Here is a 56,539-nt window from a genome sequence, read left to right on the forward strand (position 1 = left end):
CGACTCGAGCGCCTTGGCGGCGACGCCTTCGCCCTCGTGGATCAACCCGAGCAGGATGTGCTCGGTGCCGATGTAGTTGTGGTTGAGGAGTCGAGCCTCCTCCTGGGCGAGCACGACCACGCGTCTCGCCCGGTCGGTGAACCGCTCAAACATGGGGCCTCCTTCCCGCGGCGTGCCGGTGCTGCCGCTCAGCCCCGGGACGCCGGGGAAGCCCGGACCGGACACCGCAGTCCATCGGACGCCATCATGCTCGATGCGACAGACCGAGGTCACCCCTTCTTGGCCGCATGGCGCTCGACCGCGAGGTCGACCAGGCGGGCGACCAGGTCGGAGTAGGAGAGCCCTGACGCCTTCCACAGCAGCGGGAACATGCTCTTGGGGGTGAACCCCGGGATGGTGTTCACCTCGTTGAGCAGCACCCGGTCGGCCGCCTCCTCGTAGAAGAAGTCGACCCGGGCCAGGCCCTCGCAGCCGAGCGCTTGGAACGCGCGCACGGCCAGGTGGCGGACCTGCGCCGCCACGCCGTCGGGGACCGGGGCGGGGATCAGCAGCTTCAGGGACTCGTCCTGGTACTTGGCCTCGAAGTCGTAGAACTCGTTGCCGGGCACGACCTCGCCGACCAGGCTCGCCTCGGGCGCGTCGTTGCCGGTCACGCCGCACTCGAGCTCGCGTGCGGGCACCGCCTGCTCGACCAGGACCTTGCCGTCGTGGGCGAGCGCGGCCTCCATGGCCGGGGCGAGGTCGTCGGCGGTCTTGACCTTGGTGATGCCGATCGAGGAGCCGAGCCGGGACGGCTTGACGAACACCGGGAAGGTGAAGCGCCCAGCTACATCGGCGGCTACCCGGTCCGGGTCGGCGCGCCAGGCCCGCTCGTGGACCACCAGGTAGGGCGCCTGGGGCAGCCCGGCCTGGGCGAACACCACCTTGGCCATGGCCTTGTCCATGGCCAGGGCCGAGGCGAGCACGCCGCTGCCGACGTAGGGGAGGTCGGCCAGCTCGAACAGGCCCTGCACGGTGCCGTCCTCGCCGTAGGGGCCGTGCAGGATCGGGAACACGACGTCGACTGCGCTCCCCGCGCCCCCCACACCCCCCGAGGGCCCTCCCATGGCGGTGAGCGCGGACGAGCGCCGCTCGGGCCGGAGCGCCACCGCCGTGCCCGACGCCTCCACTTCGGGCAGGGCGCCCTCTGGCGCGGTCAGCTCGAGCGGCGAGGTGTCGGGCAGCATCCACGACCCGTCGCGGGTGATGCCGATCGGCACCACCTCGAAGCGCTCGGGGTCGAGCGCCTCCATGACCGAGCGGGCCGAGACGACCGACACCTGGTGCTCGGCCGAGCGGCCGCCGTACAGGATCGCGAGCCGGACCTTTCGTGTGGTCATGCGACCTCCAGAGCGTGGATGGAGTCCTCTCGTGCGGTCAAGCGACCTCCAGGGCGCGGGTGAAGTCCTCGAGCAGGTCGTCGGCATCCTCCAGCCCGGCCGACACCCGCACCATGCCCTCGCCGATGCCGGCCGACGCCAGCGCCACGGCGTCGAGTTGCCGGTGGGTGGTGGAGGCGGGATGGGACACGAGCGTCTCGGGCCCTCCGAGCGACGGGGCGAGCCGGGCCACGGAGGTCGCCTCGATGAACCGCCGCCCGGCCTGGCGGCCGCCGGCGAGGTCGAAGGAGAGGAGCCCGCCGTAGCCGTCCAGCAGCCGCGCGGCCACGTCGTGGCTCGGGTGGCCGGGCAGCCCCGGCCAGTACACCCGCTCGACCTTCGGGTGTGCGGCCAGCAGCCCGGCGAGCGCGCCCGCGTTGCCGGTGTGGCGCTCCATGCGCAGCGGCAGCGTCTTCACGCCCCGCAGCACCAGCCAGGCCGCGAACGGGTCGGGCGAGGCGCCCAGGTCGATCATGGTCCGCCAGGCGCGGTCGTGCAGGCCGGCGTCGGCGAACAGGGCCAGGCCGCCGACCACGTCGCTGTGGCCGCCGAGGTACTTGGTGGCCGAGTGGACCACGACCGCGGCGCCGTGCTCGATCGGCCGGCACAGGTACGGCGACGCCACCGTGTTGTCGACCACCAGGGGGATCCCGGCGGCGCCGGCCACTTCGGCAAGCGCCGGCAGGTCGGCAACGGCCATGGTGGGGTTCGCGATCGTCTCCACGTACACGGCGCGGGTGGTCGGCCGCAGCGCGGCCCTGACCGAGCCCGGGTCGGTCGCGTCCACGAACGTGGCCACGATCCCGAGCCGGGCGGCCACCGACGACAGCAGCGAGAACGTCCCACCGTAGAGGTCGCGCTGGACGACCAGGTGATCGCCGGCGGCGGCCAGGCAGAGCAGCACGGTCGCGATCGCGCCCATGCCCGACGCGGTGGCCATGCCCTGCGCGGCAGCTTCCAGGCCGGCGACTGTGGCTTCCAGAGCCCATGTGGTCGGGTTCTCATAGCGGGTGTAGACGAACCCCTCGCGGGGCTGCCGGAGCGCGTGCGCATACCGGTCGGCGTCGTCGAACGCGAACGCCGACGTCTGCCAGATCGGCACGGCCAGCGGCAGCTCGGCCGGGACGGGCACGCCGGCGCCGTGCACGGCCCGGGTGGCGAAGCCCCGCCCGGGTCCGGGTCCTGCGCCGCCCGGGTGGTCGCGCCACGGGCCGGCCTGGCCGGGGGTGGCGGGCATCGCTCGTCCCTCCTCTCGAGGCCCGAGCCGGCCGGGGCGACCGCATCGCTCCTTAAGTAGTCCGGGGGACGGGCCAAGTAGTCCGGGGGACGGGCCGGCTCAGGTGCTGGCTGGCGCGGACTCGTCCCCTCCCCCGCCGTCCGGGCCGCCGCCGGGGAGCCTACCAGCGCCCGCCCGGTCGGGCGCCCCGCCCGCTCCAGGCGGGGCCGCTGGCCCGCTCCCGCGCCCGGCCGCTGGCCCACTCCCGCGCCCGGCCGCCTCGGTCGCCCGCTCCAGCACCCGGGCCCGGAAGCGCCTGCCCTGCTCGGCCCCGCGCACACCCCGCACCCGCCTGGCCCGCCCCTCCCTGGCCACCAGGCGGGTACGGCCGCCGCTGATCTCAACCGCTGACAGCTCCTCGTAGCGCCAACGCCGCGCGCCGGTGAGGCCGTGCGCGGCGACCCCGTCGCCGTCCAGCTGGACCTCCCACACCCGCGCCCGGAGGGCGGCCACGGCCAGGCTGTAGACACTCAGCGCCGTCCAGAGAAGCGCGGCGACCACCAGCGAGGCGCCAACGCCCGGGTTGGCGTCGCCAACGAGCTGCGCGCAGCCGAACAGCACCAGCGCCAGTGCAGCCTCGAGCAGCCCGCTGGCCACGGCATGCACCACGCCGCCGGGACGGAACCGCTCGACCTCCCCGGAGCGCGGCTCCCCGGAAGGCGCGGCTCCGGGTCCGGGCGCGCCCGCGGTGGCTGGGTGCTCCGCCTGCCCGGCTCCGGCTCCGGCTCCGGGTCCAGGTCCAGGTCCAGGTCCGGCCCCGGGTCCGGCTGCGGCTTCGGCTGCGGGTCCGGGTCCGGCTCCGGGTCCGGATCCGGCTGCGGGTCCAGGTCCGTCCGGCCGGGGTCCGGCGGTGCTCCGGGCCGGTGGTCGGGGAGGTGGCATAGCGTTCCCGCGTGGTCGGTCGGCGATCAGGGCGGCAGGCTCTTGTCTGCCTGGCGCCGAAGGTACCAGGCCGGCGGGGACCATCCGGTGCGCGCCTCGGCGACCAGGCCGCCGATCGCCTCCATCACCCGGTCCCGGGCCGCGTTCACCTCTTCGAGCGACGAGTCCGGATTCAGGCCGAGGTCGAGCGGTGGGCCCGCCCGGATGACCACCCGGATGCCGCGCCGGAACGGGCCCATCTTGCCGCGCGTGAACAGCAGATGCGCGCCCCACATGCCCACCGGCACGACCGGGGCGCCGGTGAGCGCCGCGAGCCGCGCCACGCCGCTCTTGGCCGGCATCGGCGAGAAGTCGGCGTTGCGGGTGGTGGTGCCCTCCGGGTAGATCGCCACCGCCACCCCCTCCCGCATCGCCTCGACTGCAGCGGCAAGCGACCTCGCCGCGTCGCGGCTCTCCCGCCAGACCGGGATCTGCCCGGCCCCGCGCATGAGCCAGCGCATCACCGGGTTGCGGAACAGCTCCGCCTTGGCCAGGAAGCGCACCTGACGCCCGGCCGAGTCGATGAACACGCCGAGGCAGAGCGGATCGAAGTACGACACGTGGTTGGCCGCGATGATGACCGGGCCGCGCGACGGGATGTGGAGCGCGCCCTGCATGTCCATCCGGACCCAGAACCGGATCACCGGTGGGACCACTGCCTTGGCGAGGGCGTAGACCGGCAGCCAGCGGCGTGTGCTCATTCGCGGATCGTACCTTTTCGCGGATCGTACCTTGTCCGGCTGGCCGTCCGGCTGGCCGTCCGGCTGGCCGTCCGGCTGGCCGTCCGGCTGGCCGTCCGGCTGGCCACGCACGGGGCACCGCTGGTCTCGGTCCGCCCAGGACGCCCGGCGCTGCTATCGTCGGCGCGTGCCGACCCCGCTCGTCCCCGTGAAGGCTCTCGCCCAGGCGAAGGGCCGGCTCGGTCCTGCGCTCACCCCGATCGAGCGCCGCCTGCTCACCATCGCGATGCTCGAGGACGTGGTCGCCGCCGTCCAGGCCGCCGAGGGCCTGGGCCGGCCCGTGGTCGTCTCCCCCGACCGAGAGGTCTGGCGCCGCGCCGACGCGATCGGCTGCCGGGTCGTCAAGGAGGACGTCGGGCTGGACGTCGGGCTGGACGTCGGGCTGGACGGCGGTCTCAACGCCTCGCTCGCGCGCGCCGCCGCGGCCGCCCCGCCTGGCGATCCACTCGTCGTCGTCGCCGCCGACCTGCCCCTGGCCACCCCGGACGCCCTCGCTCGCGTCCTGGTCACGGCCGGGACCGCCCCGGTCGTGGTGGTACCGAGCCGCGACCGCACCGGGACCAACGTCCTGGCCTGGCGCGACCCGGCCTCGTTCCGCCCCGCCTTCGGGCCGGGCAGCGCCAGCCGACACCTCGCCCTCCCGGGCGCGGTCCGGGTCGACGAGCCCGTGCTCGCCCTCGACGTCGACGTCGTCGACGACCTACGCGCGGTGGCCGCCCGCGTGGCCCCGGCCAGCGTCACCGGCCGCCGCCTGCGCGACCTCGGCCTGCCCGCCCGCCTCGAGCAGGCTGGGTGACCAGACTCCGGTATCCTTCGCCGGCGACCGGCCGATGGCGGCGACGGCTCCGGGGCTTACGCTCGCCTGAAGCGCGCGAAGCCCCCCGGAGGGACAGAGGAGAGGCCCGATGCTGCAGGGGACCGTCAAGAGCTTCGACCCCGAGACCAAGGCTGCCGTCGTCCTCACCGACGCTCGGGTCGAGTATGCCGTCCCGCCCGAGGCCTTCGGCCGCTCGGGCCTGCGCCTGCTCACCATCGGGCAGCGGGTCAAGTTCCGGGTCGAAGGCGAGGGCGAAGGGGCCAGAGTGACCTACGTGAACATCCTGACGCTGCCCGACCCGGAGTAGACCAGGCCAGCTCCCCCGACGCCACGAGGCCCCCCGGGGATGCCACAAGGCCCCGCCGCCACAAGGCCCCAGGCCGCTTCCCGGACGCCACAGGGCCCCCCCAGGTCCCCCGGCCCGCCCGCTCCCCGGATGCTGCGAGGCCCCGCCAGCTCCGCCAGCGGGGCCTCGCAGCGAGACGCCGAGCTACTTCTTGCGCGAGCCGGCCTTGGCCGGAGCCTTCGCGCTCGAGGTGCTCCGGGCCTTCGAGGCCGCGGCGGTCGCCTTGGAGGCGGACGCCTTGGAGGCGGACGCCTTGGCCGGCTTGGCCGCGGCCTTACTGGCGGACCTCTTGGCCGACGCCTTGGTCACGTCGCTCCGCGAGCTCGCCTTCGGGGCGGTCAGCTTCGGGGCAGCCGCCTTCCCGCTCACCACGTCCTTGAACCCCTGCCCGGCCCGGAAGGCAGGGACCTTGGTCGCCTTCACCTTCACGGCGGTACCGGTGCGCGGGTTCCGCGCGGTGCGAGCCTTGCGATCACGGCGTTCGAAGGTGCCGAACCCCACCAGCGACACCCGGTCGCCCTTCTTCACGGCGATCTGCGTGTGCTGGATCAGGCTCGCGAGCACTTTGTCGACGTCAGCCCGAGCCACCTCCGTGTGCTTCTGGATTGCGTCGACCAGCTCCTTGCGGTTCAAGGGCGCCTCCTTGCCCAATAGGGGATTGTTCCCCACCTAGGACGGACCCCCGTAGCCCTGTCCCCTTTCGGTCGTGCATGCTAAAGACGCTTTTATCCGAGGTCAACAACTCTCCCGACTTTTCAATCCCTTGCAGCGCAAGGAGTTGCCCTCCCGGACCGGCCGGGACTGTACGCGAGCCGAAATAGGGGCAGCCGTCGATGGCCCAATTCCCTGGTGTTTGCGGCCTGTCCGCCCTGTTCGGACGCGATGGCACCGATCCCATGGGCGCCGGCGAGCCCTTGCCCGGCAAAGGATTTCGGTGATCACAAGGCTCGCGGACCGGCCAAAGACCGGTAGCAATGGCATTTCGCAAAAGGGGAGGTATCGGGCATGCTCGAGCTCCGGCCAGGGCCACGCCTCCCCGGCAACAGGCCACGCCTCCCCGGCAACGGGCGACATCTCCCCGGCAAACGGGCGACATCTCCCCGGCAACGGGCGACATCTCCCCGGCAACGGGTCACGCCTCTTTGATCGGGAGCCAGAATTTGACCGTGGTCCCACGCCCCGGGTGGCTGTCGACGCGGTACCAGCCGCTCGCCATGGTGGCCCGCTCGCGCATGCTGGTCAGACCGAGGTGCCCGGGCCGGGGGTTGGCCTCGGCCTGGTCCGGCTCGAAGCCGACCCCGTCATCGGTGACGGTCACCAGCAGCCCGCCCTGCACCTCCTCGAGCCGGACGTCAACCCGGGTCGCGCGGGCGTGCATGCGCACGTTGGTGAGCGCCTCCTGCGCGATGCGGTAGGCGATCACGCGTACCTCGGCCGGCGGCTCCTGCCCCAAGTCGTCGTGGAGGGCAGCCTGGAAGCCGCCCTGCCCCGCCGTCTCGGCCAGGTACTGGCGCAGGGCCGCGCCCAGCCCGACCTCGTCGAGCACGGCCGGGCGGAGGTCGAACACCAGCGTGCGCAGCCGCTCCAGGCTGGCCGACAAGGCCGTCTCGGCCTCCTCGAGGCGTCGGCGCTGCTCGGGCTCGTAAAGGCGGTCGCGGAACAGGGCGAGCCGGAGCCGGGCGGCGGTGATGGCCTGGATCGCATCGTCGTGGATATCGCCGGCGATGCGGCGCCGCTCCTCCTCCTGGGCCCGGACCATCCGGCCGAGCAGCCAGCGGCGCTGCTCGTCGAGCCGGACCAGGCGCTCGTGCGCGTGGTGGCGCTCGGTGACGTCGCGCAACATGACCACCCGGCCGGTCTCCTGTCCGCCCCGGTCCCGCAGCGGGGCGGTGGTCAGCTCGTGGCGGCTTTCGCCGAGGACGACCTCCTCGGGCAGGGTCGGGTCGTCGGCCCGGTCGAGTACGAACGACTCAACCTCGAGGAGCGCCTCGACCCGGCGGCCGACCGCGTCGGCGGCCGACACGCCCAGGGCTCGCTCGGCGGCCGGGTTCAGCTTCACCACCCGCCGGTAGGGGTCGAGCACGAGCACCCCGTCAAGCACCGTCTCGAACACCGAGCTGCGTGCGATCGGGGCAAGGTCGAGTAGTCGGAACCGGAAGATGCCCCACACCAGCACGGCGCCGGTCAGGACGAACAGGAACGGCGTCGGCTCGACCCGCCCGAACGGGCCGACGTTCAGGTTGTGCAGGACGTTGGCGACGCAGGGCAGCAGCACGGTGGCGATCAGCAGCATGCTCTGGCGCCAGTAGAGCCGCGACACGCGCGTGAGCGTCCACACGAACAGCGCCGTGCAGCCCCACACGAGCAGGTTGGCGTAGACCAGGAAGGGCCAGAACAGCGGGCCGACCTGGGCGATGGCGTCGGGATCGCCGACCGCCGCGGGCGGGTAGTAGCGCACCAGGTCGTGGGTGGCCTGGTTGGCGAGCAGCACGACCAGCGCCACGGGCGGGACCGCGAGGGCGGTCAGCGTGTGCCGGTTCACCAACCGGCCCCGGCCCGTGTACTGCATGATGAACGCGAACCAGGCCGGCGGGAGCAGGCAGATGCCGAGGTACTTGGCGTCGCCCCAGAGCAGCTTGGTGGACAGCTCGGTGGCCCCCAGCTCCAGGGAGTAGGCCAGGCTCCACCACCCGGCGGCGGCCAGCACCACGGCCAGGCTGGCCCCGGCCGACGCCTGGCGGCGGCGCCAGGCGTAGTAGGCATAGCTGGCCAGGCAGGCGCCGCCTGCCAGCGCGAGCGCGCTGAACCACCAGTGCCAGCTCACGCCGACGTCCTTTAGAGCCGAATGACCGTTTTTGACGAGGTAGCGAATCATACGTGATTCGCGGCGCTCACAGGAACCGCCCCAGCTCGGGGCGGCGTGCGGCCCCGCTCATGCAGGGGCCGAGACGCGGGCGGACAGGGGGCTGCGGGCGTCGACAGCCTCCACGACGCCACCCGCGACCTGCTGCGCAGCAGCGCCAGTCGAGTCCGCCTGAAGAGGCGTAGGTCACCTGCTGGGTGGGCAAGGACGGGACGACCGTCAGGACCGCGAGCGCGAGGAGGCATCCGATGTCCCAACGCAGCGCCGAGGTCAAGCTCGACCCACTGCCGCAGTCGGCCGGCCGTGCCCGGCAGTTCGTGCAGAGGACGCTCGGGACCTGGCAGGTGGTGGCGACGACCGTGGAGACGGCCGTGCTCCTGGCCAACGAGCTGGTCACCAACGCGCTCCGCCACGGCCGGGGCAGGGTCGCCTTGCGGGTGGAGAAGCGGCGGCGCTCGGTGCGCGTGAGCGTGCACGACGCCGACCCGCGCCCGCCCCGCCCTGCCGCACCGGACCCGGAGGCGGAGAACGGCCGGGGCCTGCGCCTGGTCGAGCTGCTGGCCGAGCGCTGGGGCACCGAGCCGGTCCCGGGTCACGGCAAGCGGGTCTGGTTCGAGCTCGGCCCGACCTGACCAGCCGCCCGGGCTGCCGCCGGCCATCCCTGTCCTGGCTGGCAACGTCTTTCTATCCAGGGAGCGGCGGCCCCGACTGGGCGAGATGAATGGTGCGGACCGTCTCAATCGTATCCGCGTCGTCCGCCCCCTTGTCGGGCCGGTAGCGCAGGACGCGGGCGAAGCGCAATGCGAGCCCGCCCGGGTAGCGGGGGCTTACCTGCAAGCCGTCGAATGCGACCTCGACGACCAGCTCCGGCCGCAAGCGGACCATCCATTCGTTCTGCTCGACCGCAAGCTCCAGGAATCGCTCGGTCTGCCAGGCAAGCAGCTTGTCGGTAAGGCCCTTGAAGGTCTTGCCGAGCATTACGAACCCGTCGCTCTCGGAATCGCGAGCGCCGAGGTGCAGGTTGCTCAACCAGCCGCGCCGCCGACCGTGGCCCCATTCAGCCGCGAGCACGACCAGGTCCAGCGTGTGGCGCGGTTTGACTTTGAGCCAGCCGCCACCGCGCCGCCCTGCTTCATAGGGCACAGCGAGCGACTTCACCACGACGCCCTCATGGCCGCGGGCAAGGGCGTCCTGCAGGAATGCCGCGGCTACCTCCGAATCACCAGTCACGATTCGGGGTATCCGTAGTGCTTCCGGGACAGCGGCAGTGAGCGCGTCGTTCCGTTCCGCGCCTGGCCGGTCGATCAGGTCCTCGTCGTCGAGATGGAGCACGTCGAACAGGAATGGGGTCAGTGGCAGCGAGCCTCGGAGCTCATCTACCCCAAGTCGACTGCCAATCCGGCTGGCCGTCACCTGGAACGGGTGGGGCCGACCGTCCGCCCGCAGCGCAATGGCCTCGCCGTCCAGCACGATGGAGCGTACGGGCAGCGCAAGCGCCGTTTCGACCAACTCCGGCACCCGCGCGGTGATGTCGTCCAGCGTCCTGGTGAAAACCCGTACCTCACTGTCAGCGCGATGGATTTGCACCCGACCGCCGTCGAGCTTCCATTCCAGCGCTGCTGGCCGAATTCGCTCTAGCGCTACGTCGACGCTCTCAGCCGTTTGGGCGAGCATTGGCTGAAGCGGCCGGCCGACCTGAAGCCGGAATGACCGTAGCCCGTCGACACCTTGGGATAGCGCCGCTTCGGCAACCGCGCCGAGCGCGCCGCGTAGCATGAGGGCGCGCCGGACCTCAGTACCCGGGATGCCAGCCGCTCGGGCGATGGCCTCAGCCATGACGCCCTCAAGCGCGCCTTGGCGCAGCTCGCCCGAGAGCAGACGGCGGAGGAACGCTTGCTCGGTGGCGGTCGCTCGCTCGAACAGATCAGACAGCAGTCGGCGTCGCTCGCGCTGGGAGCCAGGGCCGGCCTGCCGCCCGATCCGGTCAAAGGCGGCGTCAACCTCGGTAAGGGTGAGGGAGGGGTGCGCAGCGGGCGCCGGAGCGTCCCGCAGCGCCGCATACCCGACTCCGATCTGGCGCTGCCGTAGCTCGCCGGAGAGGAACGCGACCGCTACGTCCACCTCGTTGGCGTCGAGACGGCGCAGGCAAGCGGCCAGCCGGTCGACCTTGGCCAGCCGGGCAGCGGTCGACGCGACAGTATCCGACGTCTCAGCAAGCTCAACGAGCAACATGGCCCCATTGTGCCCCTACGCTCCGCCGCGTCGGCCGTGTCCCGCGCCGCGCGCGCCCGGGCGAGGCTCGCGCCGGCGGCGACAGTGGTCGGGCGCCGGCGCGCCGGTGTCCGGCGCTGCGCCTTGACGCTATCCATCCCCTCTGGTTAGCTTCCCCGTTGTTGTCCGCATTGTCGGTCGTACACGTACGGCGGACCGTCCACCAGCACCGGGGGAGGCCATGTTGGGCTGGGTACGTGCCCGCGTCGCGGCTGCCGTCAGGGAGCGGCAACGACCTTGACGGGATCCCAGGGGTGAAGAGGCCGGGGTCAGCGGTTGCCGCGTACGAGCGCTGCACCTCCATCGCCGGGCCGCTCATGGAGCCGCGCAGCGAGCGCCACCGCGTCGAGTTCCGGCTGGTGGCCTCGCGCCGCGAGCGGGCGGTGCTGACCCTGCTGGTCGGGGCCAGCGCACTGACCGGGATCGCCCTGGTGGGCTGGCTGCTGCTCCCCTGGCACGTGCCCTCCCCCGGGGTCGTCGGGACGGGCGGGCCGCTGGTCACGGCCGGCCGGGTCGGCTTCCTGTGCGTGGTCCTGGTCGAGATCATCCGGCTGGTGCAGAGCGCGGCGATCTGGACCTTCGCGAGGCGGGCCTACGACCCGACGCCGATGACCCCGCCGCCCGGGCTCCGCGTGGCCGTGCTCACCACGATCGTGCCAGCGAAGGAACCCGTCCACCTCGTGGCCAGGACGCTCCGGGCCATGCGGGAGCTGTCCTACGACGGCGTCGTTGACGTGTGGATCCTGGACGAAGGCGACGACCCGCGGGTGCGCGCGGTCGCCCGGTCGCTCGGGGTCAAGCACTTCACGCGCAAGGGCCGCTCCGAGTACAACCACCGGGTGGGCGAGTTCCGCGCCTGCACCAAGGCGGGCAACCACAACGCCTGGCGCGCCGAGCACGAGCATGAGTACGACGTGGTGGCGCAGATGGATCCCGACCACGTGCCGCTGCCCTCCTTCCTCGAGCGCACGCTCGGGTACTTCCGGGACCCCGACATCGCGTTCGTCGTCGCCCCGCAGGTCTACGGCAACGCCCACCAAGGTCTGGTGAGCCACGGCGCGGCCGTGCAGGGCTACCTTTTCACCGGCATCGTGCAGCGGGGCGGGAACGGCCTGGACGCGCCGCTGCTGATCGGCACCAACCATCTCTACCGCCCGGCCGCCTGGCGCCAGATCGGCGGCTACCAGGACTCGATCATCGAGGACCACTTGACCAGCATGAACGTCAACGCGGCGGTCAACGAGCAGAGCGGCAACCGTTGGAAGGGCGTGTTCACGCCCGACATCCTCGCCATCGGCGAGGGCCCGAACAGCTGGACCGACTACTTCAACCAGCAGAAGCGGTGGGCCTACGGCGTCTGGGAGATCGTGCTGCGGCGCGCGCCCGCGCTGGCCAAGCGCCTCACCCGCCGGCAGCGGCTCAGCTACGGGCTGGCCCAGTCCTTCTACCCCAGCGTCGGCGTGACCTGGGTGCTCGGCAACCTCGCGACCGGCCTGTACCTGCTGTTCGGGGTGACCTCGGTCGCCTTGGACATGTGGGTCTGGCTCGCGCTCTGGGGCGGGACCTACGTCACCTGGTTCACGCTGCTCGTGTGGCTGCGCCGCTTCAACCTGGCCGAGCACGAGCGTCGCGAGTCGGCACTGCCCGGGCTGCTGCTGGCGCTGTTCGCCGGCCCGGTCTACGTGGCCGCGGGGTTCGCCGCCCTGCTGGGCCGGCCGCTGGCCTACGCGGTCACGGCCAAGGGGGAGCTGCGCAGTGCCGACTCGCTGCGCACCTTCCACGCCCACCTCCTGTGGGCCGTTGCCGCTGGCTTGGCCCTGGCCGCGAGCGCCTACCGCGGCCACACCTACCCGGCGCTGCGCGCGTGGGCTGTGCTCACCCTGTTCGCGGCCGTCGCCCCGCCCGTCCTCGGGTTCGGCAGGCGGCTGTCGGAGCGGCGGGCCAGCCGGCTCGTGGTGAGCTCGGAGGCCACGAGGCCCTGATGCGCCACCCGGTCAGGCTCGGAACCAGCGCCGCGCTGGTCGGGCTGGTCGCGTACGTGTTCATCCTCGCCCCCAGCATCGCGACGCGGCCCGACCGCGCGTCGGCCGGCTCCGCGGCGCCTTCCGCGGCCGCGCCCGCGTCCGGGCCGCCTGCGCCTGCGCCGGCGGTGCCGGTGCCGGGCGGCCCCTCACCGGGCCGCGCCGGGCCGCGCCAGCTCTTCCCGGCCCGGGGCAAGGTGCTGTTCGGCGTGACCACACGCTCCGGGCCGCACGACTTCGCCGAACTCCAGGCGTTCCAGACCGCCGCGGGCAGGCGGCCCGACGTGATGCTGTTCTCCCAGGGCTGGGCGCGCGACCGGTTCGACCGGCGGCTGCTCGACGGCGTCGTGCAGCGCGGCATGCTCCCGATGATCGGCTGGGAGCCCTGGGACTACCGGCAGGAGTCCAGGCTCGACCTGCGGCGCGGGGTGCAGCCCGCCTACGCGCTGTCGCGGATCGCCGGCGGCGGCTTCGACGCCTACATCCGCAGCTGGGCGGTTGGCATCCGCCAGGTGGGCTACCCGGTCGCGATCCGCTTCGCCCACGAGATGAACGGCTACTGGTACCCGTGGGCGGAGGCTGCCAACGGCAACCGGCCGGGGGAGTACGTGGCGGCCTGGCGCCACGTCCACGACATCTTCACCCGGGCCGGCGCCCGCAACGTCGTGTGGGTGTGGAGCCCGAACGTCGTCTACCCGGGGGCGACGCCGCTGCGGGAGCTGTACCCGGGCGACGCCTACGTCGACTGGGCCGGGGTCGTGGGCTACTACGGCACGGACAGGCACCAGACCGGCTACCGCAGCTTCGAGCAGGTCTTCGCGCCGACGCTCCGGGAGCTGCGCGCCGTCACCCGCAAGCCGATCGTGCTGACCGAGGTCGCCGCGACCGACCGGGACGGCCGCAAGGCCGTTTGGATCCGGGACTTCTTCAGAACCCTGCCGCGCCACCGCGACATCATCGGCTTCGTCTGGTACGAGGCCGTCAAGGAGGCCGACTGGCGCATCGTCAGCTCCCAGCAGGCGAGGGCCGCGTTTGCCGCCGGGGTCGCCAACGCCAGGTACGGTCAGCCGTTCACGCCCTGGGTGCGCCCGCGCACCCGCCGGTGATACTTGACTGGCTCGCTAGACCCCGGCCAGCCCGGCGGCGAAGGCCTGCCGGGCCGCCTCGGAGCTGGTGATGCGCCAGTCGGCCTCCTTGCGGTGTTCGAACCACACGAACGCGCCCACCTCAGGGCGGCGGTCCAGGGTGGCGAAGAAGCCCCGGATCCACGCGGCCTTGCTTCCGCCCGCCTCGGCGCTGCCCGTCTCGCCGATCATGAGCGGCTTGCCCGGGGCGAGCGCCGCCAGCTCGCGCAGGGTCGGGGCGAAGAGCTCCTCGGCGGTGCGCCATCCGCCCCACGGCAGCGCCGTGCCACCGTTGTAGCCGTCGGCCCCGGCCCAGTCGACGTAGGCGTCGCCCGGGTACAGCTCCCGCAGCGGCGTCGCCCCCGGGTAGACGACGTTCGGGCACCAGACCCAGGCCACGTTGTCGGCTCCCGCCGCCCGGAAGGCGTCGTGCACGTGGCGCCAGGCCGCCACGTACTCCCCCGGCCTGTTGCCGTTGGCAGCCTCCGACCAGGGGTACCAGTAGCCGTTCATCTCGTGGGCGAAGCGCAGCAGCAGCGGTCTGCCGTAGCGCCGCGCCCCCTCCGCCCACCGCCGGATGTAGGCGTCGTGCTCGCCGCCGGCGATCCGGGACAGCGCGTAGCCCGGCTGGTCGGTCCCTTGGAGGTAGTCCCACGGCTCCCAGGTGATCATCGGCAGCGCGCCCCGGCCGGCGACCGCCTCGGGCAGGTCGGCGGAGAACTCGTGGTGGGCCCAGCCCTCGAACCACATGCAGATGCCGGCCCGACCGCCCGCGTCCAGCTCGAACGCGTCCAGCTCGGCCAGGGCGGCGGAGGCGGAGGCGGCCCCGGACGGGATGGAGACGCCGAGCAGCAGGGGGCGCGTCACGACCCCGTGTCCAGCCGGAACGCCTCGCTGGCGCCGGTGCCGTGGAAGCCGGACCCGTAGCCGCCGACCGCGTAGACGGTGTCGCCGACCACGGCGGCGCCGAGCCCGGCCCGCGCCTGCCCGAGCGGCGGGAGCTGCCTGCCCCGACCCTGGTCGTCGAGGCACTTGACCTCGGCCGTGAACCCGGACGGGCCCTGCCCGCCGAGCAGGCAGACGCCGGCCTGTGGCCACCAGACCGCTGGCGCGCCCTGCAGGGGCGCGACCTGCCGGTCAGAGGCGCGCACGCCCGTGCTCTGCGCGACGTCGACCAGGCCGAGCTCCTGCCTTGACAGGGTGGGGTCACGGCCGGCCAGGAACCAGACCGTGCCGAACCCGTCGGTGGTCGCGGCGAGCTTCTCGCGAGCCTTCTGCAGCTTGCCGATCAAGCGCCAGCTTCCCTGCTCGAGCGCCCACACCTCGCTGGCGGCCTTGTGGTCGGGCCGCACGCCGCCACCGAAGACGATGCGGGAGCCGTCCCACGCGGCTGCCCCGGCCCCACGGGGCTGGGGCAGCGGCACGTCCCGCTCCCAGTTCTTCCTGCCGAGGTCGAGCCGGAACACGGTTGGCACCGACCCGCTCCCGGTCAGGCCGCCGAGCAGGTACAGGGAGTTGCCGGTGGAGACGAGCGCCGCGTGGCTCACCGGGGTGGGGAGCAGCGGCCCAAGCTCCCACTTCCCAGTACCCGGGTCGTACACGTGGACGATCTGCAGCAGCGGCCGGCCCTCGCCCGGGCTGACGCCCCCGGCCACCCACAGCCGGCCGCCGAAGCTCGCCACCCCGGCGCCTTCCAGCGGTGCCGGGAGGTCCGCGATCTTCGCCCACCGGCCCGACGCCGACGCGCCACCCCGGTCGAGCCAGCGCGGCACCAGGAGCGTCAGGAGCACCACCACGACCACGCCGGCGGCGCCAACGACCGGCCAGCGCCACCTCGCGCGCCGCCCTCCCGGCGGCGGGCCGGGCCGCTCCGGCGCCCGCGCCCCTTCGGCGGGAGGCGCGACAGCCGGGGTCGGCGCCTCGGCGGCGGGCACAGGCGGGGTCGGCCTCCCCGCCACGGAGACGGCGGGCGCCTCGGCGGCGGGCGCCTCGGCGGCGGGGGCGGCGGGGGGCCCCGTGGCGTTGGCAGCGGGCGCCGCGGGGGCGCGAGCGGGGCGTGCGGGCGGGGCGCCGGCGGCGGGGGGCGGGGCGCCAGCGGCGGGCGGGGCGCCAGCGGGAGCCACCGGAGCGCTGGCGGCGGGCGCGGCCGGCGCGTGGCCGGCGGGCGCGGCCGGCGCGCTGGCGGCGGGCGCCGGCGGCGCCACAGCCTGGCCGCTCGCGGGCGGCACGCGGGCGGCGGGAGCGCCCGTCTTCGGCCTGGAACCGCCGCGTTCGCGAGCCTCCACGACGGCCTCGAGCATCGCCTCCACGTCCTCGTAGCCCGGATCCTCGGCGCTCACCCGGGTCAGGTGCCCGAGCGCCTCGTCCCAGCGGCCGGCGCTGAACGCCCGCATGCCCGCCTCGTAGGTGATGGCCAGCAGCTCCGCCTGGCTCGTCGACGGTGGCGCCTGCAGGTCGGCCAGCACCGCCCGCAGCTCGTCGGTCATCTCGGCGGCGCTGCCGTAACGGTCGTCGGGCTGCTTGGCGAGGGCACGGAGCAGGATGCGCTCGGCCTCGGCCGGCAGGTCCGGGTTCAGCTCCCGGGGCGGGGGCGGCTCCTCGTACGCCTGCTTCATCAGCGCCGCGACCGGTGTGTCCGCCTCGAACGGCACCCGCCCGGTCACCATCTCGTAGAACACGATCCCGCTCGCGTACAGGTCGGTGCGGGCGTCGACCTTCAGGCCGAACGCCTGCTCGGGGGCCATGTAGGCGGCGGTCCCGACCACCAGCCCCTGCTGGGTCAGCTGGGTCTGGTCCGACGACAGCAGCTTGGCGATGCCGAAGTCGGCCAGCATCGGCCAGACCGGCGACGGCAGCAGGATGTTGCTCGGCTTCACGTCGCGGTGGACGATCCCGCGCTCGTGCGCGTAGCCGAGCCCGGCCAGGAAGTGCATGGTGAGCTCCACGGCCCGGACCGGCTCCATCGGCTCGCCCACCAGGTCGGCAAGGGTGCGGCCGCTCTCGACGTAGGCCACGACCAGGTAGAGCTGGCCGTCCTGCTCCCCGTAGTCGTAGATCGGGATGATGTTGGGGTGCTGGAGCCTCGCGATCGACCGGGCCTCGAGCTGGAAGCGCGCGGCGAACTGGGGGTCGCCGGGGTGGGAAAGCACCTTCACGGCCACCCAACGGTCCAGCGAAGGCTGCCAGGCCTTGTACACCGTTGACATGCCGCCGCGCCGGACGGCCTCGCGAAGCTCGTACGAGCCGAGCCGCTGGCCGACGAGATCACCCATGCTGGCCCTTTCCCCGAGGCCCAGCCTCTCCCGAAGCGCCCCAGCGCCGACATATATACCAACACCAGAGGATGGTTGCCAGTGCGCCAGCAGCCGTTCAGGATCCGGTCACTGCGGGGCCGGCAGTACCGGTGGAATGTGCTCCCGACGACGCCCAGCTCGAGGAGTTCAGGAGCCGGTCACTACGGGCCGGCAGTACAGGCCGGCAGTACAGATGGTCCGACTTCTGGCCTCGGCGCGTGCCGTGAGACGTGAGGCGTGCAAGGCTTGGTGCATGAGCGTCCGGGTTGCCGTCCTCCTCGCCGTGCTTGCCGCGGCCGTGGTGCTGGGGGCGGCGGGGACCGCACTGCTGGGCACGGCGGGGATCGTGCTCGCCGCCGGAGACCGTGCGGCGGTGCTGCTCACGATCCGCGACCCGCGGATCACCGAGTCGAGCGGGCTCGCCGCCAGCGTCCGGCATCCCGGCGTGCTCTACACCCACAACGACAGCGGCGACGCTCCGCGGGTCTTCGCGATCGGCCCGGACGGCCGGGTGCTTGCCACGCTGACGCTCCACGGCGCGGGCGCGCGCGACTGGGAGGCGATGGCGGTCGGCCGTGACGCCGCCGGTCGGCCGGCGCTGTTCCTCGGCGACATCGGCGACAACCTGCACGGGAAGTGGCCGTCGGTGTCGGTCTACCGCGTCACCGAGCCGGCGGTCCTCCGCGACGCTACCCTGACCGCGACACGGTACCGCTTCCGCTACGCCGACGGCGCCCGCGACGCCGAGGCGCTGCTCGTCCATCCCAGGACCAACCGGCTGTACGTGGCCAGCAAGGAAGCCGCCGGCGGCGGCCTGTACCAGGCGCCGGCCGCGCTCCGCTCCGACCGGGTCAACGTGCTGCGCCGCGTCGCCAGCGTGCCCTCCATGGTCACCGACGGGGCGTTCTCGCCCGACGGCCGCACGTTCGTGCTGCGCGACTACCTGGAGGCCCACGCCTTCTCCGCCTCGGGGAAGGAGATCGACGCGTTCGACCTACCGCTCCAGGCCCAGGGGGAGTCGATCGCCTTCGCCAGGGACGGCAAGCACCTGCTCGCCGGCAGCGAGGGAGCCAGCAGCCAGGTCTGGCGCGTCCCGCTCCCAGCCGCCGTCGCGCCGAAGGCGCCTCCGGCGCGGTCGGGGGGCGGCGCGGCGGCGTCCCGGACCCCGGGTGGCGCTGCGACGTCCCGGGCCCCGGACGCGCCGGTGGCCGGTGTGCCGCCGCACCGCGGCCGGGACGCCGCAGTGCTGCTCGTCGCTGGCCTGTTCGCCGCCACACTGCTCGTCCGTGCGGCGTGGCGGCGGCGCTGACCCGGCACCGAACATGCCAGTCCCCGTCCGGAGTGTGATAGCAGAGTTGGCCACGGCTCGTCGTAGTACGGTCCGGGTCATGCGAACCCGGGCCCGCCGACGCATCGACCTCGTGCTGCGCTCCGTCGCCGTGCTGGTCGGGGCGGCTTACTCGGACTCGAACTCGTGGGCATCGAACCTGAGCGTGCGGGCGTTTTCCGTCACCGTGCGGCGGACGTCATCGTCGAAGCCACCGGTCGAGGTTGCCTCGATCTCGACCGTCACGCTGACGTGGGCGTCGGGCGCCCGGCGGAGCTGCCGGACGATCGCGTCGGTGATGTCGCTCACGTCCCGCAGCAGGCGCACGGGCTCGAGGGCGATACGACCGTAGAACCGGCCAGGAAGCACGGGCTCCGGCGGCTTGGCCGACTCGCCAGCCGCCTCTCCACTGGCGACCTTACCCCCTGAGGTCTCAACGGCCTCGCCGAGTCCGACCAGGCCGCCGGTGTCGTCGGCGCGCTTGCGGTCCGCCTCGATCTGGTGCCGGGCCACGTCGGGTCTGACCACGACGCTCACGTCGTCGAGCGTGACAGCCGGGAACACGGCGGCGACCAACCCGCTGTAGCGACCGCTCGCCTCGTCGAACGCACTCGCGTAGGCGAAGGTGTCCGGATGCCAGGTAAGCGAGGCCACGCCGTCCCGCACCGCGCCGAGCAGGACGGCCGGGTCGCGCAGGCGCGGCAAGTAGAGGTACTGCGAGTAGTCGCTCCAGAGCTGGCGGAGGTTGACGTGGTCTCCGCGCCAGAGTGGCACGCGATCCAGGTCCATGCGCAGCCGGACACCGGAGTAGTCGGTGATCAGGCCCTCTTCGCTGACGAGCTTCCTGGCGGCCCGCACCGCCAAGGCGTCGTTGCCGCCGACCCGTGTCTCCTCCCAGACGACGGTGGGGTCGTGGACGGACTGGCTCGGGGTCAGCACCCACGCAAAGGTCTCGCCGACTCGCTGGACGACGGCTTGGTCGAACTGCTCGCGCTTGGTCTCCGCCTGCCGGCGCTGGAAGTTGTCGAGGTTGAGGGTCTCCTTCTCGGCCTCGATCGAGCCCCAGGCCAGGAACTGGCGCACCGCTTGACGCAGGTCCTGCAGGCGGCTCCGGTCGGCGGCGAGGAACACCAACATGTTGCGGTGGAACCGGTCCCCCGCCGCTCGCTTGTCGAGGAACTGCTGGGCCGCCACCCGGGCCGGGCTGTCGACGGTCTTCCCTGAGTGCGGGTGCTCGGGCCCGAACACGACGAGTCGGGCCTCGGGGTCGTCGGGCACGTCGCCTGGGGCGGCGGGGCGGCGTGGACGGCGGCGAAGTCGCCGCGCTGGCGCTCGGCCGGCTTGCGCCGGCGGCGGATCTCTTCGTCGACGTCGTCGTCCGCGAAGTGCGAGACCGCCCGGTCGCGGGCCAGGCGGGTCACCGACGGCTGCAGTGAGTACCAGTACCGCTGGCCATCCACGTACAGGTAGGTCGCCTGGTCGGTGAGCCGGCGCAGGGCATCGCCGAAGGTGGCGGGAGCCTCGCCCGGCTGGACGCAGCCGAGCTTGATCGAGCGGTCGTCCAGGCCCCGGTTGGCCGCCTGCTGGGTCGGTGCCGAGCCAAGGTAGATGGTGCGCGCCACCCGGCGCGTCGCGGAGTAGCGCCCCAGGTTGGGGTTGTCCCGGTCGAGCCGCAACGGCAGGGCGTTCGGCCCGTCGACGTCGCTCTCGATGACCGGGGTCCAGCCCTCCTCCAGGTAGCGGGTCAGCTCCGACGACACGGCCGGGGCGTCGATCGGGATGGTCGCCGGCATGATGAGCAGGCTCGGGTCGTTACGCTCCCAGAGCTCGTGGACGACCGCGGCCATGAGCCGCAGCACCCCGCGGGTGCGCTGGAACTTGTCGAGCGTCGACCACTCCCCGTAGAGCCGGTCGAACAGCTCCGGGTGGATCGGGTAGGCGGCGGTGAGGCGCCGCTCGTAGCCCTCGGTGCAGCCGCCCGGGAACTCCCCCCGCTGGCTGCGGTACAAGCCACCGAAGGCCCTGACCACGGCGTCGCGCTGCGGGGCCTTGTCGGCGGGCAGGTCGTCGAAGAGCCGGCGGCGGACGATCTCGAAGCCTTCCTCGGCGGACGCGGGCCGCCATGACGACTCGACGCGGCCGATCACGTTCTTCAGCCGTTCCAGCGCCGCCCGTCCACCCTCGCCGCCGACCTCGATGTCGGAAGCGGGGATCGACACCACCAGCAGCGTGCCCTCGACGGCCCGGGTCGCCTCGGCGAGCGCCTGGGCGAAGGTGAACTGCGCGTCGAACGACCCCGCGGGCAGACCGTCCACGCCGTAGAGCTGGCGGGCGTAGGCCACCCGCTCGTCGATCAGGACCAGGCAGGGCGCGTGGCGTCGGAGCAGGTCGACCAGGGCCGCGCCGGGGCTCGTGCCGGAGCGGTCCGCGTCGGCGACCAGCCGGTAGGACTCGTCGCCGCCGAGCTGCCAGGCCAGCTCGCCCCAGAGGGTGTGGACCTCGGTGCCGTCGCGCTTCTTCGCGATCTGTCCCGGGGAGATCATCTGCCCGACCAGCACGGCGGTGGTGGCCTTCGGCGGTGTTGCCAGGTCGGCCTCGGCTAGCATGGCCTCGACGCCGGGTAGCTCGCCCGGCGGGTAACCGGCCGCCAGGTGGAACAGCGCGATCATGGAGTGGGTCTTGCCGCCACCGAAGTTGGTCTGTAGCTCCACCACCGGGTCGCCGCCGTCCCGCCACCACCGGCGCACCGCGTTCAGCAGCAGCCGGCGCAGGCCGTCGGTGAGGAACGTGCGGCGGAAGAACTCGACCGGGTCGCCGTACTCGTCGGCCGCCTCGTCCCGCCACACCTGGTGGAGGTCGGCGGCGAACTCGGCCTGCTGGTAGCGGCCGGAGGCGACGTCCGGATGCGGGTGACGAGCTGCCGCCACGCGTGCAGGCCGCCCGCCGGCTGCCCCTCGATCGGGGCCACGGCCGCGCGACGCTGGGTCTGGCGGGCCTGCTCGGCGAAGCGGCTCCGCAGCAGCTCCTGGCGCATCCGGTCCACCTCGAGCGCCTCGTCGGCGGCAGCAACCGAGGTGAGCATTCTGTGAACGGTGTCGAGGGCGCGGTAGGCGTCGTCGGTGGAGAAGTTGCCCTGGTGCGCCCAGCGGTTGCGGATCTCGACGAACTCGCTCACGTAGCTGCGCTCGGTGTGGCCGAGCACCTTGGCGAACACCTCGCGCCACTGATCCATCAGCGCGACGAGGAGGAACTGGCTGTCCTCGGGGTTCGCCCGCCCGTGGCGGGCCACACGCTGCACCCACCCGTCGCCGTACCTCGCCTTGCACTCCCGGGCGACGAACGGGGCGAGCCCCTGGCGCAGCAGATCGAGCGCCTTGCCCACTCGTTCGTAGTTGGTGGTGGCCATCGATCAGGGCTCCTGTTCTCGCTCCGTCCGCGCAGCTGGCTCGGTGCCGACGAGCTCGACCACCACCTCGGCGGCACGCCCGAGGACCCGACTTGCCGCCTCTAGGCAGTCCTGGGCGTCTGCGGCCGTCCCCTCGTCGACGTCGGCCGGGTAGCGACCGGCAATGGACCACCGGCTCAGGTCCTCGAGCGCCGGCTCATTCAGCTCGGACATTATGGGGGAAGAGCACCGTTCGAGGAGCCTCCGCAGATCATGCAACTTCGGCGGGTCGACGTCCTCCGCGACCAGGACCGCCTTGATGGCCTTCTCAGCGGCCTGCTGCGCGAGCAGGCAGGCGATGCGGTACGGCAGGTCGGCCGCAGCCGCGAGGTGGATCGCCGCGGCCTGATCCTCCCGGGCGAGGCGCAGCCAGCGCCACGCCTCGCGCCGCAACCGCTCAGCCCGGTCGTTCATGCACCATCCGCCCCTCGCGCAGCGCCACCCTGAGGATCCCTGGCAGATCGCCCCGCTCGGCGATCTCGGCCGGGTCGGTGACCAGGAGGTCGACCGGAACGGGAGCCGAGATGGCGCGGGCGAGGTCGACGGTCAGCGCGTGCCGACGGCGCCGGTCGACCGATGGCAGGACCACGACCAAGTCGATGTCGGAGTCCGGCCCGTCGTCCCCTCGGGCGACCGAGCCGAACAGGAGCACTTGCAGCGGGTCGCCGGCCACGAAGAGGTCAGCCACGACCTTCGGCACCCATTCGGCCAGGGTCCGTCCGCGATACCGGATCTTGCCGTCGAGGACCTGCCACCGAACCTGCGTCATCGTGGCCCCCTCACACCAGCGTCTGCTGCGCAGGCGCCTCCGCAGGAGCCTCCGCGGCGAGGCGCGCGATCTCGGGCCAGGCGACGACGAGGGCGTTGTAGGCCAGCGCCTCCTTGGCCCACTTCTTCCGCTCGCAGAGCGTGAAGAGGCGGTAGGCCAGCCCCCGAGCCGCCTCCCCCCCGCCCTCCGATCCGGCGGAGCAACTCGGCCGCTTGGGCCTCGCCGCCGGTGTCCAGCGCCCGGATCAGATGCTGAGTGACCTCCCAGACCGTGAGCCGCGCATCGACCGCCGGATCCCAGATCGGTGGCAGCTCGTCCCGGTCGAGCAGCCGGACCCTGCCCGCCCGGGACATGACGATCCCGGCTGCGACCAGTCCATTGAGCGCCGTATTCTTGGCCTTCGACAACGTCTCGGCCACACCGAATAGCCCCGGGTTCGTCCCATGCTGCTCGAACCAGGCAAGTGCCCACCTGGTGTCGGGGTCGAAGTCCGACTCCTGCTCGGCCAGCGTCTCGTCGAGTACCTGATTGATGAGTCCAAGCGCCGTACGAACGGTCATCGGCGAACCGTCGGCCTCGACCACCTTCGAGTAGCGGGAGAAGGTCCCCATCCCCGGCCCGATCGCCGCCTGCGCAAGGTCAACCGGCGCGATACTGCCTTGCTGGAGGTGCCGAAGGGCTATCGGTAGCTCAGTCTTGAGCGCTGCGAGGAAGTCCTTGCGGGTGGCGAGTGGGGCGTCGTCTGAGCGGGGTCGGCAGACGAGAAGGATGGAAGACGCGAGGGCGTTGGTACCAATATCATTCGTCCGCCCCCCGCGCTCGCTCCGCATCGGCCAAGTACCGTGAACCGAAAGTCCAGCGTGGAGCAGTCCCTCTAACATCGTCTCCCAGCCGGTTGATGCGAGCCGGCCAGCGACGGCGTCTTCTTCGGCCTGTTTGAAGGCATAGAAAGCTGTCAGGGGATATCCAAATATCTGCGCCTCACACATCCGAACAAACGCCTCGCCTTCACTAGCTCCTCGATGATGCGGAAGAGCCGCTCCCGCTCCTCCTGCTGAGCCTCCTCGGTCGGGAAGCGGTCGGGGTGAGCGGACGGGTCGTCGACCAGTGACCCGAAGAGCACCGCCCGGCAGGCGGCCAGCGGACGTCGCGCCCACCACAGGTGCAGGGTGGAAGGATGCCCGTGGCGGATCGACTTCTCCCCGGGCCGACTCCTCGCGCGGGACCATAGCATCTCTTATGGCTCGGGTCGTCGATGCACGACAGGCATCCACCAGCGCGCGCTTCGGATCATCAAGGGAATCCGGGTGGGCAGGAAGTCGTTGAAGTGGCACTCGAAAGAACTCCGAGAACGCTTGCGTATCGGCGAGTAGCCACGCCTCGACCGCCCGTACAGCAAGCCGCAGCGCAAGGCGAGGAGCAGGAGGACCCTTCAAGAGAACCTCAAGCACATCTGGCACACAAGTACCGTCATCATCGTGATCAAGGTCGCGGAGAACAAGCCAGCAGAGGTGCTCCGCACTTCGATTGTAGCCAGGGAGCTTTGGATCGAGCCTGCTCTTCCCGTCGGCAGTGAGGACCCTTCGGGGCATGCAGCCTGCCACTTCGATGAGCTTGGCGGCAACGGGCTCGTCTCCCCAGCCTTCGACGGCATAGGCGACTTCCGTCATGCCGTTGCTCGAGGTAGGTCGTTCACATCCTGGGGCTCGGTAAGCGGACGGAGAATCTCTTCGAGATTCATGCCGGTATCGATGAACTCCTTGACATCTCGGATCTCGGAGGCGAGCAGCGCCGTCGTGCCTTCCGGGCCTGGGAAGAGCACGAGCGTCTCGTCGAGACCCAGGCCTTCGTCAGCGAGGATCTCGCCTGCATGGGTGCTGAGCAATACCTGAGGGCCGCCGGTCCGCTGCATCCTGCTCAGGATCGTCGGCAACTGACGTATCACAGAGGCGTGTAGCGAGAGCTCCGGCTCTTCCAGCAGCAAGGGGCCCGCCGACTTGCCACCTTCGAGCAGAGACCACAGCAGCCCGATGAGGCGAAGCGTCCCATCCGAGAAGTCGCGCTCGTCTTGACGCGCACCTTGGACGCGCCAGTGCTGATACCGAGCCTGGAGATGCGGCTTGCCGCCAGGGTCGCGAACAAGCTCCAACTGGTCGAGCTGGGGAACAGCGAGACGTAGTGCATCGTTGAGCCTCCTCAGCCGCCGCCTCCTTGTTGCGTCGGGCGTACGCGCGACCCGGAGAAGGAAGTCCCCGCCGTATGGGTCTTCGGTCCGGTCGCCGGCACGATCTGGCTCCCTCACGACCTGGGGAACCAGATGGAGATACCGGATCGACTCGAGAAAGTCGGCCACCTCTCGAAACTCGCGGTTCGCGTTGACCTGCTCGAGCGCGGTCTGCGTCAACCGCTCCTCATCCTGCCGATCCTCGTCGTCGGGTCGGCTGAGAACGGTCACACCCCGGTGGCGAACCAGCTCTTGCGTGACCACTGGACGATGCTGTCCGCGCTGCTCGGCCGTGAAGTCAAGGAGGTACGACCACTCCTCCGGCTCCTTCGAGGTACCAAGCGAGATCGCGACCTGCACACGCCCATGATTGAAGTTCCGGGCGGCCAGGCTGCGGACCCGTGGGATCCCACCCCGGGTGGTGACTGCCTCCTGGAGCCCACCGCCTACGCGTGCGATGTCGCGCAAGAACCGCAGCGCGTCGAGCAGGTTGGACTTTCCTGAAGCGTTCGGGCCGACGATGAACAGCCGCTCCTGCACGTCAACGTCCACGGAACGGAAGTTCCGCCAGTTCTTCAGGGTCAGGTAGGTGATCCGCACAGCTCAGCCCTCCAAGCCACAGTCACGCCGGTACCTCGCAGCGGTTGGCGAGCTGCTGCCAGTCAAAGGTCACGCTGATGGCGCCGAACGGCAGGTCGCCGCTGCCGTCGAACGCCCGTCGCAGGTAGCGGACCAGTGGCTGACCATCGGTTGGCACCTCGACGAGGGCGAGGATGAACTGGTCGGGCTTGTTGCGGCCGACCCCGATCTCGCTCTTGGTGGCCATCACCGTGTCGGCGCCCTCCACGCGTCCCTTGACCTCGATGAACCACAGGCGGCCGTCGAGGTCCTTGGACTCTATAGTCATAGCCCTTGTTGTTGCGGGGCATCTCGACCGGCGTCCGGCCGAGGCTGCGCTCGACCGCGAGCACGGCGTCGACCGCGGCGTGCTCGACCCGCTCCGTCTCCCGGGCCCGCCCGGCCGGATCGGCGACGCTCCCCCGCAGCCGCGCCAGCAGGCCAGCGGGCAGGATGAGCGCGCCACCGGCGACGACGGGAGGGAGGGCGGAGAGCTGGCGTTCGGCGTCCAGCTCGTCGAGCCGGCGCTTGAGCCGGGCCTCCAGCTCGTCGGCCCGCTGGCGCGCCTTGGCCGAGTTCATGCCGCTCTTCGGCAGCCTGCCCGCCAGCTCCTGGTCCTTGAGCTGGTTGGCTCGGTGGTCCCAGTAGCGGATCTCGGTGAGCAGCCGTTCCCGCACGGCGGCGGTGGTCCGCTCCACCCGGTCGAGGGTCCGGCGCCGGACCTCCTCCAGGTGGTCACGGGCCTGGGCCACGCCGTGGTCGAGGCTTCGCGCCTCCAGGTCGTCACGCACCCACCTGCCATCGAGGACCGGCCTGGCCACCTCCAGCTCCTCGGGCGTGGCAGGCCGGCAGTCGAGATAGGGCGCCCAGCCGGCGCCGCGCGCGCCGCCGTCCTGGTCGACCTCGACGAACTCGAAGCGCTTGGACACGATCCGCCGGTTGCCGCCCCGGTCGAGGCGCCCGTCCTGGATGGCGTGCTGCAGGTAGACGAGCACGCGGGGTCGCTCTCCGGGGTCGCTCTCGTCCACCAGCACGGCGCCCTGGATGAGCAGGCTGGCGTAGCGCTCGACGACGAGGTCGATCGTGCCGTCGAGCAGCGGATGCCCGGGGCAGCAGAACTCGGCGAGCGGCCGGCCGTCGACGGCGATCAGCTCCTTGTGGAAGGTGACGCGCTCGTAGCGCCGTAGCAGCGGCGCGCAGCCGTCCCGGCGGTCGCGTCGGCGCAGCTCCGCAGGCACGTGCGTGATCTCGTAACGGCCGGGCTTGCGCTCGCGGATGGTGCCGCCGAGCAGGGTGAACGCCGCGAGGAAGAAGGAACGGATGAAGTGGGGCTGGAGGCGGCGGGCGTCGGCGCGCTCCATCTCGTCGCGGATCTGCTCGACGTCGGCCATGGTCATGACGTCGCTGACCAGTGCCCGCTCATGCACCACCTGCCGGAGGGTGTCGCCGACGGTGTCGTCGACGACCAGCTCGAGCTGCCGCCGACGTCGCGGAACTCGTGGGGGACCTGCGGCACGCCGATCTCGGCGGCAGCCTCGGCCGCCCGTCTGCGGGGCCGCTCCTCAGCGACCCGGGCCTCCAGCCGCTTCCGGCGCCGGACCAGCGACTGGTAGATGGCCTCCGGGGAGGAGGCCAGCCGGCGCTGGAGGATGGTGAGCGCGAAGCCGACGACGGCCCCTCTGCGGCCCTCGCCCTCGGCCTTGAGCCGGTCGGCCCGGTTCATCTCCTCCTGGACGTACTCGGTGACATGCTTGTAGAGCAGCATTTCGTCGTCGGAGAGCGGGTAGCTAGGGCTGGCGGCACGGCGCTCGGGGAACAGGCGTGTGCCGTCGAACTTCAGCAGCTTCTCCTTCACCAGCCGTCGCATCAGGTCGCTGGTGTCGGCGTGGACGCCCTCGCGGGGTCTGCCCTCGAAGCGGTCGCCGTCGAGCAGGGCCATGAAGAGCTGGAAGTCCTCCTCCTTGCCGCTGTGTGGGGTCGCGGTCATCAGCAGCAGGTGGCGGGCGACCGAGCCAGCCAGCTTGCCGAGCTTGTAGCGCTTGGTCTCCTTGACCTCGTTGCCGAACCGGTGCGCCGACAGCTTGTGTGCCTCGTCGATGACGACCAGGTCCCAGTCGGTGGCGGCCAGCTTGGCCTGGACGTCCTCGTTGCGGGACAGGTGGTCGAGGCGAGCGATCAGCAGCGGGCGCTCGGCGAACGGGTTGCCGGTGCGGGACGCCTCGATCATGTCGCGGGTCAGGATCTCGAAGTCCAGGCGGAACTTGGCCCAGAGCTCGTCCTGCCACTGCTCGACCAGGCTGCCCGGGGCGACCACCAGGCAGCGCTCGACGTCGCCGCGGATCGCCAGCTCCTTGCAGAACAGCCCGGCCATGATCATCTTGCCGGCACCCGGGTCGTCGGCGAGCAGGAAGCGCAGCGGCTGGAGCGCGAGCATCCTCGAGTAGACAGCGTCGATCTGGTGCGGCAGGGGTTCGAGCGTCGAGACCTGCACCGCCAGGAACGGGTCGAACAGGTAGGCAAGGGAGATCCTCTTGGCCTCCGAGACCAGCCGGAACAGGTGACCGTCGGCGTCCAGCGACCAGACCCGACCCCGCTCCTGGACGGCAAGGCGGGACTCGTCGTCCCGGTACAGCAGCTCCTGGCCGGGCTTGCCGGACTCGTCGGTATAGGTGAGCGTGAGCGCGTTCGAGCCGTGCCACTCGATCTGCACGACCCTGACAGGACGCTCCGCCAGCACGCCTTGCACCAGGGCGCCGGTGGTCAGCTCCTCGAGGCGGCTCATCTGGCTACAGCCCCCTGTCTCTTGCCGGCCGCGAAGGCCCAGGTCGGCATCTCGTCGACGATCCGCCGCGGCCGTCATCGTAGAGTACGAGACCGCTGTGACCGATCCAGGAACCTAGCATGTGCCACGTCGGTGAGGCAGATTTCGGAGCTGCTGTGGACGGGCCGCGGCCAGCTGTGGAGCGGCCGTCAGTTCCTCGCCGACCCGAATGGTCATGCCGAGCTGGGTCATGCGCGGCCCTCCCTCGGCGGACGCGGAGGCGCTCAAGCGCTTCGGGAACCGCTGCCCGCCGGTGGTGTGCGCTTCGGGGTGGCCCAACACCGCCGTGATCGAGCTGCTGCGGCAACTCGGCCGGACCGGGTCGCGGATCATGTACCACGGCGACCTCGACGGGAAGGGCCTGCGCATCGCGTCCTACGTGGTCGTCCGGACCGGGGCGCTGCCTTGGCGGATGACCACCGCCGACTACGTCGCCGCGGTCGCCCGGACGGGCACGCCACCCGGGCGGACGGGCACGCCCACGGGACGGACGGGCACGCCCACGGGACGGACAGGCAAGCCGGCCTTGCGCATCCCCGACGTCCCGGTCGCGGCAGTCGCCCGGACAGGGCACGCCAGTCGGGCGCGTCCCCGACGTCCCGTGGGACCCCGGGCTCGGCGAGGCGGAGCCGTGGCTTGACGGTCTCCGAGGAGCGTGTCACCGAGGTTCTGCTCGAGGACATGGCCGCATACTGCGCGCCGCCGGAGCCATGACGGTTGCACGATCCCGGCACGGCGGCCAGGTCGACGCCGCTAAGTGGCTGCTCACAGGTTCTGTCCGGAATTGGCGCAAAGGCCCTGGCCGCTGAACCGAGGTTACGGGCAGGACTCTGGTGACCTGTTCAGGTCGACGCCGCCACCTGGAGGGGGCGGGTGCGGATCACCCGGCCGGTCTCGCGGTCGAAGAAGTGGAAGCGCGCCGGGTTCACCGAGAGGCGGACGCGGCGGCCGGTCCGGGCGCTGGTCCTGGCGTCGACCGCGGCCGTGAACACGCTGGTCCCCTCGGCCGCGACCAGCGGGATCGGTGCGCCGGCCTCGGGGTCCTCGTCGACCCCCTCGACCTGCACCGGCGGCGCGTCGACGGTGAACAGCACATTCGCCCCTGAGCCGAGGTCCTCGACCACGTCGGCGGTCACCTCCACGACCGGGAGCCGCTCGTCGCGCCAGACCTCGGCGTCCTCGAAGTCCGACGGGCGGATCCCGAGGATCACCGCCTTCCCCTTGTAGGCGTCCAGCGCCGCCTCGGGCGGGACGGGCAGGCGATGGCTGCCGAACTCGAGCTTGTCGTCGACAACGGTGGCTTCGACCAGGTTCATCGTCGGCGAGCCGATGAACCCGGCGACGAACAGGTTGACCGGGTTGTGGAAGAGCATCTGCGGCGTGTCCACCTGCTGCAGCACGCCGTCGCGCACCACCGCGACCCGGCTCCCGAGCGTCATCGCCTCGATCTGGTCGTGGGTGACGTACACGATCGTGGTGCCGAGCTGCTTGTGGAGCCGCGCGAGCTCGGCGCGCATCTGCACCCGCAGCTTGGCGTCGAGGTTGGAGAGGGGCTCGTCCATGAGGAACGCCTGCGGCTCGCGCACCATGGCCCGCCCGATCGCCACGCGCTGGCGCTGGCCGCCGGACAGGTCGGCCGGCTTGCGCGCGAGGTAGTCGAGCAGCGCGAGGGCCTGCGCCGCCCCGCTCACGCGCTGCTTCGTCTCGGGCTTCGGCGTGCGGCGCAGGCGCATGCCGAAGCCGATGTTCTGCTCGACGGTCATGTGCGGGTACAGGGCGTAGTTCTGGAAGACCATCGCGATGTCGCGGTCCTTGGGCTTCTCGTCGGTGACCACCCGGTCGCCGATGGTGATCTCGCCGCGGGTGACCTCGTCGAGGCCGGCGATCATGCGCAGGATCGTCGTCTTGCCGCAGCCCGACGGGCCGACCAGCACCATGAACTCGCCGTTTTCGATCTCCAGGGAGACGTCCCGCACGGCCGCACACCCGGGGAACTCCTTGCTCACGTGCTCGAGGACGATCCTTCCCATCGATGCCCCCTCCTCAGGGAGACGGTCCTGCCCGTCGACGCCCCTCCCCAGGAAGACGATCCTGAGGGAGGCGGTCCTGCCCGTCGACCCCCCTCCTCAGGGAGACGATCCTGAGGGAGGCGGTCCTGCCCGTCGACCCCCCTCCTCAGGGATTCGAGGCCGCGACCGGTTGGAGTGCTTGCAGACGCTCGTGGGTGAGGGTGGCACGGAGGCGCTCGGCGGCTTCGGGTCGCGCGCCGAGCCGGTCGAGGCCGAGCAGGGCGGCCCCGACCACCGGCGGCGCGGTGACCTGCCTGAGCCTGGCCGCCGGCGCGACCGTCGCGATCCCGGCGCGGATCCGCTCGATGAAGGCCGGGTCGTCGCGGTGGAACAGGCCGCCGCCGAGGACCACGTCGACGTCCCGGCCGGTGAGGCCGAGCCGCCGGATCGCCGCCCCGGCCATCGCGACGACCTCGTCCACCTGCCGCCCGACAAGCTCCGCGGCGACCGGGTCGCCTGCCTCGGCCGCCGCGAGCACCAGCGGGGCCAGCTCCAGCACCCGGTGCCTGCCGATCCGCCCGAGGAAGATCGCCTCGACCACCGCGAGCGCCGAGGGCAGCTCGAAGTGTCCGGGCACCAGCCGGCCGAGCGCCGTCCGCGCCCCGCGGCCGTCCTCGCCGCGCAGGGCGGCGCCCACCGCGGCGATGCCGATGTCGTACCCGCCGCCCCAGTCGCCGGAGAGCTCGCCGAGCGCGGGAAAGCGCACCTCCCTGCCGTCGGGCGCGACGCCGGCGCAGTTCATGCCGGCCCCGACCACCACGCCGACCCCCCAGGTCCGCCCGGTGCCCGCGCGCAGCACCGCGAAGACGTCGTTGTGCAGGAGCGCCTCGCGCGCCCAGCGGCGCGCAGCGACCGCGGGCCCGAGCGCCTCGTCGTCGGCTGGCAGGTCCAGGCCAGCAAGGCACCACACGCCGACCTCGGCCAGCGGGCGCTCCCCGGGGCTCAGGCCGGCGTCGCGGCAGGCCGCTGCGACCAGCGCCTCGAGCGTCTCCATCGCCGCCTGGACGCCGAGCTGGTGGTGCGACGCGCCTGGCCCGTGGGCCCCTCCGAGCACGGCACCGTCGGCGTCGACCAGGGCGACGTCGGTCTTGGAGTTGCCCCCGTCGACCGCGAGGATCGCTGCGGCGGTCACCCCGGCACCCCGACCGCGAGGATCGCTGCGGCGGTCACCCTGGCACCCCGACCGTGGGCATCGCTGCGGCGGTCACCCTGGCACCCGACCGCGGGCTCGGCATCGCGGCGACGCCGCCCATTGCCACCGGTTGTAGAGTAAGAAAACTTTCCTAACCGAAGTCATGGTTACTGAACAATAGCAGCCGGCGGAGCGAGCGATAAAGGGCAGCCATGGGCCTGAAGATCGCAGTGGTCGGGGGCGGCAGCACCTACACCCCCGAGCTGGTGCAGGGCTTGGCCACCCGGGAGGACCGCCTCCCAGTGGACGAGCTGGTGCTGTTCGACATCGACCACGAGCGGCTGGGGGTGGTCGGCGGCCTCGCCGGACGCATGCTCGACCGGGCCGGCTGGGGCGGCCACCTGGTGTGTACCGGCCGGCGCGAGCAGGCCCTCGACGGCGCGGACTTCGTGGTCATGCAGCTCCGCGTCGGCGGGCAGGCCATGCGCCTGGCGGACGAGACCCTGCCGCTCGAGTTCGGCTGCATCGGCCAGGAGACGACCGGGCCGGGCGGCTTCGCCAAGGCCCTGCGCACCGTCCCGGTCGTGCTGGAGCTGGCCGAGGAGACCGCCCGCCGTGGCGCGCCTGGCGCCTGGTTCGTCGACTTCACCAACCCCGTGGGGATCGTCACCCAGGCGCTGCTCGACCGCGGCCACCGCGCCGTCGGCCTGTGCAACTCGGCCATCGGCCTCCAGCGCCGCTTCGCCGCCCACCTCGGCGTCCCCGCCGAGCGGGTCGAGCTGGAGCACGTCGGCCTCAACCACCTCACCTGGGAGCGCGCGGTCAAGGTCGACGGGGTGGACCGCCTGCCCGAGCTGCTCGACCGGCACGCCGGCCAGGTCGCCGCCGATGTCGGCGTGCCCGCCGCGCTGCTCCGCACCCTCAGGGCCATCCCCTCCTCCTACCTCCGCTACTACTACGCCACCTCCAAGGTGCTCGACGAGCAGCGGCGCGCCCCCTCGCGCGCCGAGCAGGTGATGGCCATCGAGCGCGAGCTGCTCGAACTCTACCGCGACCCCGCCCTCGACACCAAGCCCGAGCTGCTGGAGCGGCGCGGCGGCGCCTTCTACAGCGAGGCCGCCGCGGCCCTGATCGCCTCGCTCCACGCCGGCACCGGCGACGTCCAGGTGGTCGACGTCCGCAACGACGGGGCCCTCCCCGACCTCCCCGACGACGCGGTCGTCGAGGTCCCCGCCCGCATCGACGCCACCGGCGCGCACCCCATGCGCCTGGCCCCGCTCGCCCCCGAGCTCCTCGGCCTGGTCCAGCAGGCCAAGGCCTACGAGCGCCTGGCCGTCCAGGCCGCCCTGAGCGGGGACCGTGCCGTCGCCCTCAAGGCCCTGCTCGCCAACCCGCTGGTCCGCGAGTACCAGGTCGCCGCCCCCCTGCTGGACGCCCTCCTCGAGAGGAGCCGGCCCTACCTGCCGCGGTTCTTCCCCGGCTGAGCGCGAGCCCCGGGGGCTGCCGCGGTTCTTGCCCGGCTGAGCGCGAGCCTCAGGAGCCGCCGCGGTTCTTGCCCGACCGAGCGCGAGCTTCAAGAGCCGGCGCGGTTCTTGCCCCGGCTGAGCAGGAGCTTCAGGAGCTGCCGCCGGCCAGCTCGTCCGCGTGGCGCTGGACCTTGGCGAGCGCCTCGACCGCGTCCTCGACCCCGCGCTGCCCGGCGCGGAAGACGTTCTCGTCCAGGTACACGGTCCGCCGCAGCGCGGCGTCCTCGGCCACGGGGAACGACATCGTCCCCGGGTCGAGCCGGCTGGCATGCTCGACCGCCACCGGCAGGCGCGAAAGCGCCGGCTGGAACAGGTCGTAGCGGCTCATCGGCTCGTAGCCGACCCATGCGCCCACGCCCTCGGCCTCCAGCGCCTCGCAGACGCGCTCGTTGCCGGCCCCGGCAAAGGCCTCCGGCTCGATCAGCAGGATGTAGCGGTAGAAGCTCCAGCGGCTGATGCGCGGGTCGGGTGGGAGCAGCCGCACCCCGGGGACCTCCGCTGCCAGCTCCTGGAAGCGCCGGCCGGCCACGGCCCGCTCGGCCTGCTGGGCGGGGAAGCGCTCCAGCGCGAGCAGCAGGAGCGCGGCGTGCAGCTCGCCCAGCCGGTAGTTGGCGCCGAAGGTGTACTGCTTCTCGTCCGGGTCCTTGGGCCGGCCGCAGTCGATCAGCGAGTGAGCCCGGCGGGCGAGCTGCTCCTGGTCGGTGAGCAGGCTGCCGCCCTCGCCGGCCGTGAGGAGCTTGGTGGACTGGTGGCTGAAGGAGCCGAACTCGCCGAACGAGCCGGCGCCCCGGTCGCGCCAGCGCTGGCCGTGGGCGTGGGCGCAGTCCTCCACCACCGCCAGCGAGTGGCGCCGGGCGATCTCGGTGACCCGGTCCATGTCGGCCATCTGGTGTCCGAGATGGACCGGCATGACCGCGCGGGTCCGCGAGGTGACCGCGGCCTCGACCTGGTCGGGGTCGATCGTCAGGGTGTCGGGGGCGACGTCGCAGAACACCGGGAGCGCGCCGGCGGCCATGGCCGCGTAGGGCGTGGCCGAGAAGGTCAGCGCGGGGACGATCACCTCATCGCCCCAGCCGATCTCGAGGGCCTTGAGCGCGACCTCCATGGTGACGGTGCCGTTGGACATCACCACGCCGTGCCGGGAGCCCTGATAGGCGGCGAAGCGCTCGGCGAACTCGGCGGCCAGCGGCCCGGGCTCCGGGAAGCCGCCCCAGCGGCCGCTGCGCACCACCCTGGCGGCCGCCTCCGCGTCGCGCTCGTCGTGCACCGGCCACGCCGGGTAGCCCTGGGGCCGGACCGGCGCCCCGCCGCGCACCGCAAGCTCCGCCATGTCGCTCCTCCTGTCCGGCCGCTACCGCCTCCCGGTCCGGGCTGCTGCAGCCCCCTGTCAGCCGCTACCGCCTTCCTGTCAGCCGCTACCGCTTCCTCGGCTCCCACAAGGGGTTGACTTCGTCGTCCAAGGGGTTGACTTCGTCGTCATGCCATCGATAATGGCCAGCGTGAGGAAGGTTTCCTAACTATAACAGCGGAGAGAACCTCCTTGGTGGAACGGCCGCTCACGAGGGGCACCCCCAGCCTGCTGCGCGCGATCAACGCCCGCACCATCCTCGAGCTGATCCAGCGCACCGGCCCCGTCTCCCGAGCCCAGGTGGCCAGGGACAGCAGCCTGTCCAAGCCGACCGTCTCGCTCGGCCTCGCCGCCCTCCTCGAGGCCGGGCTGGTCCGCGAGGTGGGCCGCTCCAGCGGGCGCCGCGGCCCGAGCGCGGTGCTCTACGAGCTGAACCCGGAGGCCGGCTGGGTGGTGGGCATCGACGTCGGCCGCCACTGGGTGCGGGCGGCGCTGGCCGACATCACCGGGACCGTCGTGGCCCGCCACCACGAGCGGGCCAGGGCCTCGAGCGCCCGCGCCCTCATCGGCCAGATCGGCGCGATCGCCCACGGCCTCGCCGGCGAGGCCGGGATCCGCTGGGACCAGGTGAGCCACGTCACGGTCGGCAGCCCGGGCGTGTTCGAGCCGGCCCGCGGTGCGGTCACCCTCGCCCCCAACCTGCCCGGCTGGGGCCGCCAGGGATTGGTCGAGGCGCTGCAGAGCGAGCTCGGCAGTCGCATCGGGGTCGAAAACGACGTCAACCTGGCCGCCGTCGGCGAGCGCTGGAAGGGCCTCGGCCAGGACGTGGGCAACTTCGGCTTCCTCTCGGTCGGCACGGGCGTCGGCATGGGCCTGGTGCTCGACGGCAGGCTGTACCGCGGCTCCAGCGGCGCGGCCGGCGAGGTCGGCTACCTGCCGGTCGGCACCGACCCCTACGACCCCCACGTACGGCGCCGCGGCGCGTTCGAGGAGGCCGTGGGCGGCGCCGGTGTGGTGCGCCTCGCCCACGAGGCCGGCATGACGGGGTCGCTCACGCCGAAGAAGGTGTTCGCCCTGGCGCGCAAGGGCGACCCGCTGGCCGGGCGGGTGGTCGCGGACGAGGCGCGGCGCCTCGCCCTCGGCCTCGCCGTGGTGATGGCGGTGGTCGACCTCGAGCTGGTCATCCTCGGTGGCGGCATCGGCGGCAACGCCGACCTGCTGCTGGCGCCGATCGAGCGGGAGCTGCGCGCGCTCTCGCCGCTGCGGCCGCGGCTGCTGGCCTCGGCGCTGGGCGACGACGCCGTGCTGCAGGGCGCCGTCGCCAACGCCCTGGCCGTGACCCAGGACCGGCTGTTCGATCCCGCAACCATGCTCGACCGGAGGGAGCTCGTGGTCTGAAGCCAACCAGCGGCAGGACCGTTCGCACCGACTCGCACCGAAGGGAGTCTCACATGAGACGACGGCTCATCGGCCTCATCGCACTGGCGCTGCTCGCCGCCGCCTGCACGGCGGGCGGTGGCAGCTCCAAGCCGGTGCAGACGGTCGCGCCCAACGCCAGCCACGCCCCGCTCACGCTCACCGTGTGGAGCAACTTCACCTCGGGCGAATACAAGGTCACCACCAACGCGCTCAACATGATCACGAAGAAGTACCCGTGGATGACGGTCAAGCACGTCGGCGGCAAGGAAGACACGGCGATCGAGCGGTCGATCAGCGGTGGGAACCCGCCGGACGTGGCGATCTCGTTCACGCCAGACAACGCCGCCAAGTACTGCCAGACGGGGGCGTGGCAGGACCTGAACCCGTACCTGCAGGCCGACAAGATCGACAAGAACGCGGTCTGGCCGGCGGGCGTGTTCAGCTACACCTCCTTCGAGAACAAGCAGTGCGCGCTGCCGATGCTGACCGACGCCCAAGGCCTGTACTACAACGTCGACCTGCTCAAGAAGCACGGCTTCAGCGCGCCGCCGAAGACGGTCAGCCAGCTCGCCGACATGGCCAAGAAGATGACCGAGTACAACCCGGACGGCAGCATCAAGGTGGCCGGGTTCGTCCCGCTGTTCGGGTTCTATAGCTCGACCACGCCGAACACCTTCGGCCACGCGTTCGGCGCGAAGTGGTATGACCAGTCCCTCAAGCCCACCCTCGCCTCCGACCCCAACTGGGCCAAGATGCTGCAGTGGCAGAAGTCGCTGGTCGACGCCATCGGCTACGGCAAGCTGCAGAAGTTCGCCGCGTCGCTGGGCGGCAGCGACTCAGAGTTCTCCGCGCAGAACGGCTTCGAAGCCGGCAAGATCGCCATGATGATGGACGGCGAGTGGCGGACCGCGTTCATCGCGCGCGACAAGTCCAAGGTCAACTACGCCACCGCGCCGTTCCCGGTCGACGACGCCCAGGCCGACCTGTACGGCACGCAGCTGGTGGGCGGCACCATCGCCGGCATCCCCAAGGGCGTGAAGCACCCGGCCGAGTCCTGGCTGCTGCTCAAGTTCATGACCACCGACACGAGCTACCTGACCACCCTGGCGCACGGGCTCAAGAACGTGCCGAGCACGTTCGAGACGCTGAAGGACCCGGTGCTGCAGAACGACCCGCACTTCAAGACGTTCATGGACGTCTTCCAGAACCCCAAGTCGACCTTCAAGCCGATCACCCCGATCGGAATCGCCGACGTCGACCTGTTCGGCACCTTCGCCACGAAGTGGCAGGCGGGCAAGGTGAGCGACCTGACCGCCGGCCTCAAGGCACTCGACAGCCAGATCGCCAAGCAGCAGACGCTCGGGTAGGGAGGAACGACATGGCCACCGTCGCGGAGCGGCCGGCGGCCGCTCCCGAACAGGTCCGTGCCGCTGAGCGCCGCCGCCGTAGGCGGCGCTCAGCCTGGCACCGCCAGTGGGTCGCGCTCGCGTTCATGGCTCCGTGGATCATCGGGTTCAGCGCGTTCTACGTGTACCCGATGGCGTCGAGCCTGTACTTCTCGTTCACCAAGTACGACATCCTGAGCGAGCCGAGATGGGTCGGCCTCAGCAACTACCGCTTCATGTTCACCAGCGACCCGCAGTTCTGGGTGTCGGTCAAGAACACGCTCTGGATCATCGTGTTCCTGGTACCGCTCCAGGTGGTCTTCGCGATCGCGACCGCCACGGTGCTGACCAGGGTCAGGCGCGGGCTCACCCTCTACCGGACGATCTTCTTCCTGCCCGCGATGGTCCCGCTGGTGGCGGCGGCGCTCGGCTTCATCTACCTGCTCAACCCGGGTGGGCCGGTCAACCGCATCCTGCGCCTGCTGCACCTGCCGCAGCCGCTGTGGTTCGTGGACCCGCGCTGGACCAAGCCGGGCCTGGCGCTGATCGGCCTGTGGGGCATCGGCCAGGTCATGATCATCTTCCTCGCCGCGCTGCTCGACGTGCCAAGGCATCTCTACGAGGCGGCCGAGATCGAGGGCGCGAACCCCTGGCAGCGGTTCCGCCACGTGACCCTGCCGATGATCTCCCCGGTGATCTTCTTCTCGGTGATCATCGGGATGATCCAGGGCTTCCAGTATTTCACCCAGGCCTATGTGATCTCCAGGGCGGGCGATCAGACCCACCCCGTCGGCTTCCCACAGGACTCGCTGCTGTTCTACTCGAGCCACCTGTTCCAGCAGGGCTTCGAGGGCTTCCACATGGGCTACGCCGCCGCCCTCTCCTGGGTCATGTTCATCGTGACCATGACCTGCACCGTCGTGCTCATCCGCAGCTCACGCCGGTGGGTGCACTACCAGGGGGGCTTCAAATGACCGCTGTGACCGCTCCGGGCACCGCCGCCGCCGCGGCGCGGCGGCCGGTGCCACCCTCGATCCGGCGCCGCCAGATCCTCATGTCGGTCGCCAACCACTCGGTGGCGATCGCGCTGTCGATCGCGTTCCTGCTCCCGTTCGTGTTCATCCTGGCGACCTCGCTCATGACCAACCAGCAGACGCTCTCGCCGAACATCTGGCCGCACCCGTTCGCGTGGTCGAACTTCAAGACGGTGTTCCACTCCTTCCCGTTCGTGCGCTACACCCTGAACACGGTCACCTACGCGGGGCTCGCCACCGTCGGGGTGGTGCTCTCCTGCACGCCGGTGGCCTATGCCCTGTCGCGCCTGCAGTGGCGCGGACGACAGGTCGCCTTCATGCTGGTGCTCTCGACCCTGATGCTGCCGCCGCAGGTCACCATCGTGCCGCTGTACGTGATCTTCGTGCGGCTGCACTGGATCGGGTCGCTCAAGCCGCTGATCGTGCCGCTCTTCTTCGGCGACGCCTTCACGATCTTCCTGCTACGCCAGTTCTTCATGACCATCCCGCAGGAACTGTCCGATGCCGCCCGCGTCGACGGCGCGAGCGAGCTCCAGATCCTGCTCAGGGTGATCGTGCCGCTCGCCAAGCCGGCGCTCGCCGCGGTGGCGCTGTTCCAGTTCCTGTACTCCTGGAACGACTTCTTCAACCCGCTGCTGTACGCCGGCAGCAACCCCGACTCGTGGACGCTCGCGGTGGCCCTGCAGCAGTTCACCGCGCTGTCACGAGGGGTGCTGTGGAACCTCCAGATGGCGGCGTCGCTGCTGTTCGTGCTGCCGGTGATCATCATCTTCTTCTTCGCTCAGAAGGTCTTCGTCGAGGGGATCACGCTGACCGGGGTCAAGGGGTGACGGCCGCACCCTCGAACCCGGCCCCGCTCCGGATCGCGCTGCTCGGCGCCGGCTGGATCATGGACTTCCACGCCCGCGCGGTGCTGGAGCACCCTGGCGCCGAGCTGGTCGCGGCGGCCAACTGGCGCGAGCCGTCCCTCGCCCGGCTGGCCGAGCGCTACGCCATCCCCCGCACCACCACCGACTGGCGGGCGCTCGCCGCCGACCCGGCGGTGGACGCGGTGGTGATCGGCACCCCCAACGCGCTGCACGCCGAGCAGGCGGTCGCCTTCCTCGAGGCCGGCAAGCACGTGCTGGTCGAGAAGCCGATGGCCCGCTGCCTGGCCGAGGCCGACGCGATGGTCGCGGCGGCGCGCCGCTCGGGGGCGTGGCTGATGGTCGCGCACTGCTGGCGCTTCCACCCGGACGTGCGCGCCCTCCGCGCCAGGGTGGACGGCGGCGAGCTGGGCGAGATCGTCAAGACCCGCAGCTACGGGGTGCACGCCCGCTGGGGGCCGTCCGGCTGGTTCACCAACCCGGACCTGGCGGGCGGCGGTGCCCTGCTCGACATGGGCGTGCACGCCATCGACACCACTCGCTACCTGCTGGGCGACCCGCAGCCCGCCAGGGTCTGCGCCGTCAGCGGCACCCGCTACGGCGCCTACGCCGTCGACGACGACACGATCCTGCTGGTGACCTGGTCCAACGCCACCAATTCGATCGTCGAGTCGGGGTGGTGGCAGCCACACCTCGGCGGCTTGGAGGCCGACACCGAGCTGTACGGCACGGGCGGGTACGCGCGGGTGTGGGACGTCACCGAGCCACCCGAGGGCTACGAGCACTGCACCCAGCCGATGTACTCGGCGCAGCTCGCCGAGTTCGTCGGCGCCGCCCTGGCCGGCCGCCAGCCGCGACCGAGCGGCGAGGACGGCCGGGTCGTGATGCGGGTCGTCGAGCAGGCGTACGCGTCGGCCCGAGAGCAGGGAGAGTGAGGCTGGTCCTCGGCGTCGACGGCGGCGGGTCGAAGACCCACGCGCTGGTCGCCGACGAGCGCGGCGAGACGCTCGGGTTCGCCTCCAGCGGTCGCTCCAACTGGGAGGACACCAGCATCGACCTGGCAAGGCTCGCCCTGGAGGAGGCGATCACTGGCGCGCTGGCCGTCGCCGGGGCCGAGCCCGGCGGCCTCGCCGCGAGCGCCTTCGGGCTCGCCGGGCTCGACTGGGACGACGACCGGCCGATGCTCGCCGGGCTCGTCGACCCGCTCGGCCTCGGCGGGCCCAGGAAGCTCGACAACGACTCGTTCATCGCCCTGCGCGCCGGCACGGCCCACCCGTTCGGGGTGGTGGTAATCGCCGGGACCGGCACGGTCGCCGCCGGCCGCGACGCGGCCGGCCGGACCTTCCGCACGCTCGGCCTGCACCCGATGTACGGCGACTCGGCGGCGCGACCGACGTGGCCGAGGAGGCGGTCCACGCGGTTGCCGACGCCTACACCGGTCGCGGGCCGGCGACCACGCTGAGCGAGCTGCTGCCGCCGCTGGCCGGCTGCGCCTCCCCGGTCGAGCTGCTGCGGCGGCTCAGCCGCCGCGCGATCGCGCTGCCACCCGCCGCGCCCCTGGTGCTGCAGCAGGCGGCCGCCGGCGACCCGGCCTGCCGCGAGATCGTCATCCGGGCCGGGACCGCGCTGGGAGAGTCCGCCGCGCTGGTCGCCCGCAGGCTCGGCCTGCACCACGACGCGTTCGAGACGGTCATGGCCGGCGGCCTGTTCCGCGGCAACAGCCGCCTGCTGGAGACGACCCTGGCGGACGCGCTCCACCGGGTCGCGCGGCGCGCGGTGCCGGTCCGCCTCGGCTGCAAGCCCGTGGTCGGGGCGGTCCTCGATGCGCTCGAGCTCGCCGGGGCCGAGACCGGCCCGGAGGTGCGCGCGCGGCTCGTCGCCTCCTCCCGCAGGTTCGCCCTCAGCCTTCGACCGGGTTGAGCTCGGGCAGCCCTCGACCAGTCGAGCCCGGCGCGGAGGCCGCTGCGGCCCGCGGCGCCCTCCCTCGGCCTGTCAGGGCCGTGTCAGCGGTGGCAGCTCGACAGCAGGGCCGCATCAGTGTCTGGCGGATCCTTCGTAGCGGCATCGACGGGCGGGCAGCGGGCCCCACCCGGCCAACCGACAAGGAGTGACTCCATGACCCTTGCGATCGAGGCGGAGGGGCTGGTCAAGCGCTTCGGTCAGACGCGGGCGCTGGACGGCGTCGACCTGGTGGCGCCCGCCGGGAGGGTGCTGGGGCTGCTCGGGCCGAACGGCTCGGGCAAGACCACCACCGTCCGCATCCTGGCGACGCTGCTGCGCCCGGATGCGGGCCGGGCAGCCGTCGGCGGCCACGACGTGACCCGCCGGCCCATGGCCGTGCGCTCGCTGATCGGGCTGACCGGCCAGGACGTGACCGTGGACGAGCAGCTCAGCGGGCGCGAGAACCTGGAGCTGTTCGGCAACCTGCTCGGGCTCAGCGCCGCGATGCGGCGCGGTCGCGCCGGCGAGCTGCTCGAGCGCGTGGACCTCACCGAGACGGCCGACCGCCGGGTGAAGGCCTACTCGGGCGGCATGCGCCGCCGCCTGGACCTGGCCGTCAGCCTCATCGGCCAGCCGCGGCTGCTGTTCCTGGACGAGTCCACCACGGGGCTGGACCCGCGCAGCCGCCTGGGTGTGGGCGGTCATCCGGGAGCTGGTGGCCGAGGGCACCACGGTGCTGCTCACCACCCAGTACCTGGGGAGGCCGACCAGCTCACGGACAGCATCGTGGTGCTGGACCACGGGCAGGTGATCGCCCGCGGCACCTCGGATGAGCTGAAGGCCCGCGCTGGCGGGCAGGTGCTGGAGGTGCGCCCGGCCGGTCCGGACGGCCTGGCGGCCACCGCGCGGGTGCCGGCCCAGCTCGCCGGCCGGCGTCGCCTCAGGCCGGCAGGCTGGCCGTGGCGGCCGCGATGGCCGCCTCGGCGTGGATTCTGGTTGTCGGGAAGACCTCGACCGGGCTGTCGGCCTGCCCGACGAGCAGCTCGATCTCGGTGCAGCCCAGGATCACGCCCTCGGCCCCCGCCGCGGCCAGCCTGGCGATGACCTCGCGGTAGGCCTGTCTGGACGCCTGGGTGAACACCTCGGCGCACAGCTCCTCGAAGATCACCCGGTGCACGACCCGGCGGTCGGCCTCCCCGGGGAGCAGCACGCGCAGGCTGTGGGCCCGCATGCGCTGCTGGTAGAAGCCGTCCTCCATGGTGAAGCTCGACCCGAGCAGGCCGACCGTGCCGAGCCCGGCCGCCCTGACCCGCTCGGCGGTCGCGTCGACGAGGTGCAGCAGCGGCACCGAGACCGCCGCCTCCACCGCCGGGGCGACCTTGTGCATGGTGTTGCTGCACAGCAGCAGCAGCTCGGCGCCGGCGGCCTCCAGGCCCTTGGCCGCTCCGGCCAGCAGGTCGCCGGCGTCGTCCCAGCGGCCGGCGGCCTGCAGGGCGGCGACCTCGGCGAAGTCGACCGAGTGCAGCAGCAGCGGGGCCGAGTGCAGCCCGCCGCGCTCGTCGCGGACCCGCTCGTTGAGGATGCGGTAGTACTCGATGGACGACGCCCAGCTCATGCCCCCCAGCAGGCCGATCGTCCGCATGGTGGTCTCCCTTCGTCGGTGGAGTCGCTGCCAGGATGGCGCCGACCCACCTCAAGGACAATTGCCAGCTTCTTGCCATGAGGCAAAGGATCGCTTATAGATGGGTGCCATGCTGGACCTGCGACGGCTGCTGGTGCTGCGGGCCGTGGCCCGCCACGGCTCGCTGTCGGCGGCCGCCCGCCAGCTCGGCTACACCCAACCGGCCATCACCCACCACATCCGGCGCCTGGAACGGGAGGTCGGCACGCCGCTGGTGGCAAGGGCCGGCCGTGGCATCCGGCTGACCGAGGCCGGCCAGGCGCTCGCCGCCCACGTCGACGCCGTCTCGGCCCGGCTGGCCGCCGCCGAGGAGGAGGTCGCCGCCATCGCCGGGCTGCGGGCCGGCCGGGCGCGGCTGGCCTCGTTCCCGTCGGGCAGCGCCACCCTGGTCCCGGCCGCGCTGGCCCGCCTGCGGGCCAGCCACCCCCTGGTCGGGGTCTCGCTGGTCGAGGCCGAGCCGCCCACCTCGCTGGCCCTGCTCCGGCGCGGCGACTGCGACCTGGCCCTGACCTTCGAGTACGCGGGGGTGGCCAGCGACGAGGGCGCGGACTTCACCAAGGTGCCGCTGCTGGCCGACCGGCTGCTCGCCGTGCTGCCGGCCGGCCACCCCCTCGCCCACGCCGGCGTCCTGGGCCTGGACCAGCTCGCCGAGGAGACCTGGATCGCCGGCTGCGAACGCTGCCGCGACCACCTGCTCCGGGCGTGCGCGGCGGCCGGCTTCACCCCCGAGATCGCCTTCGCCACCGACGACTACGTCGCCGTCCAGCGCCTGGTCGCGGTCGGCCTTGGCGTCGCGCTGCTGCCCGAGCTGGTCCTCGGCACCGTGCAGCTCCCCGGGGTGGTGGCCACGCCCCTGGCCAGCGCCCCCGAGCGGCAGATCCTGGTCGTCGCCCCGGCCGCCCCCCAGCAGCCCCCCGCCGTCGCCGCCACCCTCGCCGCCCTCCAAGCAGCCAGCGCGGCCTTGGTGAGACGCTAGGGCCGGTCAGGTAGTCCGGATGACCGGTTTGTTTGTCGGAGGCGTCGCCCCGAACAACGGAAGACAAGCCGCACGGGAGGCGCCGTAACGGTCTGCGACTGCAACCCGCGTGCGCTCGGCGTCCTCGGCGTCGCCCAGGTACAACCCGCAGATGGCGAGCACCCGCGTTCCCCGCACTCTCATCCAAGGTGCTTTCGCATGTAGACAAGAGAGAACGCTCCCTGGGAGCGTCGATCGTACTCGACGTACCCAATCCTCGCTGGGATCCTCACCCTCCAGGACACCGACGACCTGGAGAAGGGTCTGGGTGAGCTCGCCCGCCGGCTCATCACCACCGTCATGCAACCGCAGGTGCTGCAACTGCGACGACTCGTCATCGGGGAAGCCGGCCGTTTTCCCGAGCTGGGGCGCACCTACTACGAGCGCGGCCCCGAACGTACCGTCGCCGCGCTGGCATCCTGGTTCCAGCAGCTCGCCGAGCGAGGACGCTTGCGCCTGGATGACCCGCTCATCGCCGCCAACCACTTCAATGCGTCCTCCTCGGCCCGGTGCCATCTCGCTCGCCCTGCTGGCACCCTCCAAGGAAAGGAACCACGATGGAGCATGACCGGCTGACCGGCTGGCAGCGGCTCTGTCTGCTGCTGCCCGGGCTCTTGCAGGCCGCGGCCGGGCTGTGGGCCCTGCTCGACCCGAGATCCTGGTACGACCAGTTCCCCGGCGACGGCCGCGCCTGGGTGTCGACGCTCGGTCCCTATGACGAGCACCTGGTGCGCGACGCCGGGGTCGGGCTGCTGGCGGTCGCGGTGCTGCTGGTGTGGGCTGCCGCGGTCCCCGAGCGCCGCCTGACACAAGCGGCCATCGGGACCTGGCTGGTCTTCCAGGTCCCCCACTTCGCATACCACCTGACCACCTTGGACGCCTTCCCGTTGGCCGACGACGTCGCCACCGTGGCCACCTTCGCGCTGGCCATTACGCTGCCCCTGGCGGTGCTGGCCGGCACGCGGCGCTCACGCACCCAGGCGCCGGCCGGGGAGATGCCCCGGCCATGAGGGTCCTGGTCGCGGGGCCAGCGGCACGCTCGGCGTGCCGCTGGTGCGCACCCTGCCGGCCACCAGGTCGTCGGGCTGGCTCGCACACCGTCCATTCGTAAGCGGATCCCGCCACCAGCCTCGCCACCCCGAAAGGCAGCCATGAGAGGGCCCGGGAGAACAAGGGAGCCAAGCATGAGCGCGAGAGGGAACGTGCGGGAGAACGCGGAGGTCATGCTCGAGGTCTTCAGGGCGGTCGAGCGACGCGACGCGCAACGGTTCACCGAGCTCGTCCATCCCGAATTCGAGATTCACTGGCCGCCATCGCTCCCCTACGGCGGGACCTACCGTGATCGCGAGGCCGAAGCCCGGCAGGGTCGGCCCACCTGGGCCGAGACGTGGAACCCTCTGCAGCCCACTGCGGCCGAGCGAGGGATGGATCCGCGCATCGTCGCCGCCAGCGACCAGGAGGTCGTGGTGCTGTGGCGGCAGCGGGGGGTCAGCCCCGTGGGCGAGCGGTTCGACGGCCCGGTGCTCGGCCTGTACCGGGTCCGCGAGGGAAGGCTTGCCCGCGCGCAGATGTTCTACTTCGACACCGCAGCCGTGGCCGGCTTCCTGGCGAACGCCAAGCGCCAAGCCACCGCGGCGAAGCCCCAGGTCATTGACCCGTGAGCCGACCGCTGCCGTCCGTTTCGTGTTGTCCTGCGGTGGTCGGGCCGAGGAGGAGTCGAGTGCACCCGAACGCGCGGCTGATCGAGGCCTTCTGCCAGGCCCAGGGCCGGTTCCACGCCGGCGACGACGGCAGTGCTCGACCTTGGCAAGTGCCGACGATTCCTATTCATTGCCGACCGAGCGGGCAGCCTCCGTTACGGCGCCCACGCTCGTGATCGCCGGTGGGGCGGACTTCCCGTGGATGCGCGACACTGCGCAAGCGCTCGCGGACGCCCTCCCGGATGCGCAACCCCGCACCCTGGAAGGTCAGGGGCACAACGTCGACCCGGCAGTCATCGCCCCCGTGTTGGTCGAGTTCTTCAAAGCCTAAAGGCACCTGCCGAGAACCTGGCCGGCAATAGCTACAAGACCGTTACGACCGATCAATCGGTCGAGGGAGCCAAGACAGGCGAGACGCGGCAGCGACGCATCGCCAAGGCGGTCAGCACGCTGTGGGAGGGCCGAGCCCAGCGCTGAGTGAAGTCCTTGGCCTCCAACACCCGTCACGGCCTCCAACACCCCGTCACGGCCTCCAACACCCCGTCACGGCACAGCCGGGTTGGCGCACACGGGTAGCCTGGGTGGCGCTACCGAGGGGCGTCCACGGGCCGAACGTTGGCGGCGTGGAGCCCAGTACGCCTGCTTTCCCAGTCCGCGGAGTGCCTGTGCCCCCTGATCGTCTGGTCCGACCCGACACCTCCCGCGGCGTCCCGACACCGTCCGTGGCCGTCCCCGAGGTCCGGGTCAAGCCCCGCCTGCGCGGGGTGCTCCACCAGTACGCCTTCTTCGTCTCGCTCGGCAGCGGCACGCTGCTGGTCGTGCTCGCCGCCGGCAGCAGGGCGTCGGTCGCCGCCGCCGTCTACGCCGCCTCGGTGTCCGCCCTGTTCGGGGTGAGCGCCCTGTACCACCGGGTCACCTGGACCGCGCCGGCCCGGCGCCGCATGCGCCGGCTGGACCACGCAATGATCTTCCTGCTCATCGCCGCGACCTACACGCCCGTTGGCCTGCTGGTTCTCCAAGGCACACTGGCCACCGTCGTGCTGGCGGTCGTGTGGGGCGGGGCGCTGGCCGGGATCGTGCTCGAGCTGGCCTGGACTGGCGCGCCCAGATGGCTCGGGGGGGCCGTGTACCTGGCGCTTGGCTGGGTGGCGATCGTGGCGATGCCGCAGCTGTTCACCCGGCTCGGCGTGGCCGGCGGGCTGCTGATCGTCGCCGGCGGGCTGGTCTACTCGGCCGGGGCGGCCGTGTACGCCATGCGCCGCCCCGACCCGGTGCCGGCCGTCTTCGGCTACCACGAGGTCTTCCACGTGCTGGTGATCGCTGGGGTCGCCGCCCACTTCCTGGCCATCAGCCTGTTCGCCGTGCCCATCGGCTGAATTCCACAGCACCTGCTCGGGTTGGTGGCCCTGCCGAGGCGCCGCGCTCTGCCAGGATCCTGGATGGCGGAAGGTCCGCATACCGTCCGCAACGAGCCCACCCGACGAGTTGCCGGGTGGGCTCGTTGCGGCCTTTGCTACTGGCGCTCCAACAGCCGCACGTTGGCGGCCTGGGCGCCCTTCGGCCCCTGCGTGACGTCGAACTCGACGGCCTGCCCCTCGTCAAGCGAGCGGTAGCCGGTCGACTGGATCGCACTGAAATGCACGAAGACGTCGTCGCCGGACTCAGGGGCGATGAAGCCGTAGCCCTTGTCGGCGTTGAACCACTTCACGGTTCCAACAGTCATGAACTTGTCCCTCCCTCCATTGTCTCGGAGGTCTAGATGAACGCCGGCACGACCTGGTGCCTGCGGCAAGGGACAAGCTCAACCTGCGGTTGCGAAGCGAAACGTGAACCTCTGCCAGGCCAGGCTACCAGACCGACGGTCAGGCTGCGGCTGACCGCCTCAAGCACGACGTGTTCGACCGCGCTGCGCACCGGACGCGCCTCGGCGCCGTGCGTGGGCGCCACTCGTTCCCGGCGCGAGATGGCGCTCATGACGCCTCCATGCCCACCGCGGTCGGCGCCTCCTTGCTCGGCGCCACGAACGACTGCCGCCGCCACCACAGGTAGGTGCCGACGCCCAGTGGGATCGGCAGCAGCCAGGTGAGCGCGCGGTACACCAGCACGGCGGCAACCACCTGCGGCTTGGCGCCGCCGGCGGCCACCAGCCCGCCGATCAGCACTGCCTCGACCAACCCAGCGCCGCCGGGGGTGAGCGGGATCGCGGTGGCCAGCCGAGCGAACGCGAACACGGCCAGGACCTCGGCCCAGCCGACCTCGGCGTTGCTCACCCCAACATCGCGCAGGGCGGCCAGCAGCACCAGGTACAGCGACAGGTGGCTGACCAGCGAGGCCGCCGTGATCGCGACCCAGCGGCGCTCGACCAGGTCGATGGTGCGGGCGCGGAACTTCACGGTGGCCAGCTCCCAGCCAGCCACCGGCGGCCGACCGACCAGCCGCAGCAGCCGGGAGGCGACCCGGCCGGCCAGCAGCCCGAATCGCTCCGCCATCTGCTCGCTGCGCAGCATGAGCGCGAATACCACGACTGCCGCGACCAAGCCCGCGATCCCGGCCAGGGCGGCCGTGGTCCGGCCGCCGCCGGCGTTGCCCTGCAGCGCGACCAGGGCCAGGGCGAGCACCGGTAGGCCGAGCTTGATGAAGCTGTTCCACACCCCCGAGACCAGTACCGCCGTGGTGGTCCGCGACCGGGAGTAGCCCCACGACCCCAGCATCGTGTAGGTCATCCCGATGCCGATCGCCGACCCGGCCGGCACGGTGTTGGCCACCGCGGTGGTCGACTGGGTCATCACCATCGCGCGCCCAAACGACAGCCCCGGGGTCACCGACATCCACACAAACGCATAGGTGCACAGGTTCCAGGCGGCGATCGCGAGCAGGATGGCCAGCTCCAGCCAGGTCAGGGCCCGGATCGCCGCCCACACCTGGCCGAGGTCGATGCCGCGGAGCAGGAAGTAGAAGATCGCCACGATCAGCACCAGCGACAGCGCAACCTGGACGATCCGGCGGGTCTGGGACGAGCGCGCTGGTGCGGGTGCTGTTGGTATCTGGTCGACCATCGGAACTACCTCCTCATCTAGCGGTCACATCGAGCTCGAGCCGGGTGCCGGAGTCGTGCCGGAGGGCGGCGCGCAGGGCGTCGGCGAGCAGCGCCGACTTGCCGACACCAGCCTCGCCTCGAAGGACGAGGGCGCCGCTTCGCGAGCTGCCCGCATCGGCCAAGAGCCGGTCGATGACCGCGCACTCCGCGCGGCGGCCGTGGAGCATGCCGTTGATGGTAACCCGGAGGTGAAGACCGGTGACATCGCCGATTCGACGAGGCAGGTTTGTGATCGCAGCACCGATGAGTTTTCGTGGGAGCCGACGTTTCATCTCGTAGAACCTCGGCGACCCACGAAGCGGCGACCCACGAAGCAAGGAGGCGGACATGACAGAGCTCCTGCAGGGCAAGAGCGCGATCATCTACGGCGGCGGCGGGATCGGCGGCGGCGTCGCCCGAGCGTTCGCCCGGGAGGGGGCCCGGGTCTTCCTCGCTGGACGCACGCGCGGCACGCTCGAGGCCGTGGCCGAGGACATCACGGTGTCCGGCGGGTCCGCCGACGTGGCCGTGCTCGACGCCCTGGACGAACAGGCCGTGGACACCCACGTCCGGGACGTGGTGTCGAAAGCCGGCAGCGTCGACGTGTCGTTCAACCTCATCAGCCGCGGGGACGTCCAGGGCACCCCGCTGGTCGAGATGACGACGGACGATCTCCTGCGTGCCGTGGTCACCGGCCTCCAGAGCAACTTCGTCACCGCCCGCGCCGCGGGGCGGCGCATGATCGAGCAGGGGTCCGGCGTGATCCTTCACCTGAACAGCGCGTCGGGGGCCGGGGCGATGCCCGGCATGGGCAGCACCGGACCGGCCGACGCGGCGACCGAGGCGTTCATGCGCTACCTGGCGGCCGAGGTCGGACCCAACGGCGTGCGCGTCTGCGGCATCTGGACCGCGGGCGTCGCCGAGACCTTGTCGGACGAGAAGATCGCGGCGGTTGGCGGAGATGGCGCTCCGACCGCGCAGACGGTGGAGGAGATGATCGCGGGGATGGCCGCGCTGCGCCGGGCCCCCAGGCTGGCCGACGTTGCAGAGACGGCGGTGTTCCTCGCGTCCGACCGGGCCGCGGGCATCACCGGGACGATGGTGAACGTGACCGGTGGGCTCGTCCTCAAGTAACAAGCGACGACACCAGGGAGGCTGCATCGTGGATCTGAAGCTCGAACTCGTGCTGATCCCCGTCTCGGACGTGGACCGCGCCAAGACCTTCTACGTCGAGAAGGTCGCCTTCAACCTGGACGTCGACACCGCACCGGCGACGGGTTTTCGCGTCGTGCAGATGACGCCGCCGGGTTCGGCGTGCTCGATCACCATCGGGACGGGGATCACCGACGCAGCGCCGGGCTCCGTCCGGGGCACGCACCTTGTCGTCTCCGACATCGAGGCCGCGCGCGCCGACCTCCTCGAACGCGGGGTGGACGTCGGCGAGGTCCGGCATCTCGAGTCGGGCAGGTGGGCGTCGGGCCCGGATCCCGAGCGCCGCGACTACGGCTCGTTCGCCGACTTCAGCGACCCCGACGGCAACAGCTGGGTCCTGCAGGAGCGCGGACGAAACGAGCGCGGGGCATGACGGAGAAGGACTTCGCCGCCCTCGCCGAGCGTCACCGCCGCGAGCTGCACGTCCACTGCTACCGGATGCTCGCCTCGTTCGACGAGGCGGAGGACGCCGTGCAGGAGACGCTCCTGCGCGCGTGGCGCAACCGCGCGAGCTTCGAGGGCGGCATGTTCTTCCGCGCCTGGCTCTACCGCATCGCGACCAACGTGTGCCTGGACATGATCCGGAGCAGATCGCGACGCGTGAGGGAGCTGCGCTCGTTCGCGGAGATCCCGTGGCTCCAGCCGTACCCGGACCGGTTGCTGGACGAGATCGCGCCCACCGACGAGCAGCCGGACGCCGTCGTCGTCTCGCAGGAGACGATCGAGCTGGCGTCCCTGGCTGCGTTGCAGGTCCTTCCGCCGCGGCAGCGAGCGGCACTGATCCTGCGCGACGTGCTGGGGTGGCCGGCCAGCGAGACCGCGTCGCTCCTCGATACCAGCGTGGCGGCGGCCAACAGCGCGCTGCAACGCGCACGCGCGAGGATGCAGGAACACCTGCCCTCGCACCGCCTCGAGTGGTCGGCCTCGGAGCCGAGCGCGGAGGAGCGCGTGCTGCTGGAGCGGTTCATCGACGCACACGAGCGGTGCGACGCCGCGGCCGCCGCCGCGATCGCGTCGGAGGACCTCAGGGTCACGATGCCGCCGAACCCGTTCCTCTACGACGGACTCGAGATGGTCGCGCCGCTCCTCGAGCGGGCCTTCGGCGAGGAGCGGGACGGCGACTGGCGGCTCGTCCCGACGATGGCCAACCGGATGCCGACGGCGGCGAGCTACCTCCGGAGGCCGGGCGACAGCGAGTTCCGCGCGTTCAAGTTCGACGTGCTGCGCGTCGAGGACGGAGTCATCGCGGAGATCACGACGTTCGGCGCCGGGCTGTTCCCGGCATTCGACCTACCGCCGACACTCTGAGGACGAAACTGCGCGACACTTCCCACCAGCCTCGGTCAGCTTCGTGGTTGGACCTCGATCCGCGGCGCCTGCAACCGACCGCTCTTGAACCCATTTGACGGAACTCGGCCCATCCGACAAGGTCATGCCCGAATGCTTCAACGCGATCGACCCGCCCGCGCCGATCACGCAGGCCAGGGAGAAGCAGATGCGTGCTGACCGAGACAAGCGGGCCGCAAGCCTCACCGCCGAAGGCGTCCGTCAGTCACAGGTCCGCTCGGCGGCGTCGAGCAGGAAGGCGAAGACCGGGCAGGCGTCGAAGCGGTGAAAGCAGGCCGCCCTCCACGCTCGCGGTAAAGGCCGCATGATGGAAGGAGCGCCAGTGGATGACATCTCTGACCGCTTCCTGGACGCGATCTCCAAGTTCGAGGAGGTTGCCGACGCCGTGACCCCCCACGACGCCTACCGCCAGCTCGACGAGACGAGCATGCAGGTCTTCTGGAGGACGTGGCCGGGCATCAGCTCGTGGGCGGGCTCGCTGTGGCGGCTGCTGAACGAGGAGCTCATGAACCCGGCTGGCTCGGCAAATGACCCTGATCCTGACGAGGTTGGCGGCAGCGGTTAGGCGGAGAGTCCGGAATGAGGAGGGAGGGGCGACGGTGATCCAGCTGCGGGACATCATGACGACCGAGGTCCTCACCACCTCGGCCGAGCGGGCAGTCGCGGAGGTCACCAGCATGATGGTGAAGGCTCGGGTGGGCTCGGCGGTCGTCATGGAGGGCTCCTGGCTGGCCGGCATCCTGACCGAGCGGGATGTGCTGCGGGCGGCCGCCTCGGGCTCGGACCTCACCAAGTCGCCTGTTTCGGAGTGGATGACGAGGGATCCAGTGACGGCCACCCCCGACATGACAACCGGGGAGGCCGCCGAGGTGATGCTGACCGGCGGGTTTCGCCACCTCCCCGTCGTGGAGGGCCGCGAACTCAAGGGTGTGGTCAGCATCCGCGACATCCTGTCCTCGGGGATCCGCCGTCGCTCGAACGCCGAGTAGATCCTGTAGGCAGGCGCCGGCCGTAGGAGCGGGTGCGCGACGGCCAGCCGTTCGGCCCCGCCGATCCCTGTTACGAGCACGGCCGCTGCGGTAGCCTGATCAGGATGTGTCACAGGCGCCGGTGGCATCTCGTCTCTGGGTTGACCGAGACGAAGAAGGAGATGCCATGAAGGTGTTCGTCGCCGGCGCCACGGGTGCGCTTGGCACACAGCTCGTCCCTCAGCTCGTCGCGAACGGCCACGAGGTCGTGGGCATGACCAGGACGGCGTCCAAGCGGGACACGCTGCGGGCGCTGGGAGCACGGCCGGTGGTGGCCGACGCACTCGACCCAGACTCGGTGGCCCGGGCTGTGGCCGAGGCCGAGCCCGAGGTGATCGTGCACCAGCTCACGGCGCTGTCCGGAGCGCTGGACATGCGGCACGTCGAGCGCTTCTTCGCCATGACCAACCGCCTGCGCACCGAGGGCACCGACCACCTGCTCGCCGCCGGCCACGCGGTGGGAGCGCGCCGCTTCGTGGCACAGAGCTACGCGGGCTGGCCGTTCGCGCGCACCGGCGGGCCGGTGAAGAGCGAGACCGATCCACTGGATCCCAACCCACCCGAGGCGCTGCGCTCCACGCTCGCGGCGATCCGCCATCTCGAGCAGGCGGTGACCGGAGTCGAGTGGGCCGAGGGCCTCGTGCTCCGCTACGGCGGCTTCTACGGCCCAGGGACCGGGATGAGCCTGGATCCCGAAGCGGCGCTGGCCAAGCCAGTCCGCAAGCGACAGTTCCCGCTGGTCGGGGGTGGTGGCGGCGTATGGTCGTTCGTCCACATCGAGGACGCCGCCGCGGCGACCGTCGCGGCCGTCGAGCACGGCCCGGGCGGGATCTACCAGGTCGTGGACGACGAGCCCGCGCCCGTGCGCGAATGGCTTCCGGCGCTGGCGAGCGCGCTGGGCGCCAAGCCGCCGAGGCGCTTCCCGCGGTGGCTCGGGCGGCTCGCGGCCGGTGAGGCGGCGACCGTCATGATGACCGAGGTGCGGGGAGCATCCAACGCCAAGGCGAAGCGCGAGCTCGGCTGGCAGCCGCGCTATCCGAGCTGGCGGCTGGGCTTCGCGAAGGGCCTCGGCTAAGCGATGTCGGTGGCGCAGCTCTTCGAGGAGTTCCGGCCGGGGGCGTTCGCGGTCGCCTACCGGATGCTCGGCAGCATGAGCGAGGCGGAGGACGTCGTGCAGGAGGCGTTCCTCCGCCTGCACCGCACGCTGCAGGAAGGGGAGCGGATCGAGTCGCCGCGCGCCTACCTCTCGACCGTGGTCACGCGGCTCTGCATCGACCAGCTTCGCTCCGCGCGCGCCCGACGCGAGAGCTACGTCGGCGAGTGGCTGCCCGAGCCGCTCGTCGCGAGCGCCGACGAGGACCCGGCCCGCCACGCGGAGGTGGCAGACTCGCTGTCGCTTGCCTTCCTCGTGCTGCTCGAGAGCCTGTCGCCGGAACAGCGTGCGGCGTTCCTGCTGCGCGAGGTCTTCGACTACCCCTACGACGAGATCGCCGGGATCGTCGGCAAGAGCGAGGACAACACCCGCCAGCTGGTAGCGCGGGCCCGCAAGCACGTGGAGGAGCGCAGGCCACGCTTCGAGGCGTCGCGCGAGCGACGCGAGCAGCTGGCGCAGAGCTTCTTTGCGGCGGCCGAGGAGGGCGATCTCGAGGCGCTCGAGGGGCTGCTCGCCCGCGACGTCGTGCTCCACGGCGACGGCGGCGGCAGGGTGCCGGCGATCGCCCGCGCGCTGCATGGCCGGGCCCGGGTCGCCCGGACCCTGCTCACGTGGGTGCGTGCCGCGGCGCGCTTCGGCGGCTTCTCCTTGCGCCGGGTCGAGGTCAACGGCCAGCCCGGCGCGATGGTGCTCGACCCCGAGGGCAGGCTGATCGGCGTGCTGGCGCTCGATGTCGCGGACGGGCAGGTCCAGGCGGTGACCTCCGTCGTCAACCCTGACAAGCTGCGGCACCTCGGGCCGCTCGCCGATCTAGGCGCGCTGCTGCACCGCCCCGCCACCTAACCAACACGCGGCTCGCCGCCCACCCCTCCGGCACGCGGCTCGCCGCCCACCCCTCCGGCCTGCGCGGCGAGCCCGGCGGCGGTCGGCCCTGCCAATGGGCATGCAGCCGAGCTGCACCGCCTCGTCCCGGTTGGCGGCCTTCTGGCGGAGACGCACCCCGTCGGCCGCGAGCAGCTCCTCCCGGGCTCAGCTCTCAATCCGCTCACCGTCCCTGACCGCCTGCACCAACTTGTCTGGGTCGTGGCCGTTGTGGCGGTAGGCCGTATCATCGCGTGTGGCCAGTCTGGCGCCTCTGGCGAGCTCGTCGATGACGGCGAGAAACTGTCTCACAGCTCTTGACGCCGCGTCCCGCCGCCATGTCACGCCGACCTGGAGGGCCGGTGCTGTCGTCATCAATGGCCGGAACGCGACGCCCCGGACCTTGAAGAGGCCCACCGCCGATTCTGCCGTGAACGTGAGCCCGAGCCCGGCCGCGACCGCGCCGAGGCTGCTCTCGAGCGTCGTGGCTTCAAGCGCGACTGACAGCAAGACCCCCGAGCGATCGCACACCTCGTTCACGAGATGGTCGTGGAGCGGCGGGTCGAGGGCACGCGGGAAGAGCACGACCGGCTCGTGCGCGATGTGCTCGGCCCGGACGGCCCGCAGCCTCGCCAGTGGATGACCCTCGGGCATGGCCACGAAGACGCGCTCGCGGTGCAGCGGCCGGAAGCTGATGGCCTCTCCGTCGGGGCACGCGAGACGGACGAAGGCGACGTCGACCTGCTTGGCCTTCAGCGCCATGAGGTGTGCACCCGTGTGCCCCACGACCGTCTCCAGGGCAACGGAGGGGAACCGCTCGCGGAACGTCCGAACCGCTGTGGGCGCGTACTGCGATGCGACGGCTGCGGGATAGCCGATCCGCAGCCGCGTCGTTCCCTCACCGGCCTCTCGCGCGGCCTGCGCGGCCTGGGCGACAGCCTCATCGGCACAACGACCCTGCTCGAGGAGGACGCGACCCGCCTCGGTGAGCTCGATGCGTCGGCCACGCACAAACAACTCGACTCCGAGCTCTCGCTCAAGGGCCAGGATCTGTTGGCTGAGCGGGGGCCGGGTTATCTGGAGGCGCTCGGCCGCGCGGCCGAAGTGCAGCTCTTCGGCGACGGCGATGAAGTAGCGTAGTTGCCGGAACTCCATACCAGCCACTCGTCCCTTCGCTCGTTCTTACGTCGACATACGCCGGTGGGCAAAATGAGGCAGTGGCCGCCGCGCCGGGGCGGAGATGGAAGCTGCTGTGGACACGCTGGTCGGGCGGTTCCGCTTCCACTGGTGGCCCGGCCGGTCACGTCCTGAGCGCTCACGGACGCACCTGCCAGGCACCTACCCTTCGCGCTGTGCGGAACTGGCTCCTTAGAACGACCCGATCGCCTGGATGCTGACCGGACGCCTCACACCATACCCAAGGTGTGAACGATTGTCAAGAACGAATGTGCAACATCTGCTCAGGGCAGTTGTGCACGCGCACGGCGACGGGTATCGTGACGTGCGTCGACGGATGCGTACAAGGGTCAGAAGTCCTGGAGAGCGAGGAACCCCTTGAGAAGACCCTTCAACACCTACGAGCCGGACGAGGACGAACCCCTGGTCACTGCGGCGATCATGTACTACCAGGCACAGCGCTCCCAGGAGCAGATCGCCCGGCATCTCGGCGTCAGTCGACCGACCGTGAGCCGGCTACTCGCCCGCGCTCGGCAACTCGGGATCGTCCGAATCGAGATCGTGCCTCCCACCGCCGACCCCAGCCTCGCCAAGGACCTCGAAGAGAAATTGAAGCTTCGAGGGATCCATGTCGCCGCCGGGCTGGCCGACCCCGCCGATCCTGCACCGGTGCTGGCCGGTCGGCTCAATGACGCGCTCGCGGGCATCACCCTGCAGGCCGGCGACGTGATCGTGGTGGGATGGGGCCGCGCCATCCACAGCCTCGCGCGGTACGGGTTGACCCCGCAGCCGGGGGTCATCGTTGCTCCAGCGCTGGGCGGGAGCAACGAGGACCGACCGTGGTTCCAGCCGAACGAGATCACCCGGCAGTGGGCAGCCGCCCTCGAGGGCACCCCTCGCTACCTGCATGCTCCGGCCTTCGTCTCAGCGTCGCTCAAGCGGTCCCTGGTCCATGAGGAAGGCATCCATTCGACCCTGGGCCTGTGGGACAGGGCCACCGCCGCGCTCGTGGGGATCGGAGCCTATCCGAAGCCCGATCCTAGCCTCATCGCCGCCGGCTTTTCTGACGGCGATCCTGCGATCGCGCACGCGACAGGCGACGTGGTCGGTCGATTCTTCACCGAGGACGGGACACTGATCCACTACCCCGATGAGCCGCGGCTGCTCGCGATCAAGGCAGACCGGCTCCGACGCGTCCCGCACGTCCTCGGGATCGCCGTCGGCGCCGACAAGGCAAAGGCCATCGTGGGGGCAGCCCGAGCCGGACTCATCAACA

Annotated in this window: 56 protein-coding genes and 3 pseudogenes (1 of these 59 cut by a window edge); 32 read left to right on the forward strand and 27 right to left on the reverse strand. The window is 71.7% G+C overall.

The features are described from left to right. From VG276_26815 to VG276_26835, 5 genes are all read right to left on the reverse strand, one after another. Positions 1–153: Clp protease N-terminal domain-containing protein (locus tag VG276_26815; protein ID HEV8652902.1), on the reverse strand; the 153-nt coding region annotated here is incomplete at its 3' end. Between the two features lie 116 nt (positions 154–269). Further along, a complete protein-coding gene (locus tag VG276_26820) occupies positions 270–1,379 on the reverse strand; it encodes a D-alanine--D-alanine ligase family protein (GenBank protein ID HEV8652903.1) in 1,110 nt (369 codons plus the stop codon). 37 nt (positions 1,380–1,416) lie between these two features. Continuing rightward, positions 1,417–2,655, reverse strand: coding sequence for an aminotransferase class I/II-fold pyridoxal phosphate-dependent enzyme (locus VG276_26825; GenBank protein ID HEV8652904.1), 1,239 nt, complete (start codon positions 2,653–2,655; stop codon positions 1,417–1,419). Between the two features lie 99 nt (positions 2,656–2,754). After that, positions 2,755–3,291 carry a hypothetical protein gene (locus VG276_26830; protein ID HEV8652905.1) on the reverse strand — a complete coding sequence of 179 codons (537 nt, stop codon included), beginning with the start codon at positions 3,289–3,291 and terminating at the stop codon, positions 2,755–2,757. Between the two features lie 311 nt (positions 3,292–3,602). Next, entirely contained in the window at positions 3,603–4,316 is a 714-nt protein-coding gene (locus VG276_26835) for a lysophospholipid acyltransferase family protein (protein HEV8652906.1), read from the reverse strand. Positions 4,317–4,482: 166 nt separating this feature from the next. Here VG276_26835 and cofC point away from each other — a divergent pair, with 166 nt between their 5' ends. Both cofC and VG276_26845 read left to right on the forward strand, forming a co-directional pair. Beyond that, positions 4,483–5,151 (forward strand): 2-phospho-L-lactate guanylyltransferase, encoded by a 669-nt coding sequence (gene cofC / locus VG276_26840; GenBank protein HEV8652907.1) that lies wholly within the window; start codon positions 4,483–4,485, stop codon positions 5,149–5,151. 109 nt (positions 5,152–5,260) lie between these two features. Then, the gene (locus VG276_26845; GenBank protein HEV8652908.1) at positions 5,261–5,479 is read left to right on the forward strand and encodes a hypothetical protein; all 219 of its coding nucleotides are present in this window, start codon (positions 5,261–5,263) and stop codon (positions 5,477–5,479) included. 183 nt (positions 5,480–5,662) lie between these two features. On the opposite strand, the gene VG276_26850 is transcribed toward VG276_26845, so the two are convergent. Beyond that, on the reverse strand, positions 5,663–6,151 hold the full coding sequence (locus tag VG276_26850) for an HU family DNA-binding protein (GenBank protein ID HEV8652909.1): 489 nt from the start codon (positions 6,149–6,151) through the stop codon (positions 5,663–5,665). Positions 6,152–6,650: 499 nt separating this feature from the next. Continuing rightward, the gene (locus tag VG276_26855; protein HEV8652910.1) at positions 6,651–8,342 is read right to left on the reverse strand and encodes a histidine kinase N-terminal 7TM domain-containing protein; all 1,692 of its coding nucleotides are present in this window, start codon (positions 8,340–8,342) and stop codon (positions 6,651–6,653) included. Between the two features lie 287 nt (positions 8,343–8,629). On the opposite strand from VG276_26855, the gene VG276_26860 reads away from it, so the two are divergent. After that, positions 8,630–9,013, forward strand: a complete 384-nt coding sequence (locus tag VG276_26860; protein HEV8652911.1) for an ATP-binding protein — start codon at positions 8,630–8,632, stop codon at positions 9,011–9,013. A gap of 52 nt (positions 9,014–9,065) precedes the next feature. On the opposite strand, the gene VG276_26865 is transcribed toward VG276_26860, so the two are convergent. Beyond that, on the reverse strand, positions 9,066–10,613 hold the full coding sequence (locus tag VG276_26865; GenBank protein ID HEV8652912.1) for an ATP-dependent DNA ligase: 1,548 nt from the start codon (positions 10,611–10,613) through the stop codon (positions 9,066–9,068). A gap of 293 nt (positions 10,614–10,906) precedes the next feature. On the opposite strand from VG276_26865, the gene VG276_26870 reads away from it, so the two are divergent. Then, positions 10,907–12,634, forward strand: coding sequence for a glycosyltransferase family 2 protein (locus VG276_26870; protein HEV8652913.1), 1,728 nt, complete (start codon positions 10,907–10,909; stop codon positions 12,632–12,634). Beyond that, a complete protein-coding gene (locus VG276_26875) occupies positions 12,634–13,779 on the forward strand; it encodes a glycosyl hydrolase (GenBank protein HEV8652914.1) in 1,146 nt (381 codons plus the stop codon). The genes VG276_26870 and VG276_26875 overlap by 1 nt, the downstream gene beginning before the upstream one ends. A 15-nt stretch (positions 13,780–13,794) precedes the next feature. Here the strand turns inward: VG276_26875 and VG276_26880 are convergent, their stop codons facing one another. Together VG276_26880 and VG276_26885 are read right to left on the reverse strand one after the other, a co-directional pair. Further along, the gene (locus VG276_26880) at positions 13,795–14,664 is read right to left on the reverse strand and encodes a glycosyl hydrolase (GenBank protein ID HEV8652915.1); all 870 of its coding nucleotides are present in this window, start codon (positions 14,662–14,664) and stop codon (positions 13,795–13,797) included. Continuing rightward, a complete protein-coding gene (locus tag VG276_26885; protein HEV8652916.1) occupies positions 14,661–17,069 on the reverse strand; it encodes a protein kinase in 2,409 nt (802 codons plus the stop codon). The genes VG276_26880 and VG276_26885 overlap by 4 nt, the downstream gene beginning before the upstream one ends. A 274-nt stretch (positions 17,070–17,343) precedes the next feature. On the opposite strand from VG276_26885, the gene VG276_26890 reads away from it, so the two are divergent. After that, entirely contained in the window at positions 17,344–18,399 is a 1,056-nt protein-coding gene (locus VG276_26890; GenBank protein HEV8652917.1) for a hypothetical protein, read from the forward strand. Positions 18,400–18,546: 147 nt separating this feature from the next. Here the strand turns inward: VG276_26890 and VG276_26895 are convergent. The 7 genes and pseudogenes from VG276_26895 to VG276_26925 all read right to left on the reverse strand — a co-directional run bounded on the left by VG276_26895 (position 18,547) and on the right by VG276_26925 (position 25,762). After that, positions 18,547–21,823: pseudogene (locus tag VG276_26895) on the reverse strand (Swt1 family HEPN domain-containing protein). Between the two features lie 3 nt (positions 21,824–21,826). Continuing rightward, a complete protein-coding gene (locus VG276_26900) occupies positions 21,827–22,276 on the reverse strand; it encodes a HEPN domain-containing protein (GenBank protein HEV8652918.1) in 450 nt (149 codons plus the stop codon). Further along, the gene (locus tag VG276_26905) at positions 22,260–22,631 is read right to left on the reverse strand and encodes a nucleotidyltransferase domain-containing protein (GenBank protein HEV8652919.1); all 372 of its coding nucleotides are present in this window, start codon (positions 22,629–22,631) and stop codon (positions 22,260–22,262) included. The genes VG276_26900 and VG276_26905 overlap by 17 nt, the downstream gene beginning before the upstream one ends. Further along, positions 22,628–23,620, reverse strand: coding sequence for a hypothetical protein (locus VG276_26910; GenBank protein ID HEV8652920.1), 993 nt, complete (start codon positions 23,618–23,620; stop codon positions 22,628–22,630). The genes VG276_26905 and VG276_26910 overlap by 4 nt, the downstream gene beginning before the upstream one ends. Beyond that, positions 23,587–23,865: a DUF1156 domain-containing protein gene (locus tag VG276_26915; GenBank protein HEV8652921.1), complete on the reverse strand. Its 279-nt coding sequence runs from the start codon at positions 23,863–23,865 to the stop codon at positions 23,587–23,589. Before VG276_26915 ends, VG276_26910 begins: the two co-directional genes overlap by 34 nt. Positions 23,866–24,297: 432 nt before the next feature. Further along, positions 24,298–25,455, reverse strand: a complete 1,158-nt coding sequence (locus VG276_26920) for an AAA family ATPase (GenBank protein ID HEV8652922.1) — start codon at positions 25,453–25,455, stop codon at positions 24,298–24,300. Between the two features lie 22 nt (positions 25,456–25,477). Continuing rightward, positions 25,478–25,762 (reverse strand): DUF3883 domain-containing protein, encoded by a 285-nt coding sequence (locus VG276_26925; GenBank protein HEV8652923.1) that lies wholly within the window; start codon positions 25,760–25,762, stop codon positions 25,478–25,480. Between VG276_26925 and VG276_26930 the strand changes: the two genes are divergently transcribed. Beyond that, positions 25,746–26,660, forward strand: coding sequence for a hypothetical protein (locus VG276_26930; GenBank protein ID HEV8652924.1), 915 nt, complete (start codon positions 25,746–25,748; stop codon positions 26,658–26,660). The two genes, VG276_26925 and VG276_26930, sit on opposite strands and share 17 nt — an antisense overlap. 206 nt (positions 26,661–26,866) lie before the next feature. Here the strand turns inward: VG276_26930 and VG276_26935 are convergent, their stop codons facing one another. Next, positions 26,867–28,255, reverse strand: a complete 1,389-nt coding sequence (locus tag VG276_26935) for a DEAD/DEAH box helicase (protein HEV8652925.1) — start codon at positions 28,253–28,255, stop codon at positions 26,867–26,869. A gap of 229 nt (positions 28,256–28,484) precedes the next feature. On the opposite strand from VG276_26935, the gene VG276_26940 reads away from it, so the two are divergent. Beyond that, positions 28,485–28,934 (forward strand): DUF2399 domain-containing protein, encoded by a 450-nt coding sequence (locus VG276_26940; protein ID HEV8652926.1) that lies wholly within the window; start codon positions 28,485–28,487, stop codon positions 28,932–28,934. Between the two features lie 202 nt (positions 28,935–29,136). Here VG276_26940 and VG276_26945 read toward each other — a convergent pair whose 3' ends face one another. After that, positions 29,137–30,324 (reverse strand): ABC transporter ATP-binding protein, encoded by a 1,188-nt coding sequence (locus VG276_26945; protein HEV8652927.1) that lies wholly within the window; start codon positions 30,322–30,324, stop codon positions 29,137–29,139. A gap of 145 nt (positions 30,325–30,469) precedes the next feature. Next, complete coding sequence (locus VG276_26950) at positions 30,470–31,495, reverse strand: BadF/BadG/BcrA/BcrD ATPase family protein (protein ID HEV8652928.1); 1,026 nt, start codon at positions 31,493–31,495, stop codon at positions 30,470–30,472. 218 nt (positions 31,496–31,713) lie between these two features. Here VG276_26950 and VG276_26955 point away from each other — a divergent pair, with 218 nt between their 5' ends. Continuing rightward, positions 31,714–32,979 carry a 6-phospho-beta-glucosidase gene (locus tag VG276_26955; GenBank protein HEV8652929.1) on the forward strand — a complete coding sequence of 422 codons (1,266 nt, stop codon included), beginning with the start codon at positions 31,714–31,716 and terminating at the stop codon, positions 32,977–32,979. 130 nt (positions 32,980–33,109) lie between these two features. Here the strand turns inward: VG276_26955 and VG276_26960 are convergent, their stop codons facing one another. Further along, on the reverse strand, positions 33,110–34,351 hold the full coding sequence (locus tag VG276_26960) for a DegT/DnrJ/EryC1/StrS family aminotransferase (protein ID HEV8652930.1): 1,242 nt from the start codon (positions 34,349–34,351) through the stop codon (positions 33,110–33,112). Positions 34,352–34,564: 213 nt separating this feature from the next. Here VG276_26960 and VG276_26965 point away from each other — a divergent pair, with 213 nt between their 5' ends. The 8 genes and pseudogenes from VG276_26965 (at position 34,565) to VG276_27000 (ending at position 41,890) form a co-directional block, all read left to right on the forward strand. Further along, positions 34,565–35,767, forward strand: a complete 1,203-nt coding sequence (locus VG276_26965) for an ROK family transcriptional regulator (protein HEV8652931.1) — start codon at positions 34,565–34,567, stop codon at positions 35,765–35,767. Positions 35,768–35,820: 53 nt separating this feature from the next. After that, positions 35,821–37,155: an extracellular solute-binding protein gene (locus VG276_26970; GenBank protein ID HEV8652932.1), complete on the forward strand. Its 1,335-nt coding sequence runs from the start codon at positions 35,821–35,823 to the stop codon at positions 37,153–37,155. Positions 37,156–37,166: 11 nt separating this feature from the next. Beyond that, entirely contained in the window at positions 37,167–38,147 is a 981-nt protein-coding gene (locus tag VG276_26975; GenBank protein HEV8652933.1) for a sugar ABC transporter permease, read from the forward strand. Then, positions 38,144–39,037, forward strand: coding sequence for a carbohydrate ABC transporter permease (locus VG276_26980; protein ID HEV8652934.1), 894 nt, complete (start codon positions 38,144–38,146; stop codon positions 39,035–39,037). The genes VG276_26975 and VG276_26980 overlap by 4 nt, the downstream gene beginning before the upstream one ends. Further along, positions 39,034–40,008 (forward strand): Gfo/Idh/MocA family oxidoreductase, encoded by a 975-nt coding sequence (locus tag VG276_26985; protein HEV8652935.1) that lies wholly within the window; start codon positions 39,034–39,036, stop codon positions 40,006–40,008. Before VG276_26980 ends, VG276_26985 begins: the two co-directional genes overlap by 4 nt. After that, entirely contained in the window at positions 40,005–40,535 is a 531-nt protein-coding gene (locus tag VG276_26990; GenBank protein ID HEV8652936.1) for a BadF/BadG/BcrA/BcrD ATPase family protein, read from the forward strand. The genes VG276_26985 and VG276_26990 overlap by 4 nt, the downstream gene beginning before the upstream one ends. Beyond that, positions 40,469–40,993, forward strand: a complete 525-nt coding sequence (locus VG276_26995) for a hypothetical protein (protein ID HEV8652937.1) — start codon at positions 40,469–40,471, stop codon at positions 40,991–40,993. Before VG276_26990 ends, VG276_26995 begins: the two co-directional genes overlap by 67 nt. A gap of 195 nt (positions 40,994–41,188) precedes the next feature. After that, positions 41,189–41,890: pseudogene (locus VG276_27000) on the forward strand (ATP-binding cassette domain-containing protein). Positions 41,891–41,954: 64 nt separating this feature from the next. Here VG276_27000 and VG276_27005 read toward each other — a convergent pair. After that, positions 41,955–42,656: an aspartate/glutamate racemase family protein gene (locus tag VG276_27005; protein ID HEV8652938.1), complete on the reverse strand. Its 702-nt coding sequence runs from the start codon at positions 42,654–42,656 to the stop codon at positions 41,955–41,957. 109 nt (positions 42,657–42,765) lie between these two features. Here VG276_27005 and VG276_27010 point away from each other — a divergent pair, with 109 nt between their 5' ends. From VG276_27010 to VG276_27035, 6 genes are all read left to right on the forward strand, one after another. Next, a complete protein-coding gene (locus VG276_27010; GenBank protein ID HEV8652939.1) occupies positions 42,766–43,671 on the forward strand; it encodes a LysR family transcriptional regulator in 906 nt (301 codons plus the stop codon). 303 nt (positions 43,672–43,974) lie between these two features. Further along, positions 43,975–44,286, forward strand: coding sequence for a TetR/AcrR family transcriptional regulator C-terminal domain-containing protein (locus VG276_27015; GenBank protein HEV8652940.1), 312 nt, complete (start codon positions 43,975–43,977; stop codon positions 44,284–44,286). After that, positions 44,268–44,720 (forward strand): hypothetical protein, encoded by a 453-nt coding sequence (locus tag VG276_27020; protein ID HEV8652941.1) that lies wholly within the window; start codon positions 44,268–44,270, stop codon positions 44,718–44,720. The genes VG276_27015 and VG276_27020 overlap by 19 nt, the downstream gene beginning before the upstream one ends. A 174-nt stretch (positions 44,721–44,894) precedes the next feature. After that, entirely contained in the window at positions 44,895–45,371 is a 477-nt protein-coding gene (locus VG276_27025; GenBank protein ID HEV8652942.1) for a nuclear transport factor 2 family protein, read from the forward strand. 142 nt (positions 45,372–45,513) lie between these two features. Next, positions 45,514–45,741 (forward strand): alpha/beta hydrolase, encoded by a 228-nt coding sequence (locus tag VG276_27030; GenBank protein ID HEV8652943.1) that lies wholly within the window; start codon positions 45,514–45,516, stop codon positions 45,739–45,741. A 334-nt stretch (positions 45,742–46,075) separates the two neighbouring features. Next, entirely contained in the window at positions 46,076–46,786 is a 711-nt protein-coding gene (locus tag VG276_27035) for a hemolysin III family protein (GenBank protein HEV8652944.1), read from the forward strand. Positions 46,787–46,923: 137 nt separating this feature from the next. Here the strand turns inward: VG276_27035 and VG276_27040 are convergent, their stop codons facing one another. Genes VG276_27040 through VG276_27055 form a run of 4 tightly spaced genes read right to left on the reverse strand, consistent with a single transcriptional unit; the run spans position 46,924 to position 48,779 of the window. Beyond that, positions 46,924–47,133: a cold-shock protein gene (locus tag VG276_27040; protein ID HEV8652945.1), complete on the reverse strand. Its 210-nt coding sequence runs from the start codon at positions 47,131–47,133 to the stop codon at positions 46,924–46,926. A 32-nt stretch (positions 47,134–47,165) separates the two neighbouring features. Further along, on the reverse strand, positions 47,166–47,384 hold the full coding sequence (locus VG276_27045) for a hypothetical protein (protein HEV8652946.1): 219 nt from the start codon (positions 47,382–47,384) through the stop codon (positions 47,166–47,168). Continuing rightward, positions 47,381–48,466, reverse strand: a complete 1,086-nt coding sequence (locus tag VG276_27050; GenBank protein HEV8652947.1) for a lysylphosphatidylglycerol synthase transmembrane domain-containing protein — start codon at positions 48,464–48,466, stop codon at positions 47,381–47,383. Before VG276_27050 ends, VG276_27045 begins: the two co-directional genes overlap by 4 nt. A 13-nt stretch (positions 48,467–48,479) precedes the next feature. Then, the gene (locus tag VG276_27055; protein HEV8652948.1) at positions 48,480–48,779 is read right to left on the reverse strand and encodes an AAA family ATPase; all 300 of its coding nucleotides are present in this window, start codon (positions 48,777–48,779) and stop codon (positions 48,480–48,482) included. 55 nt (positions 48,780–48,834) lie between these two features. Between VG276_27055 and VG276_27060 the strand changes: the two genes are divergently transcribed. The 8 genes and pseudogenes from VG276_27060 (at position 48,835) to VG276_27095 (ending at position 54,069) form a co-directional block, all read left to right on the forward strand. After that, positions 48,835–49,620 (forward strand): SDR family oxidoreductase, encoded by a 786-nt coding sequence (locus VG276_27060; protein HEV8652949.1) that lies wholly within the window; start codon positions 48,835–48,837, stop codon positions 49,618–49,620. Between the two features lie 28 nt (positions 49,621–49,648). Next, entirely contained in the window at positions 49,649–50,071 is a 423-nt protein-coding gene (locus VG276_27065; GenBank protein ID HEV8652950.1) for a VOC family protein, read from the forward strand. Beyond that, positions 50,068–51,006: an RNA polymerase subunit sigma-70 gene (locus tag VG276_27070; GenBank protein ID HEV8652951.1), complete on the forward strand. Its 939-nt coding sequence runs from the start codon at positions 50,068–50,070 to the stop codon at positions 51,004–51,006. Before VG276_27065 ends, VG276_27070 begins: the two co-directional genes overlap by 4 nt. Before the next feature lie 142 nt (positions 51,007–51,148). Next, positions 51,149–51,286 (forward strand): annotated as a pseudogene (locus VG276_27075) (SPFH/Band 7/PHB domain protein). A gap of 81 nt (positions 51,287–51,367) precedes the next feature. Then, positions 51,368–51,610 carry a hypothetical protein gene (locus tag VG276_27080; GenBank protein ID HEV8652952.1) on the forward strand — a complete coding sequence of 81 codons (243 nt, stop codon included), beginning with the start codon at positions 51,368–51,370 and terminating at the stop codon, positions 51,608–51,610. A gap of 34 nt (positions 51,611–51,644) precedes the next feature. Then, positions 51,645–52,034 carry a CBS domain-containing protein gene (locus VG276_27085; protein ID HEV8652953.1) on the forward strand — a complete coding sequence of 130 codons (390 nt, stop codon included), beginning with the start codon at positions 51,645–51,647 and terminating at the stop codon, positions 52,032–52,034. Between the two features lie 166 nt (positions 52,035–52,200). Beyond that, positions 52,201–53,148, forward strand: coding sequence for an NAD(P)-dependent oxidoreductase (locus VG276_27090; GenBank protein HEV8652954.1), 948 nt, complete (start codon positions 52,201–52,203; stop codon positions 53,146–53,148). A gap of 3 nt (positions 53,149–53,151) precedes the next feature. Continuing rightward, the gene (locus VG276_27095; GenBank protein ID HEV8652955.1) at positions 53,152–54,069 is read left to right on the forward strand and encodes an RNA polymerase sigma-70 factor; all 918 of its coding nucleotides are present in this window, start codon (positions 53,152–53,154) and stop codon (positions 54,067–54,069) included. 186 nt (positions 54,070–54,255) lie between these two features. On the opposite strand, the gene VG276_27100 is transcribed toward VG276_27095, so the two are convergent. Then, complete coding sequence (locus VG276_27100) at positions 54,256–55,242, reverse strand: LysR family transcriptional regulator (protein ID HEV8652956.1); 987 nt, start codon at positions 55,240–55,242, stop codon at positions 54,256–54,258. Between the two features lie 399 nt (positions 55,243–55,641). Between VG276_27100 and VG276_27105 the strand changes: the two genes are divergently transcribed. Further along, positions 55,642–56,539, forward strand: the 5' portion of a protein-coding gene (locus VG276_27105; GenBank protein HEV8652957.1) for a sugar-binding domain-containing protein. Its footprint extends 53 nt past the window's final position; 898 of the gene's 951 nt are visible here — the first part of the coding sequence; the start codon lies at positions 55,642–55,644; its stop codon lies off the right edge, out of view.

It is taken from the genome of Actinomycetes bacterium, from assembly GCA_036000965.1.
In the GTDB taxonomy this organism is placed as follows: domain Bacteria; phylum Actinomycetota; class CALGFH01; order CALGFH01; family CALGFH01; genus DASYUT01.

Coding starts and splice junctions, on each gene's coding strand:
- VG276_27010 (HEV8652939.1), top strand. CDS start 42,766: ATGCTGGACCTGCGACGGCTGCTGGTGCTGCGGGCCGTGGCCCGCCAC.
- VG276_26980 (HEV8652934.1), top strand. CDS start 38,144: ATGACCGCTGTGACCGCTCCGGGCACCGCCGCCGCCGCGGCGCGGCGG.
- VG276_26915 (HEV8652921.1), bottom strand. CDS start 23,865: ATGCTATGGTCCCGCGCGAGGAGTCGGCCCGGGGAGAAGTCGATCCGC.
- VG276_26910 (HEV8652920.1), bottom strand. CDS start 23,620: ATGTGTGAGGCGCAGATATTTGGATATCCCCTGACAGCTTTCTATGCC.
- VG276_26940 (HEV8652926.1), top strand. CDS start 28,485: ATGCGCGGCCCTCCCTCGGCGGACGCGGAGGCGCTCAAGCGCTTCGGG.
- VG276_27055 (HEV8652948.1), bottom strand. CDS start 48,779: ATGAAACGTCGGCTCCCACGAAAACTCATCGGTGCTGCGATCACAAAC.
- VG276_26945 (HEV8652927.1), bottom strand. CDS start 30,324: ATGGGAAGGATCGTCCTCGAGCACGTGAGCAAGGAGTTCCCCGGGTGT.
- VG276_27005 (HEV8652938.1), bottom strand. CDS start 42,656: ATGCGGACGATCGGCCTGCTGGGGGGCATGAGCTGGGCGTCGTCCATC.
- VG276_26865 (HEV8652912.1), bottom strand. CDS start 10,613: ATGTTGCTCGTTGAGCTTGCTGAGACGTCGGATACTGTCGCGTCGACC.
- VG276_27100 (HEV8652956.1), bottom strand. CDS start 55,242: ATGGAGTTCCGGCAACTACGCTACTTCATCGCCGTCGCCGAAGAGCTG.
- VG276_26875 (HEV8652914.1), top strand. CDS start 12,634: ATGCGCCACCCGGTCAGGCTCGGAACCAGCGCCGCGCTGGTCGGGCTG.
- VG276_26860 (HEV8652911.1), top strand. CDS start 8,630: ATGTCCCAACGCAGCGCCGAGGTCAAGCTCGACCCACTGCCGCAGTCG.
- VG276_26835 (HEV8652906.1), bottom strand. CDS start 4,316: ATGAGCACACGCCGCTGGCTGCCGGTCTACGCCCTCGCCAAGGCAGTG.
- VG276_27060 (HEV8652949.1), top strand. CDS start 48,835: ATGACAGAGCTCCTGCAGGGCAAGAGCGCGATCATCTACGGCGGCGGC.
- VG276_27040 (HEV8652945.1), bottom strand. CDS start 47,133: ATGACTGTTGGAACCGTGAAGTGGTTCAACGCCGACAAGGGCTACGGC.
- VG276_26885 (HEV8652916.1), bottom strand. CDS start 17,069: ATGGGTGATCTCGTCGGCCAGCGGCTCGGCTCGTACGAGCTTCGCGAG.
- VG276_26900 (HEV8652918.1), bottom strand. CDS start 22,276: ATGAACGACCGGGCTGAGCGGTTGCGGCGCGAGGCGTGGCGCTGGCTG.
- VG276_26925 (HEV8652923.1), bottom strand. CDS start 25,762: ATGACTATAGAGTCCAAGGACCTCGACGGCCGCCTGTGGTTCATCGAG.
- VG276_26960 (HEV8652930.1), bottom strand. CDS start 34,351: ATGGCGGAGCTTGCGGTGCGCGGCGGGGCGCCGGTCCGGCCCCAGGGC.
- VG276_26905 (HEV8652919.1), bottom strand. CDS start 22,631: ATGACGCAGGTTCGGTGGCAGGTCCTCGACGGCAAGATCCGGTATCGC.
- VG276_27045 (HEV8652946.1), bottom strand. CDS start 47,384: ATGAGCGCCATCTCGCGCCGGGAACGAGTGGCGCCCACGCACGGCGCC.
- VG276_26820 (HEV8652903.1), bottom strand. CDS start 1,379: ATGACCACACGAAAGGTCCGGCTCGCGATCCTGTACGGCGGCCGCTCG.
- VG276_26935 (HEV8652925.1), bottom strand. CDS start 28,255: ATGAGCCGCCTCGAGGAGCTGACCACCGGCGCCCTGGTGCAAGGCGTG.
- VG276_27090 (HEV8652954.1), top strand. CDS start 52,201: ATGAAGGTGTTCGTCGCCGGCGCCACGGGTGCGCTTGGCACACAGCTC.
- VG276_26970 (HEV8652932.1), top strand. CDS start 35,821: ATGAGACGACGGCTCATCGGCCTCATCGCACTGGCGCTGCTCGCCGCC.
- VG276_27050 (HEV8652947.1), bottom strand. CDS start 48,466: ATGGTCGACCAGATACCAACAGCACCCGCACCAGCGCGCTCGTCCCAG.
- VG276_27070 (HEV8652951.1), top strand. CDS start 50,068: ATGACGGAGAAGGACTTCGCCGCCCTCGCCGAGCGTCACCGCCGCGAG.
- VG276_26845 (HEV8652908.1), top strand. CDS start 5,261: ATGCTGCAGGGGACCGTCAAGAGCTTCGACCCCGAGACCAAGGCTGCC.
- VG276_26975 (HEV8652933.1), top strand. CDS start 37,167: ATGGCCACCGTCGCGGAGCGGCCGGCGGCCGCTCCCGAACAGGTCCGT.
- VG276_27025 (HEV8652942.1), top strand. CDS start 44,895: ATGAGCGCGAGAGGGAACGTGCGGGAGAACGCGGAGGTCATGCTCGAG.
- VG276_27020 (HEV8652941.1), top strand. CDS start 44,268: ATGGAGCATGACCGGCTGACCGGCTGGCAGCGGCTCTGTCTGCTGCTG.
- VG276_26890 (HEV8652917.1), top strand. CDS start 17,344: ATGAGCGTCCGGGTTGCCGTCCTCCTCGCCGTGCTTGCCGCGGCCGTG.
- VG276_27095 (HEV8652955.1), top strand. CDS start 53,152: ATGTCGGTGGCGCAGCTCTTCGAGGAGTTCCGGCCGGGGGCGTTCGCG.
- VG276_26825 (HEV8652904.1), bottom strand. CDS start 2,655: ATGCCCGCCACCCCCGGCCAGGCCGGCCCGTGGCGCGACCACCCGGGC.